Origin of the sequence: Amycolatopsis sp. cmx-4-54, assembly GCF_046548895.1 — a bacterium.
Lineage (GTDB): Bacteria > Actinomycetota > Actinomycetes > Mycobacteriales > Pseudonocardiaceae > Amycolatopsis.
In genome coordinates this window covers 673373-719167 of sequence record NZ_JAEBEJ010000004.1, presented here as the reverse complement: position 1 = coordinate 719167, position 45795 = coordinate 673373, and the positions used below count along the sequence as shown (strand labels likewise).

The window sequence follows — 45795 nt, the reverse complement described above, 5'->3', positions numbered from 1 at the left end:
GACCATTGGGTTGATAGGCCAGAAATGGAAGCACAGTAATGTGTTGTCGAGTTGACTGGTACTAATAGGCCGAGGACTTGCCCACAAAGATGTTACGCATCCACTCTACAGCTCTGAAACACCACACAACCACACATAGATGTGAGCGTGTGTGGGTGTTTCACAGTGTTTCGGTGGTTATAGCGTCAGGGAAACGCCCGGTCCCATTCCGAACCCGGAAGCTAAGCCTGACAGCGCCGATGGTACTGCAACCGAAGGGTTGTGGGAGAGTAGGACACCGCCGGACTAACATTAAAAAGAAGGCCCAGGTCGGTCGAGAACCCCAGAGTTCTCCCGACCTGGGCCTTCTTTTCATGTCTGCCTCCCGGCACACCCGTGACGGACACCCGTATCTCGCGTGACGGAACCCGTAACTCACGTGATCAGAAACGCCACTCGCGTGATCAGATGGACGACACACGTGATCAGACGGACGACACGATGTTGCCCGGGGCCGTGCGCCTTGTCGTCCATCTGATCACGTGTGCCGTCCACACAAACACGCGTGTCGTCCACCTGATCACGCGAATGACGTCGCCAGACACGCGAATGACGGGTGTGGACACGCGTGTGACGGGGTGAGGCACGCGAGGGGCGAGGTGGGCATCCCCGTGAGGGGCCGGGGTGAGGTGCGGGGTGGGGTGAGGTGCGGGGGCGTGAGGGGTAGCGGGAGGAGTCAGGGGCGGGTCGGGCGGCGTAGGTGGTAGATGTCCATGATCCAGCCCTTTCGGGAGCGGGCGGAGGTGCGGACGGTGCGGATTTCCGCGGCGAGAGTGGCGGACAGGGGGCCGGAGAGCAGCAGCTCGTCGGGCGTCCCGAGGTACGCGCCCCAGTAGATCTCCAGGCCCGTGCCGGCGAACTGCGAGAAGGTGCAGTTCGCGTCCAGCATGACGAAAACGTCGTCGACGTCCGCGGGCCAGCCGGCCTCCAGGCGACGGCCGGTCGTGATCAGGACCGGGCGGCCGATCTGGTTCATCGTGATCCGGTGCCGGGAAGTCAGCGCGGCCACACTGCTGACCCCGGGAATGACGTCGTACTCGAACTCGACGTTCCCCCTGGCCTGCACGGCGTCCAGCAGTGTCAGGGTCGAGTCGTAGAGCGCGGGGTCGCCCCAGACGAGGAACGCGCCCCGCTCGTCGGGACCCAGGGAAGCGATCATGTTCTCGTAGACGTCGGTCCGGAGCTGGTGCCAGTCGGCGACGGCCTTCCGGTAGTCGTCCGGAGTACGGTCGCGTTCGGGGTCCGGTGCCCGGACGACGCGGTAGCCGGGCCGTTCGACGAACCGGTCGAGGATCTCCTGGCGCAGCGCCGTCAGGTCCTGCTTCTCCGAGCCCTTGTCGAGGACGAAGAACACATCGGTCTCGTTGAGCCGCCGGACGGCCTGGACGGTCAGGTGTTCCGGGTCGCCGGCGCCGATGCCGATGGCGGAGATCTTCCTCATTTCCGCAGTGTGCCCGCACCCTCTGTGCAAACCCCTACCCCCACGGGGTATAAAGGAAGTGATCGCTCCACCTGTCCTGTAGAGGAGTTCGTACCGATGGCCGAGACCACCTACACCGTCAAGGGCATGTCCTGCGGGCACTGCGCCTCCTCCGTCACCGAGGAGGTCAGCGGGATCGCGGGCGTCAGCGCCGTGAACGTGGACGTCGCCAGCGGCAAGGTCACCGTCACCAGCGACTCGCCCTTGGACGTCCAAACCGTCGACGCGGCCGTCACCGAGGCCGGTTACCAGCTCGTCTCGTGAGCACCGCCGTCAAGGTGTCGGCGTTCGCCGCGGCCCTGGTCGCGGTGTTCGCCGTCGCCTGGGCGATCGGTTCCGCCGTCGGGCCGCTGGACGAGCCGCCCGCGCCGGCGCCGACCAGCGAGCATCACGGGCACCATCCGGGAGGTACGCCGTGAGCGCCGCGACTTCCCAGCGGGTCGAACTGGCCATCGGCGGGATGACCTGCGCGTCCTGCGCCGCGCGGGTCGAACGCAAACTGAACAAGGTCGACGGCGTCTCCGCCACGGTCAATTACGCCACCGAGAAGGCGCAGGTCGACTTCCCCGCCGCGCTCTCGGTCGAAGAACTCGTCGGTGTCGTCGAGTCCGCCGGCTACACGGCCCAGCCGCCCAAGCCCGACGAAGACGAAGACCAGACGGGCGCGCTTCGTACGCGTCTCGTCGTTTCGGCCGTGCTCGCCGTGCCGGTGATCGTGCTGGCGATGGTCCCGGCCTGGCAGTTCACCTACTGGCAGTGGGTCTCGCTGGCGTTGGCCGCGCCGGTCGTCACCTGGGGCGCGTGGCCGTTCCACCGCCCGGCCTGGACGAACCTCCGCCATGGCGCCGCCACCATGGACACCCTCATCTCACTCGGCGTCGTCGCCGCCACGCTCTGGTCGCTGTACGCCCTGTTGTTCGGCACCGCCGGGGTACCCGGCATGCGGCACGGCTTCGAGTTGACGATGCAGCGCGGGTCCGGCGCGGGCAACGTCTACCTCGAGGTCGCCGCCGGGGTGACCACGTTCCTCCTGGCCGGCCGCTACTTCGAGGCCCGGTCCAAGCGCCGCTCCGGCGCCGCGCTGCGGGCGTTGCTCGAACTCGGTGCGAAGGATGTCGCGCTACTGAAGGACGGCGCCGAGAGCCGTGTCCCGATCGGCACGTTGAAGACGGGTGACGAGTTCGTCGTGCGGCCGGGGGAGAAGATCGCCACCGACGGTGTCGTGACCGCCGGGGGATCGGCCGTCGACTTGAGCATGCTGACGGGTGAAGCCGTCCCGGTCGAGGTGACCAGCGGAGACGCCGTCGTCGGCGGGACGGTCAACGCGAGTGGACGGCTCGTCGTCCGCGCCACCCGGATCGGCGCCGACACGCGGCTCGCGCAGATGGCACGGCTCGTCGAGGACGCGCAGAACGGCAAGGCGCGGGTCCAGCGGCTCGCCGACCGGGTGTCGGCTGTGTTCGTCCCGGTGGTGATCGCGCTCGCGGTCGGCACCCTCGGCTTCTGGCTCGGAGCGGGCAGCGGGGCCGACGCGGCCTTCACCGCCGCTGTCGCGGTCCTGATCATCGCTTGCCCGTGCGCACTGGGGCTGGCCACGCCGACGGCGCTGCTGGTCGGTACCGGTCGTGGCGCGCAGCTGGGCATCCTCATCAAGGGACCGGAAGTGCTCGAGTCCACTCGTGCGGTCGACACCGTCGTCCTGGACAAGACCGGCACGGTGACCGCCGGGAAGATGAGCCTCACCGACCTGTTCGGCGCCGACGAGACCGAGGTGTTGCGGCTGGCCGCGGCGGTCGAGCACGCTTCCGAGCATCCGATCGCCCGCGCGATCGTCGCGGCCGCCGAAGAGCGCCTGGGCGAACTGCCGCCGGTCGACGGATTCCGCAACGTCGAGGGCCTGGGTGTCCTCGGTGAGGTCGAGGGCAAGACCGTCCTGGCCGGGCGGCCCGCGCTCCTCGAGCGCCACGGCATCGCTGTCGGCGTCGAGTATTCCCAGGTCAGGGTGGCCGCGGAGGAACGTGGCGCCACCGCGGTCGTCGTCGCCTGGGATGGCGAGACGCGCGGTGTGGTCGTCGTCGCCGACACGGTCAAGCCGACTTCGGCCAAGGCCGTGGCGGAGCTGAACGCGCTCGGGCTCCGCCCGGTCCTGCTGACCGGCGACAACACCGGTTCCGCGAAGGCCGTCGCCGCCGAAGTGGGGATCGACGAGGTGATCGCGGAGGTTCTGCCCGCCGACAAGGTCGACGTCGTCAAGCGGCTGCAGGCCGAAGGCCGCGTGGTCGCCATGGTCGGCGACGGCGTCAACGACGCGGCCGCGCTCGCGCAGGCCGACCTCGGTCTCTCGATGGGGACCGGGACGGACGCCGCGATCGAGGCAGGCGACCTGACCCTGGTGCGCGGCGACCTGCGCGCGGCCGCGGACGCCATCCGGCTTTCGCGCCGCACACTCGGCACGATCAAGGGCAACCTGTTCTGGGCGTTCGCCTACAACGTCGCCGCGCTGCCCCTGGCCGCCCTCGGCCTGCTCAACCCCATGATCGCCGGGGCCGCGATGGCGTTCTCCTCGGTGTTCGTCGTCACCAACAGCCTGCGGTTACGCCGGTTCCGCGGGAACGCCTGATCAGGACCGGACCAGCCGGGCGATGGCGTCGGACGCCTCCCGGACCTTGAGGTCGGCCTCTTCACCGCCCGCGGCGGCCGCGTGGACCACGCAGGTGGCGAGGTGCTCGTCCAGCAGTTCGAGGGAGAACGACTGCAGCGCCTTCGTGGCCGCGGACACCTGCGTCAGGATGTCGATGCAGTACTTGTCCTCCTCGACCATCCGCTGCAATCCGCGGATCTGCCCTTCGATCCGGCGCAGGCGCTTGAGATAGGCCTCCCGCTCGGTGCCGTAGCCCGTCATTCCGCACCCGTTCTCTCGTCGTTCCCTGTCACCGATCAGTATACCCTCCCCACGTATGTGCCCGGGCGGGTCGAATTTCCGGGTGCCAGGATGTCGAGGACGATCCGGCGGCTCCGACTCCTGCGTGAGTGGCCGGGCACCGGCCGGACGACCAGGAGGAACACCGATGAAGTACATGATCATGATCACCATGAACCCCGCCGCCTGGGACGCCCTCCCCGAGGAGGAGCGCAACGAGGTGGTCGCCCGCATCGACCCTTTCATGAAGAAGCTCACCGAGAGCGGCGAACTGCTGGGGACGCAGGCGCTGGGGGAGCCCAAGGAGAGCACGGTGGTGCGGGTGCGTGACGGCGTCCCGGTGGTCACCGACGGCCCGTTCGCGGAGTCGAAGGAGTACCTGGCCGGCTTCTACCTGGTCGAATGCGACAGCAAGGAGCGTGCGATCGAGATCGCGGGCCAGATCCCGGACGCGCATGTCAACGCGATGGAGATCCGGCCCGTGGTGTTCTCCTCTGGCGACCCCGCCTAGGTCGCGGCCGCTTCGGTGCCGGTGCGGGCTTCGGGCCTGCTCCGGCGCTGAACGGGCACTTCCGGTCTCGGTGAGTCGGGCACCGCCAGTACCGAGCCGGCCTCGGTGAGCAGTTCGCGGCAGCCGACCAGCTGTTTCAGCACGTCATCGCGCAGGCGGAGGGCCACGTCGGCCTCCTGCCGCGCCTCGGCGACCAGGCGCTCGCTCTCTTCGGCGGCGTCGTCGAGCAGTTTTCGCGCTCTGGCCTGCGCGGCTTCGTCCCGTGCGGCGAGCGCGCGCATCGCCTCCGCGCGGCGCACCGTCATGGCGCGCTCGAAGTCTTCGGTGATCCGCTTCCGTTCCGCCTCGGCCTTGGCGGCCTCTTCGGCGGCACGCGCGGTGATGTCGTCGGCTTCTTCGCGGGTGAGTTCGAGCATGCGGCGCGAGCGCTCCTGCAACGCGTCCGGCGCGATCGGCACCCGGCTGATCCGGTCGACCGTGGCCTTCAGATCGCGATTGCCTTCTCGCGCGGCGGTGAGTTCGGCGGCGAGCGCGTCCCCGCGGCGGAGCGCTTCGTCGCGTTCGGCTTCCACCCGTCGTAGTTCGGCTTCCACCTCGCGAACGAATTCCCGGACCTGAGCGCGATCGAAACCACGCCACGCCAGATCGAAGCCGGGCATCTCCATTGGTCACCTCCACAGTGGTCGATGTGTCGCCATTGGGCGCTTTCTCTTGCCACACGGGGCTTTCACCGACCAGTGTGCCTGAAGCCTCGGCGACACGCGCCACTGGTGGGTGGTCTATGCGTTGAACGGTACGCGCAAGCGGGAGGAAGGGTGAAGCTCCGAGGCGATGGGAGAATGGACGACCATCGCTTACCCCTACTGGAGGTGGCCGCGTGACGAGCAGCCGAATTCGGGTCCCTGGCTGGAATACGGCGACAGCGGCCGAAGGGTATCGGCAGGTCAGAGAGAACTTCGCGATCTTGCTCGCCGATCACGCGGGCGCCGCCGACCGGGTCGTCCCGGCATGTCCACAGTGGACTGTGCGTGAGCTGCTCGCGCACTTGGCCGAGATCTGCGACCGGGTGATCACCCGGTTCGGCGGCGAGGCCTGCCCGGTACCGGAGACGGCGTCGGCCGCCGAAGTGCTGAAGCTCTGGCTCGAACGCGGTCCCGAGGCCGACACGCTCCTCGCCGCCGACGGCGACGGGAAGGGCCGAGGTGACATCATGGTGATGGACGCCTTCACCCACGAACTCGATCTCCGGTACGCGCTCGGCGTCCCGCCGCCCGGGGCGCACGCCGCCTGGCTGCGGGCGTTCGAGGTCCTCGTCCGCGGCCTCGGCGACTCGCTGGGCAGGCACGGACTGCCCGGGATGCGGATCGAGACCGAGGGCGCGACGTGGATCGCCGGTACCGAACCGGTCGCCGCGGTGCTCTCGGGCGCGCCCGTGGATCTTTACCGCTCGCTCGCCGGGCGCCGGAGCCCGGCCCAGATCGCCGCCATGGACTGGCTCGGCGATCCCGAGCCGTGGCTCCGGGCCTTCACCTGGGGACCGTTCGCTCCGCCGGAAGCGGAGATCGAACGGTGATCAGCCGGTCGGGGACATCGAGGACAGCGCCGCGGCCAGCGCGAGCACCACGGCCACGATCAGCACCTCGACCCCGACACTGATCCGCAGTTTCCGCAGGTCGGCGGTCACCACACCGGTGCCGCCGCGCCCGGCGATCCCGCGTCGCACGGCGTTGCGGCTCACGTTCGCCACCAGCAGCAACGCGGCGAACCCGGCCAGCTTCACCAGGAAGAGGATGCCGTAGGCCGACGTCCAGAGCGCTTCCACCGACGGCACGAGCCGGAAGCCGAGGTAGGCGCCGCTGACCACCATGATCACGATCGACCGGGTGGCGATCGGGTGGAACCGGGCCAGCGCCGGCTCGGCCTCGGACGCCGAATACCGGCCGCGCAGGAGCACGGCGAGCTGGATCAGCCCGCCGACCCAGACGGCCATCGCGCCGAAATGCGCCAGGTCGGCGCTGACCGAGAGGAACATGATCTTGTCGGCCACCGCGTGCCCGGTCGCGGAGAAACTCAGCATCACGACGAACCCGGCGGCGATGCCGAGGTTCTCGTAGCGCGAGCGCAGCCGATCCGGCAGGTCACCCGCGAGCAGCCGTCGCACGATCACGACGAGCGCGACGATCGCGGCCAGGCGCAGGAGCAGGAGCTTCCCGTACGCCACCCGCAGGGTCGCCTCGATCAGCGCCGGGTCGAAGATCGCGCCCGCGCCGCGGCCGGCGACGTAGGGGCCTTGCAGCAGGAAACCGGCCACGGCCGTGACCCCCGAGAGCCACAGACCCGTGGTGATCAGCTTCCGCGCCGACGGATCGGTGCGGCCCTCCGGGCGGCAGACCAGCAGGAACACCAGCCCGCCCAGCAACGCGACACCACCGAAGGAGCCCCAGCGGAAGGTGGTGAACAGCGCGTCGGTCACCGGATCGGTCCCGGTGGAGGCGGACACCGCGCCCGCCGACGTGATCAAGGGACCGGTGCCGATCACGAAGGCGATCGTGCCGCGCACCGGATGCGAATCGGTCGAGACGAAGGCGTACTCGACGAGATAGCTGCCGTCCGGAAGGTCGGGTTCGAGTTCGACGGCGACCTCTTCGGCGACTTCGCCCGGTTGGAACACCGGGCCGGCCACCACGTCGGTGCCGTGGGTGTCGACTACCTTGATCGAGTTCGGCTGGATGCCGATGTTCTCCGACAGGGTGAGCGAGACCCGGGCGGGGGCCGAGGTGAGCCGGGCACCGTCGGCGGGGTTCGAAGAAAGGAGTTCGACGTGGGCCGAGGCCGGGGCCGCGGTGAGCACCGCGACCCCGAACCACGCCGCCAGCGCCGCCAGTAGCGCGAAGAGCCTCCTGGTCACGACGCCGCGGTCGCCAGCTCGCGCCGGCTCTCGGGCGAGCACGTGCACCCGGTCAGCTCCCACTCGGCGGCGGTGGCCTTCCGGTGCACGAGCATCGCGATGATCATCGGTATGGTGACGATCGTGTTGTAGAACAGGTGCAGTTCCACGCGCGGGATGAACAGCTGGATGACGCTGCTCGGCGCGGTGCCGCCGCCGAGGCGCCAGCCGGTCTGCGCCTGGATCAGCAGGAGCAGATGTTCGATGTGGTGCCAGAACTGCAGCCCCAGCGCCAGGTTCCACCACTGCCGCGAACGGCCGGCGAAACCTTTGCGCAGGGCGAACAGCGCGACCAGCATGACGATGGCGTACCCGTAGTGCAGCCATTCGGAGCTGATCAGTGCCGGGAAGGGGATCCCGAGCACGCCGCGGGCGTCCGCGGTCTTCCAGCCGAGCGCGTAGATCTGGAACGCCTGTACCAGGTGCTCCGCCCAGTGGGCCACCACTACCACCGCGAAGACGGCGAGCGCCGCGCGGTGGTATTTCCCGTTGAGCGCGGCGAGCATACCCGGGCGACGCGAATCAAGTGTGGCCATGCAGGGCTCCTATGACGAAAAGACCGACCGGTGACGGATCTTGACAATAGCCTGCGATCCGGAGGTTTCCGTTACTCCGGATTGCTGATCCGACCTGCGGTATTACGCCGTATGGCTCAGCGGACGACGATTCCTTCGGTCACTTTGGGAGCCGCGGGAATGTGGAACAATTCCGCGAACAGTTCGAGGTGTTCGAACGCGCCTTCGAGGCGGATCTTGCCGGTTCGCGTCGCGTCGGCGGCGGTGAGGTCACCGGTCAGGATGTCCTTGAGGAACGGGCCCAGCGGTTCGATGACCGCGTCGGCGCCGGGGTGCGCGCCCTCCGCGACCTTGAGCGCGCCGTCCTCGACGATCGCGTGCAGGATCATCTCGCCCGGGTAGCGCAGTTCGTAGGTGACCTGGACGCCCTTGGCCTTTTCGCTCCGGAAGGTCGTGTAGAGCGAGAGGATCGCCGAGTCCAGGGTGAAGACGTCCTCGGCGGAGGGCTGCCCGAGCGACCGGGCGCCCCAGAGGCCGAGGTCCAGCACGATCTGGTCGAGTTCGCTGCCGTACTCGGTGAGTTCGTAGACCACCGCGGCGTCGAGCTGGGGGAGCAGGCGGCGGCGGAGCACCCCGGACTGCTCGAGTTCGTTGAGCCGCGCGGAGAGTGTGCTCGGCGGGATCTTGGGCAGGCCCGACTGCAGCTCGGTGAACCGCTTCGGGCCGAGGACGAGGTCACGGACGATCAGCAGCGACCAGCGTTCGCCGATGATCTCCAGCGCCCTGGCCAGACCGCAGAACTGCCCATAGGTACGAATGCTCATCCGTCGATCCTCACTTTCGTTTCCGTGCCGGGAATGGTGTTCACGCGGGTTCACCCTCGGAAAGCAGGCCGTGGTGCAGTACCTGCAGTTCGTCACAGGGTTCGACGCCCAGTTCGTAGTTGAGCCGAGTCCGCACCTGACGGTACGTGGCGAGCGCGTCGGAACGCCGCCCGCTGCGGCCGAGCACGCGGATCAGCTGCCCGTGCAGGGCTTCGTCCAGCGGATTCGCGGCGACCAGGGAACGCAGTTCGCCGATCAGCTCGTGCCGCATCCCGGCCGCGATGTCCGCCTCGATCCGCAGATGCAGGGTGCTGCGCCGCTGTTCGACGAGGTCGACCGAGTACGCCGACAACACCGGTCCACAATGGACGTTCGCGAGCGGCGGCCCCGACCACAGGGCGAGCGCGGAGCGGAAGGCCTTCGCCGCATCGGTGTGCTCGCCCCGCAGTTGCAGTTCCCGGCCCCGCTGCTGCAGCTCGTGGAACTCGAAGACGTCCACCTGCTCGGGGGCGATCCGGAACACGTACCCCGGCGGTTTCGTCGCCAGCATGGTCTCACCGTACGGGGCGAGCTCGTTCTCCTCGATGCACTTGCGCAGCTGGTAGACGTAGGTGTGCATGGTGGTGCGGACACTGCGCGGCGGGTCGTCGGCCCACAGTTCCTGCACGATCGCGTCGATGGGCACGATCTTCCCGGGGCTCATCACCAGCATGGCGAGCACCTGAAGCAGCTTCGGTGTCGTCGGCGCGTAGTCGATCCCGTCCCGCACGAGTTCGAGCGGGCCGAGGAGGGTGAAACGGACGGGACTTGCGGGCGTGACCGGAATCGGGTTGGGTGCCGAGCCGTGGTGCGTGTCCGCTACTCGTGATCCGGTGTACATCGCAAGCGCCCTCCAGCTCGATACGCGTCGAGACCTGATTCCCAGTACTTCGACAGTGGCAGAGCGGCCCGTCACGGGCCAGTGAGTGGTCCACCAGCTGCCGCGTGCGTGTGTCCCGGAGGAACGTGGGTTTTTCATGTGCGACGCATGAATCGCGCACTGGCCGGGGCGGAGGCGGCCGAGCAGGATTCGAGAATCGAACCGACCTACTGGGGGTCCACATGCGCGAGGCATCGTCCACGTCCCGCCCGATCAGCGGTGGCCTGGGGTTCAAACGGCATCTGCGCGTGGAGATCCGCGAGGGGACCGGCGCCTATCTGTTTTCGGAACAAGGGGTCATCGCGATACGCGGCGCGCAGGTCGCGTCGGTGGCGGCCCTGCTCGACGGCACCCGCGACCTCGACGGACTCCTGGCCGCCCGCCCGGACGGGATGAACGCCGAACAGGTCACCGGTGTGCTGGCCAGGCTGGTCGAAGCGGGTCTGGTGACCATCCACGTCCCGGACGAGATCAGCGGGGACGAACGGGCGCTCGCGTACTGGGACGCGTGCGGTCTCGACTCCTCCGCGGTGGCCAGCCGTCAGAAGCCGGCGACGGCGAGCCTGACCGCGATCGGCAGTGGCATCGACACCTCGCAGGTGGCGAGCGGGCTGGCCGCGAGCGGGATCGAAGTGGTCGACACGGCTTCCGAACTGGCCATCGTGCTGTGCGACGACTACCTCGACCCACGCCTGGCGGAGATCGACGCCGAACACCGGCGTACCGGGCGGCCGTGGCTGCTGGCCAGGCCGTCGGGTTCGCAGGTGTGGATCGGCCCGATCATGCAGCCCGGCCGGTCCGGCTGCTGGCACTGCCTGACGAACCGGTTGTGGGGGCACCGGCACGCCGAGGCCTGCGTGCAGGAGGTCCTCGGGCACGACGGTCCCGCCTCGTTCCCGATGCCCGCCGTGCCGCCGCTGACCGCGGCCGCGTCGCACCTGATCTCCCTCGAAGCGTCCAAATGGCTGGCGGGACACCGCTATCCGGGGCAGCAGGCCGTGTGGATCCTGGACACCCTCGACCTCCAGGGGCGCCTGCACGAACTGCGGCGCCGTCCCCAGTGTCCCGAATGCGGTGACGAGGGGATCGTCGCCGCGCGGACGGCCGAACCGGTGGTGCTGCGGGAGGCCAAGAAGGCGACGTCGGGCGGGGGCGGGCATCGGACCCTCACCCCGGTCGAGGTGCTCGACCGCTACCGCCACCTGGTCAGCCCGGTCACCGGGATCGTCAAGGAGATCTCGCGCGACCCGCGGGCGCCGGCGTTCGTGAACGCGTACCAGTCCGGGGGGAACGTCGCGCGCCGCGTGCGCGGTGAGGCGGGGTTGCAGGCGGGGCTGCGCGGGGAGAACGGCGGCAAGGGCGCGAGCCCGATCGACGCCGAGGTCGGCGCGCTGTGCGAGGCGATCGAGCGGTTCTCGGCGAACTACCAGGGTGACGAACTGCGGATCCGCGACACCTTCCGCGCGCTCGGCGACGACGCCGTCCATCCGAACTCGTGCATGCTCTTCGACGAGCGCCAATACGACGGCCGCGTCGAGTGGAACGCCGCACACTCCACCTTCCAGTACGTCCCGGATCGGTTCGACCCCGAAGCCGCCATCGACTGGACACCGTTGTGGTCGCTCTCGCAGCAGCGCCGGAAGCTGATGCCGACCGCGCACCTGTATTACGGCGTGCCGTGGGAGTGCGGGCTCACCGGGGTGCGCGCGGACTCCAACGGCTGCGCGGCCGGGAGCAGCATCGAGGACGCGATCCTGCAGGGACTGCTCGAACTCGTCGAACGCGACGCCGTCGCGTTGTGGTGGTACAACCGGCTTCCCGTTCCCGGCGTCGACATCGCTTCGTTCGACGACCCGTGGGCCGAGGAGATGGTCGGCCAGTACGCGCGGGCAGGCCGGGAACTGTGGGTCCTCGACCTGACGGCGGACCTCGGTGTTCCGGTGATGGTCGCGCTGTCCAGGAGTATCGTCGGGCCGCGCGAAAACGTCATGATGGGCTTCGGTGCCCACCTGGATCCCAGGACGGCGCTGCGGCGGGCGGTCAGCGAGCTCAACCAGCTGATCCCGGCGGTGCTCGCGAACGACGTCGAGCTCGACGATCCCGACGCGGCGCGGTGGCTGCGGTACGCGACGGTCGCGAACCAGCCGTATCTGCGGCCGGCGCCCGGCCGGTCGGCGAAACGGGCCGCGGACTTCAAGTTCGTCCGTCGTCCCGATGTCCGTGACGACGTGGAGTGCTTGGTACGCAGGCTTTCCGTGCTGGGAATGGAGACGCTGGTGCTGGACCAGACGAGACCCGACATCGACCTCCCGGTGGTCCGGGTGGTCGTGCCGGGGCTGCGTCCGTTCTGGAGCCGCTTCGCCCCCGGACGGCTGTTCGACGTGCCGGTGCGCCTGGGCAGGCTCGCCGAACCGACTCCTTACGAGCGGCTGAATCCCTTCCCCATGTTCTTGTAGAGCAAAGCTGGAGCAACAGTTGACGACAGATCCCCCCGGCGGTGTGGCCGAAACGATCCCCCTGTGGTCGCTCACCGACGACAGCCTCGTCGAGATCAGTGAGGACGGCTCACTGGTGGTCGTCACGCGCTGGGGCGAGCACGAATTCCCGCACGCGGAACCTCTGGTGGTGGAATCGTTGCGGCGGATGGCCTTGGGGCCGGTGTCGCTGGCGAACGTGACGTCTTCGTGGGAGCCCGTCGAACGGGAGCCCGATCTCGAAAGCGAACTGAGCTGGACGGCCGAAGGCGCCGACGTGCTGCGGCAGGTGCTCAAGGAACTCGGCGGTTCCGTGGTGCGCTCGCTCGGTCTCGCCGACGGCCGCGGCCCGCTGCTGTCGGTGATCCCGGTCGTGCTCGCGCCGGTGTTCGCGCCGGTGGAGATCCCCGCCACGCGGCCGATCCGGTTGTCCCGCTTCAGTTCCCTGCGTTCCGACGCCGAGGGGATGGGGCTGGAGTCGCCGTCCGCGCGCTACCGCGTCGTGCTGTCGCAACCGTGGGCGGTGCACGTCGCGGCGACCCTCGCGACGGCGAAGTCGGTCGGAGAACTCGCGACCACGACCGGGATCGATCGCGGCGTGGTCGGCGGGATCGTGTCCTACCTGGTCGCCGCGGGCGTCGTCCAGGCCGCCGGGGAGAACGGCAGGTTCGCCGAGGACGAAGATCCCGAACTGGGCGTGTGGTCCCCGGACGAGCTGTCGTTCCACACCACGAGCCGGACCTGGCGGCCCGGCGGCCCGGCCGACCTCGCCGGGCTCGGGAATCCGCCGGTGGTCAAGGCCCCCACCGGCGAAGGCCCGAGCTACTCGCTGTTCCGGCCCGACCTCGCCGACCGCGCCGAGACCGATCCGACGCTGACGGCGTTGCTGGAGAACGACCACAGCTGCCCCGAGTTCACCGAAAGCGTGCTGTCGGCCGAGCAGATCGGCGAGTTCCTGTACCGCGGCGCGCGCATCCGGTCGATCGGCCCCGCGCATCTCCCGAACGGGCCCGCGCACACTGCCTCGCAACGGCCGTATTTCAGTGTCGCCTGCCTGTACGAACTCGAGCTGTACGTGTCGGTGAACCGCTGTTCGGGGCTGGACCGCGGGATCTACCACTACGATCCGCTGGGCCATCGGCTCAGCCTGGTCAACGACGACGCCGCCGATCTCGACGAGATGCTCGACATCGCGATGATCGGCGGCGGCAACCATCGGCGGCCCTCGGCGCTGATCACCGTCACCGCGCGGATGCCGCGGATGGCGTCGGTGCTCGGTGGCGGCGCGTACGCCACGACGCTGGCGCATGTCGGCGCGTTGCAGCAGACGCTCTACCTCGTCGCCCGCGCCATGGGATTGGCCGCGCACGCCGTTCCGGTGGACGCCGGCGACCGCGTCGACCGCGCGCTCAAACTCGACTGGCCCGCCGAGGTCGGCGTCGGTGAATGCGTGCTCGATTTCCCGGTTTGAGGCCGGAGCCGGTCGGGCCACCGGCCCGACCGTCCACCGATCGCGCAAGTTCGGACAACGCCGCAGGACCCATCTCGATCGCTCGTCGAGCCCGCTGAAATCACCGACGCGTTAGCTGGCGTACAGAGAAAAGCGACAGCGAATCCGAGGTTGGTCTGATGCAGCTACGAACAGTCGCCATGGCGGCGAACGAGAAAGGCGTCACCGAACCCGGTCGGCACCCTGAGCCGGCATCCCCCTTGCAACCCGCGGTGCTGCAGGCCATTTCCGCGATGCACGCGAGGTATTTCGACCCGATCACCTTGAGCGATCTGGCACAGGAAGTCTTCGTCAGCCCGTTCCATTTCTCGCGGATCTTCGCGAAGGCGACCGGCGTCACCCCCGGCCGCTACCTCACCGCGATCCGGCTCTTCGAAGCGAAACGACTGCTGCTGACGACATCGCTGACGGTGTCGGACATCGTGTGCAGCGTCGGCTACAGCAGTGTCGGCACGTTCACGAGCCGCTTCACCCGTGCGGTCGGGATGACCCCGACCCAGTACCGCGACCCCGAGGTCGGCGAACTGCTCGTGGCGCTGGCCCCGCATTTCCAGCGGCTTCCGACGCTGGATGCGTTGCACAGCGCCGGAATGGGCAGCCCCACGATGCGCAGCGGTACCGGCACGATCAGCGTGCGGGTCGAGACCCCGCGCGGGGCAGGCCCGGCGACCGTCCTCATCGGACTGTTCGCCGAGTCGATCCCGCAGTGCGGCCCGGTCGCCTTCGGCGGCAGGGCGAACGTCCTGTCGGCGGACATCGAGATCCAGAACGTCCCCGAGGGCCGGTGGACCGTCATCGGGGTGGCCGAGCACGCCGCCGGTACCGCGGCGTCCTCGTTCTCCGTCGGCACGATGCCCGGCCGCGTCGACATCACCCCGTACGGCATGGTCCACCTCCGGATGCCGATGCGCGCCCCGCTCCCGACCGACGCGCCGATGGCGATCACCCTCGCCGGTGGCCCGTCGTCGGCCGGGAACCGGATGGTCACGCCGGCGCCCGGGTACCTGCGCGCGGTGGCCTGAGCGAAGATGTTCCCGCGTTCTCCCGGTCTCGCAAACCGGGAGAACGCGGACGCAACCGTGGAGTAGCTGGGCTATCACCACGCATGTGACGCTTTAAGTGATCCCAGAATTCGAATCCACCCGATAGGGGGAGAGTGCGTTGGGCAATGGTTGGCGCACGATCAGACGTCGCATGATCACGCCGGACGTCTCCGAGACGTCACTGGAAAAGCGCGGTTTCCACAAGAAGAGCCCGGCCGCTCAAGAATTGCTGGAGACCGTCGGTGAGAAATTCCTGCTCGGTTACGCGCACGCGGTCGAAGCGCGTTCCACCGAGCAGGCGGAAGAATGGCTCGAACGTATTCCGGTGAAATACCGCGGCTTCGCCTACGAAGGCGCGGGAATGGGTTACGGAATGCTGGACGGGCTGCCGGGCGGTGGTCGACGGCATATCGCGGGGTTCCTCGACGGGCCCGGTGAGAAGCACGACTACATCATCTACGTCGGCGTCGGCTGGGCGATGGCGCGGCTGCCGCGCTTCCGCTGGCCCTCCGCCGAGGACTTCGACCCGTTGCTGCGCTGGCTGGTGCTCGACGGCTACGGCTTCCACCAGGCGTACTTCAAGACGGCGAAGTACATCGACGGGCAGTTCCAGGACCCCGCCTTCTCCTGGCCGCCCGGCAACGACGGGTACTCGCTGCGGGCGATCGACCAGGGCATCGGGCGGGCGCTGTGGTTCATCTGCGGTACCGACGTCGATCTGGTCACCGACGCGATCGCGCGCTTCCCGGAGCGGCGCCACGGAGACCTCTACGCCGGAGTCGGGCTCGCCTCGACCTACGCGTGCGGTGTCACCTCCGACGAACTGCTGAAGCTGGCCGAGTTCGCCGGTGAACACCGCGGGAACCTCGCCCAGGGCAGTGCTTTCGCCGCCGAGGCCCGCGTCCGCGCCGGGCTGCTGATCCCCGAGACCGAGGTCGCCACGCAGGCGATCTGCGGGCTGCCGGCCGAGCGGGCCGCGGCCATCACCCAGGAGGTGCGCCCCGCGACCGTGGTCGACGGCGAACTCCCGGCATTCGAAACCTGGCGACAGCGCATCGCCGAAGCGATTCTTTCTGGAGGTGCAGGGAAATGACCGCGACCTTGGGCTGGCTCCGCAAGCAGCTTGCGGGCATCGTGGCGTTGGTGCTGATGGCGGGTCTGTTCGTGGTGGCGCAGCTGCCCGCTGTTTCGACCGCCGAGGCCGACACGATGGCCTCGAAGTACGCGTTCGAACCACTCACGATCGCCTTGCCGGAAGCGGCGAAGAGCCAGTCGATCCGGACGGTGAACAAGGACTACGAGCACATCCGGGCCTGGATCTCGTCGGTGGGTGCCGCGATCGCGGTCAACGACCTCGACGGCGACAAGCTCGCGAACGACCTGTGCTTCGTCGACCCGCGCAGCGACCAGGTCGTCATCACCCCGACGCCGGGCAAGGGCGGCGACCGCTACGCGCCGTTCGCGCTCGACGCGGCGCCGCTGCCGATGGGCAAGTACATCGCGCCCATGGGCTGCGTGCCCGCGGACTACAACGAGGACGGCCGGGTCGACCTGCTGGCCTACTACTGGGGCCGCACCCCGATCCTGTTCCTCTCGAAGCCGGGCGCCACGAAACTGGAGCCGAAGGCCTACGAGCCGGTGGAACTGGTGCCGGGCAACAACTCCAAGAACGGCGAGTACTCCGGTCCACTGTGGAACACCAACGCCGCCTCGGTCGGTGACTTCGACGGCGACGGCCACCAGGACATCTTCATCGGCAACTACTTCCCCGACAGCGCGGTGCTGGACGACCGCGTCCAGGGCGGGGTCGAGATGAACAAGTCGATGTCGCACGCCGACAACGCCGGCGGCAAGTACATCTTCCGCTTTACCGGGGCCACCCAGGGGGCCAAGCCGACGGCCACGTTCGTCTGCGACGACAAGGCCATCCCGGCGGACGCGCAGGGCGGCTGGTCGCTGGCGGCCAGCGCGACCGACGTCGACGGGGACAACCTGCCGGAACTCTACATCGGCAACGACTTCGGCCACGACCGCCTGCTGTACAACAAGTCCCGCCCCGGCCACGTCGAATTCGCCGAGGTGAAGGGTGTTCGCGGGCCCAACGAGCCGAAGTCCAAGGTGATCGGCAACGACTCCTTCAAGGGCATGGGCGTCGACTTCGGCGACCTCGACCACGACGGTCTCTACGACCTGTACGTCAGCAACATCACGACGTCCTGGGGGATCGAGGAAAGCCACTTCCAGTTCATGAACACCGCCAAGGACACCGCGGATCTGCGCGGCCGTCTGCAGGGTGGCGAGGCGCCGTGGGTCGACCGCAGCGCACAGGCGGGCACCGCGTGGTCCGGCTGGGGCTGGGACGTCAAGATCGCCGACTACAACAACAGCGGCGAATCGGTGATCACGCAGGCGACCGGCTTCGTCAAGGGCGACGTCAACCGCTGGCCGCAGCTGCAGGAACTGGCGACCTCGAACGACGAACTGCTGAAGCACCCGTCCTTCTGGCCGAACATGGTGGCCGGTGACGACGTCGGTGGCGACCACACCCTGCACTTCTGGGCCAAGAGCGCCGACGGCCGCTACACCGACCTCGCCCCGCGCCTCGGGCTCGCGGTCCCGGTGCCCACCCGCGGTATCGCCACCGGTGACGCCGACGGCGACGGCAAGCTCGACTTCGCCGTGGCCCGCCAGTGGGAGCAGCCGATCTTCTACCGCAACGTCAGCCCCGACGCCGGGTCCTACCTGAACCTGAAGCTGGTGCACGACAAGGCTTCGGCGGACGGCCCGCTCAAGGCGGCCGGCACCGCGGCGATCGGCGCGCAGGTCACCGTCATCACCCCCGATGGCAAGAAGTACATGGACCGGGTCGACGGCGGCAGCGGCCACTCCGGCAAACGCAGCCACGAGATCCAGATCGGACTCGGCAAGGTCACCGGGCCGGTGAAGGTCTGCCTGCAGTGGCGCGACCTGACCGGGCAGATCCGCACGCAGGAAGTCCAGCTGACCCCGGGCAGCCACACCTTCCAGCTCGGCGCTCAGGCTAAGGAGAAATGACCGTCATGGCTGAGCAGACACTCACCGCACCCAAGAGCAACAAGACGATCACGGCCCTTCGCCGGTTCGCGATCTCGATCACCGTCTTCAACATCATCGGCTACACCGTGCTCGGTTTCGAGCAGCCCTACACCTATCCGTTCATCGCGCTGGCCACGGCCTACGCCACGGAAATCCTGCTGGAGATCATCGGCGCCCGGACACAGGGCCGGGGCGTCCGCTTCCGCGGCAACGGTTTCAAGGGGCTCGTGGAGTTCCTGTTCCCGGCGCATATCACCGGTCTCGCGCTGAACATGCTCACCTACGTCAACGACCAGGTCCTGGTCATGATGTTCGGCGTCGTCGTCGCCGTCGGCGCCAAGTGGGTCCTGCAGGCCCCGGTGCGCGGCCGGTTGCGGCACTACATGAACCCGTCGAACTTCGGCATCACGATCATCCTGCTGGTGTTCCCCTGGGCGAGCATCGCGCCGCCGTATCACTTCACCGAGCAGGTCGACTCGTGGGTCGGCTGGCTGATCGTCGGCATCATCATCGTGTCGGGCACCGTCCTCAACGCGATGCTGACGCAGCGGATGTGGCTGATCGGCGCCTGGCTGATCACCTTCGCGCTCCAGGCGATCATCCGTGGGTGGATGTTCGACACCGCCATCCCCGGCGCGCTGGGGATGATGACCGGGGTGGCGTTCGTGCTCTACACGAACTACATGGTCACCGACCCGGGCACGACCCCGTCGAAGCCCGCGTCGCAGGTCCTGTTCGGTTCGGGGGTGGCGATCGCCTACGGGTTCTTCATGGTCGTGCACGTGGCCTACGGCCTGTTCCTCGCCACCGCGCTGGTCTGCCTCATCCGCGGCGGGTTCCTGTGGGGGCTGCACTTCTCCAAGAAGGCCACCGAGAAGTGGGAGGCCGAGCAGGCGAAGTCGGCCGAAGTCACGTCCCTGCCCAAGCCGGCCGAGAAGCCGGAGACGGAAACCGGGGCCGTGGCGGCATGACCTCCAGTGCGGAAACCAGCCGGGCGGCGCGTCTCGCGCCGCCCGGCCCGCCGCGCCGAGCGACCTTCGGTCTGCTGAAGAAGCTTTTCACCGACCGGCTGGCGCTCATGTCGGATTCGGCGGAGGCGCACGGGGACGTCGTCCGGATCGCGATCGGTCCCAAGACGATGTACCTGGTGAACCACCCCGACCTGGCGAAACACGTGCTCGCGGACAACGCGGCCAACTACCACAAGGGAATCGGCCTCCAGGAGGCGAGACGGGCACTCGGCGACGGGTTGCTCACCAGTGACGGCGACGTCTGGAAGAAGCAGCGCCGGACCATCCAGCCGGTGTTCCAGCCCAAGCGGATCGCGCGGCAGGCCTCGGTCGTCGCGAACGAGGTCGAAGGCCTCTTGAAACGCTTGCGGGACACCGAAGGACCGGTGGAGATCCTGCACGAGATGACCGGGCTGACCCTCGGTGTGCTCGGCAAGACCCTGCTCGACGCGGACCTCGGCGGATTCACCTCGCTGGGGCACTCCTTCGAAGCCGTGCAGGACCAGGCGATGTTCGAAGCGGTGACGCTGAGCATGGTCCCGCAGTGGGCACCGCTGAAGAAACAACTGCGGTTCCGGGAATCGCGGGCCGACCTCCGCCGGATCGCCGAGGAACTCGTCGAGCAGCGGCTGGCCAACCCGGTCGAAGGCGGCGAGGACGTGCTCTCCCGCCTCATCGCGACCGACGGGACCCGCGAGCAGATGCGGGACGAACTGATCACCCTGCTGCTGGCCGGGCACGAGACGACGGCGAGCACGCTGGGCTGGGCGTTCCATCTGCTCGACGAGCATCCCGAGATCGCGGCGAAACTGCGTGCCGAGGCCGACGCGGTACTGGGCGACCAGTTGCCGACACACGACGACCTGCACCGGTTGCCGTACACGGCGAGGGTGGTCGAAGAGGTCATGCGGCTGTATCCGCCGGTGTGGCTGCTGCCGCGGGTGGCGCAGGCCGACGACGAGATCGGCGGCTATCACGTCCCCGCCGGATCCGACGTCGTCGTCGTGCCCTACACGCTGCACCGGCATCCGGCGTTCTGGCCGGAGCCGGAGAAGTTCGACCCGGACCGGTTCGATCCGGACCGGCCGAGCGGGCGGCCCCGCTACGCCTACATCCCGTTCGGCGCCGGGCCGCGATTCTGCATCGGCAACAGCCTCGGCGTGATGGAGGCCGTCTTCGTGCTGACGATGGTCCTGCGCGACTTCGAACTCAGGAAGCTCCCCGGCTACGACGTGGTGCCCGAGGCGATGCTCTCGCTGCGGGTGCGGGGCGGGCTGCCGATGACCGTGCACACCAGGAACAGGAGGTAGGTTCCATGGATTCGGACGAACAGGTCAAGGTGTCCACTTTGGAGGCCTACGCGGACACGATCCTGCCGGGGGAGAAGCGGTTCCCCGGCGACCACGCGATCGCCGGCGCGGCGGAGGGGCCGGGCGCGGTCGTGGCGGGTGCGCTCGAATTGCTGCACACCGACGCGACCGGGGTGACCGTCGGGCTGCCGTATCTGGCGCAGTCCCTCAACGAACACGCGAAGGGCTACGCCAAGGAGCACGACCTCACCCTGGACGAGTCGCTGCCGCCGTTCGTCGCGTTGTCCTTCGAGCACCGGACGGGGCTCGTGCGGTCGCTGACCACGCCGGGGCATCCGGAGAAGGACGGCTGGGTGAGCCTCGCCTTGTTCTGCAACATGTCCTTCGACAGCGCGGCGCACAAGCACACCGCTGAAGCCATCGCCGAGGGACACCCCGGCCTGCTGGCGATGGGGTACACCGCGCCGGACGAAGACGGGCTGTGGCGGTTCCCGAAGTTCTCCTATCGCCGCGAGCTGGCGCGGCTCCACCCCGACACGACACCTTCCGGGAGCCCCGCATGACTGCCTACGACAAGACCGACGTCGTCATCGTCGGCAGCGGGTTCGGTGGCTCCATCCCCGCCTACCACTTGGCCGCGGGCGGGGCGAAGGTCACCGTGCTGGAACGCGGGCCCTGGCTGGAGACGAAGGACTTCGAGCACGACTATCTGCTCGGCTCGTCCTACACCCGGGCTTTCGACTTCGTCGTCGGTGACGGGATGAGCGTGCTCGGCGGGAACTGCGTCGGCGGCGGCAGCGTGGTGTACTTCGCCGCGATGCCGCGCGCGCCGAAGTTCGTGTTCGAGCGCCACGGCAGCATCGGCCGCCGCATGTGGCCTTCGGAGATCACGCGGGACTCGCTGGAGCCTTGGTACGACCGGGTTTCCGAATCGCTGCCGGTGTCCAAACAGGACTGGAACGACGTCTCGTACGCCGGTGGGCTGTGGGCGGCGTTCTGCGACCACTCCGGCCGGACCGCCAACCCGGCGCCGGTCGCGGTGGACAACGACCGGTGCGTGAACTGCAACTTCATGATGGCCGGCTGCCGGTTCGACGCGAAACGCTCGCTGTTGACCAACTATCTGCCCGCCGCGCTCGCGCACGGCGCGAAGATCCGGCCGCTGCACGAGGTCCAGCGGATCGAGCGGATCGACGACGGCGACTACCGCGTGCACTTCAACATCGTCGACGACGAGGACTACCGGCTCCAGTCCGGCAGCGGGACGATCGACGCGAAGATCGTCATCATCGCCGCGGGCGCCGGCGCGACCCCGGTGATCCTGCAGCGTTCGGAGGCGGCGCTGGGCACCATGCCGCACGGGGTCGGCCGGTACTTCTCGGGCAACGGTGAGCGGCTCAACACCGCGATCATCAACGAGGAGCGGGTCCGCGAGGTGCTCGGACTGTCCCGTGAGGACGGGAAGGTCTACGAGGCCAACCACATCGGCAAGGGCCCGACCGTGGCGAACTGGGACAAACTCGACGGTTCGCTGCCGGAGTACGAGCGGTACTCGCTGGAGCAGCTGTACTTCCCGCCGGGGCTCGGCACGATTCTCGCGCAGGTCCCGGACGGGGACGAGCCACGCTGGTTCGGGGTGGAGAAAAAGGAGATCCTCAAGAAGTGGGCCTCCTGGCTGACCATCTTCCTGATGACCGAGGACGACAACGAGGGTGTCTTCGGCGCGCCGCCGCCCACCGGCAACGCCTACCGCATCTCGCAGCAGATGCTCGGCCGCGGTCCGCTGAAGTACGACCCGACGCCGAACACGCGGCACGGCTGGGCGCTGGCCGACGCGGAGTGCAAGGAGATCCTCGAAAAGGACGGCCTGGCGAAGGTGTCGCCGTGGACCAACGACGTCGTCGGCGCGTACACCGTGCACCCGCTGGCGTCGTGCCGGATCGGTGACGACCCGAAGACCTCGGCGCTGCACCCGAACCACGAACTCCGCGATCACCCCGGGATCTTCGTGACCGACAGCGCCTCCGTGCCGGGCGCGCTGACGGTGAACCCGGCGATGACGATCGCGGCGCTGGCCGAGCGTTCGGTGCCGGGCATCGTGCGGGCGCTCCAGGCACGCGGCGTCGACGTCACCTATGGCGCTCCCGCCCCGGACGGCTCCATCACCGGGCGGCGCGCCGTCGGCAAGCTGTCGCTGGTGGCCGGGAACTGACCATGGCACCTGCGCTGGTGAGGCTCGCGCTGCGGCGGGCATTGCGCGAAGTCCGGTACGTCCGGCCGGTGCCCTTCGGCCGGGCGACCGGACTCGTGCGCGACGTCTACGGCCGGCTGGAACGTGACTTCGGCATACTGGCCCCGCCGGTGGCGCTGCATTCGCCGTCGCCGGCGGTGCTCGCGGCGAGCTGGGTGATGCTGCGGGAATCGCTGGTGGCGAAGGGAGAAACGAGCCGGGCGGACCGGGAGGTCGTCGCGACGCTGGTGTCGCGAGGGAACTCATGTCCGTACTGTGTCGAGGTCCACGGGATGGCGCTGGACTCGCTCGGGCGCTCATCGGTGGCGTCGGCGATCGCCGAAGGGCGCCCGGTGACCGACCCTCGTGCGGGATCGTTGTCCGCGGGTGCCCGTGCGGAGCTGACGGCGGTCGCGTTCGCGTTCCACTACCTGAACCGGGTGGTGAGCGTGTTCCTCGCGCCGTCGCCGTTGCCTTCGTCCGTGCCGGATTCGGCGCGTGCCAAGGCCAAAGCGGTTCTGGGGCGGTTCCTTCGTCCGGTGGAGGGTGCTTCGCCGGGGGAGTCGTTGGACCTGCTGCCTCCGGGGTCGGGGGATTTCGGCTGGGCCAACGGTAATCCTGTGGTCGCGGACGCGTTCTCCCGTGCTTCGTCGGCGTTCGCCGCACTGCCGGTGCCTTCGGCCGTACGGGAGGTCGTGGAACGAGAACTGTCCACTTGGGACGGTTCGTCGCCTGGACTGAGCCGGTCTTGGGTGGATGCCTTCGACGATCTCGGGGTCCGGCTGGCCTTGGTGGTCGCGAAGGCGCCGTATCAGGTCGACGACGCTCTGATCGCGGCCGCGGGACTGGCCGATCGAGAGCTGATCGAGCTGGTGGGGTGGGCGAGTTTCGCGGCCGCCGCTCGTGTTGTTTCGGTCGCGCCGTTGCTTGGTCGGTGAGGCGGCGCGTTCGGAGTTGCGAAAGCCACTTTCCCAACGTTCAACGTTGCGAAAGTGGCTTTCGCAACGTCGTTGGGATTGGCTCGGTGCCGCTGGTCGCCGGGAAAGAAGGCCTCGCGGGGGTCGTGAGTGGTAATGAGCGTTAGAACGACCATTACCACTCATGACCCGGTCGTAAAGCCGCGTAGAGCGCCCAAAACCGCGTCCCAAACGTGCCCTGACCCGGATCACTCGGCCGGATGACCGATCCGGTCAACAACCAGAGAGAAGACTTCGCACCCGTCGCCGGTTCATGCTTGACCGGACTGCGCGAACGGACGGCGGCCGAGGTTCTGGGGACAGAACCCGGCGCCGGGACCGGATTCCGTGACTTGAGTCTTGAGAGCTAGGGGAGTGCGGTGGCATGAGCGTTGAGCGGATTTCGATTGTCGGTATCGGTCTCCGATACCCGGACGCCGGTTCCCCGGAAGAACTGTGGGAGAACGTCCTCGCCGGCCGCAGGGCGTTCCGGAGGCTGCCCGACGAGCGGATGAACCGCGAGGACTACTACTCGCCCGATCCCGAGGCGCCGGACCGTTTCTACGCCCAGAAGGCCGCGGTCCTCCGCGACTACGAGTTCGACCGGATCAAGTACAAGGTCGCGGGCAGCACGTTCCGTTCGACCGACACCACGCACTGGCTGGCGCTCGACGTCGCCGCGCAGGCGCTGCTGGACGCGGGGTTCCCCGAGGGCGAGGGGCTGCCGCGGTCCGCCACCGGCGTGGTCATCGGCAACAGCCTCACCGGTGAGTTCTCGCGCGCCAACATCATGCGGCTGCGCTGGCCGTACGTGCGCCGCACGGTCGCTGCCGCGCTCGCCGAGCGTGGGTGGGCCGAGAGTGACACCGCGGCGTTCCTCCACGACCTCGAGGCGCAGTACAAGGCGCCGTTCCCGGAGATCGACGAGGACTCGCTCGCGGGCGGGCTGGCGAACACGATCGCCGGCCGCGTCTGCAACTTCTTCGACTTCGGCGGCGGCGGGTTCACCGTGGACGGCGCCTGCTCGTCGTCGCTGCTTTCCGTGGTGACGGCGGCGAACGCGCTGTCCGAGGGCGACCTCGACGTCGCCATCGCGGGCGGTGTCGACTTGTCGATCGACCCGTTCGAGGTGATCGGTTTCGCCAAGACCGGCGCGCTCGCCAAGCGGGAGATGAAGGTCTACGACGCCGATTCCAACGGGTTCTGGCCCGGTGAGGGTTCCGGCATGCTCGTGCTGATGCGCGAAGAGGACGCGATCGCGCAGGGCAAGCGGATCTACGCCAGCATCGGCGGCTGGGGCATCTCCTCCGACGGCAAGGGCGGCATCACCCGGCCCGAAGCGTCGGGTCACCGGCTCGCGCTCAAGAGGGCCTACGACAAGGCGGGCTACGGCGTCGAGACCGTCTCCTACTTCGAGGGTCACGGCACCGGGACCGCGCTGGGCGACGCCACCGAGATCGAGGCGCTCTCCACCGCTCGCCGCGACGCCGACCCGCTCGCCGACCGCGCCGCGCTGAGCACGATCAAGGGCAACATCGGCCACACCAAGGCCGCGGCCGGTGTCGCCGGGCTGATCAAGGCGACGCTGGCGGTGTACCACCAGGTCATCCCGCCCGCGACCGGCCACTTCGAGCCGCACGAGTCGCTGGTCGGCGACTCCGCGCGGATGTACGTCCCGACCGAGGCCGGGCTGTGGCCCGCGGACCACCCGGTCCGCGCGGGTGTTTCGGCGATGGGCTTCGGCGGTATCAACTCGCACGTCACCGTCACCGAGGCACCGGGCGCGGCCCGGCGCAAGGACCTCGACGAGCGGACCCGCTCGCTGGTCGCCGGACGGCAGGACAGCGAACTGCTGCTCCTCGACGCCGACGACGCCGCTTCGCTGCGCGGCAGGCTGACCGGTCTGCTCGAAGTCGTGCCGAAGCTCTCGCTGGCCGAGCTCGGCGATCTCGCGGCCACACTATCCGCGGAACTGTCCGAGAAACCGGTCCGCGCGGCGATCGTCGCGACCAATCCCGAGGACGCTGAGCGCAAGCTGGCCAAGCTGCTCGACCTTCTCGGCGAGGGGGAGCCGGAGGTCTTCTCCACCGGCGACGGCATCTTCGCCGGCTCTCGCGTCAAGAACCCGAAGATCGGTTTCCTGTTCCCCGGCCAGGGTTCCGGGCGCGGCACGGTCGGCGCGCTGCGCAAGCGCTTCGCCCACGCCGACGACGTCTACCGCGCGGCGGGTCTTTCGACCAGCGCCGACCAGGTCGCCACCGAGGTCGCGCAACCGCGCATCGTCACCGGTTCGCTCGCCGGTCTCCGCGTCCTGAAGAGCCTCGGCATCGAGGCGCAGACGGTCGCCGGCCACAGCCTCGGTGAACTCACCGCCCTGCACTGGGGTGGCGCGCTCACCGAACGCGAGGTTCTCAAGCTGGCCAAGATCCGCGGCAAGGTGATGGCGACCGCGAGCGACGGGAACGGCGCCATGGCGGGGATCGCCGCCGGGCCCGGGGTCGCCGAGCGGTTCGCCGAGGGCGAAGACGTCGTCATCGCGGGCTACAACGCACCCGAGCAGACCGTCCTTTCCGGACCGTCGGAGGCGATCGACCGGGTGGTCGCCCGTGCCCGCGCGGAGGGTGTCACCGCCACCCGCATCAACGTCTCGCACGCGTTCCACTCGCCGGCGGTCGTCCCGGCCGCCGAGGCGATGACCGAGGAACTCGCCGCGTTCGACTTCGCCAGGCTCGACCGCCCCGTCGTCTCGACGGTGACCGGTGACGTCCTGCACGCCGCCGAGAACCTGCGCGATCTGCTGCGCGACCAGGTGGTCCTGCCGGTCCGCTTCCGTGAGGCGGCCGCGAAGGTCGCCGAGCGCAGCGACCTGGTGATCGAGGTCGGCCCCGGCCACGTGCTCACCGGCCTGTTCGGGGAGATCGCGCCCGGCACGCCGGTGCTCGCGATCGACACCGACAGCCCGAAACTGGCCGCGTTGCTGAGGGTCGCCGGCGCCGCGTTCGCGTTCGGCGCGCCGCTGGAGACCTCCGCGCTGTTCGACGGCCGGATCGTGCGGACCCTGCCGGAGGACGGGAAGTTCTCGTTCCTCGCCAGCCCGTGTGAGGCCGCGCCGTCCATCGGTGCCGACCTGACCCGCGACCGGGTCGCCGACCCCGCCGCGCCTGCCCCGGCCGGAACGGCTTCGGAAAGCGGTGGCAGCAGCACCCTCGACCTGTTGCGCAAGCTCGCTTCCGAGCGGGTCGAACTGCCGCTCGACGCGGTCACCGCCGACACGCATCCGCTCGACGACCTGCACCTTTCGTCGATCACGGTCGGTCAGCTCGTCAACGACGTGACCCGGGCGCTCGGCCGTCCCGCGCTGGAGGGAATGCCGAACTTCGCGACCGTCTGTCTCGGCGAACTCGCCGAGATGATCGACGAACTCGCCCAGACCGCCAAACCCGCCGACAGCAACCAGGCCGAGGTCGCCGGCGTCGGACCGTGGGTCCGGCCGTTCGGGGTCGAGTACGTCGTCGCGCCGAAGCCGTCACCCGACCTCACGCCGGGTCTGTCCACCGCCGAGTGGTCGGCGTTCGCGCCGGACGGGCATCCGCTGGCGGAGCCGCTGCGCGTGGCTTTGGCCACCGCGGGTGTCGGCGACGGTGTCCTCCTCTGCCTGAACTCCGACAGCGGTTCCGGCGACGTCGGCCTGTTCCTCGACGCGGGCCGCGCCGTGCTGGCCGCGCCCAACGGCACGCGCTTCGTCGTGGTGCAGCACGGCCTCGGTGCCTCCGGCCTGGCGAAGACGCTGCGGCTGGAGGACCCGTCGGCCCGCACCACGATCGTCGATCTCGCCGACGTCGGCCCGGTCGACCCCGAGGCCGTCGAAGCCGCGGTGTCCACCGTGGTCGCCGAAGTGGCGGCTACCAACGACTTCAGCGAAGTCCGCTACGACGCCGCCGGGATCCGGACGGTGCCGAAGCTCGCCGCCCTGACCCCGGCCGAGGCCGAAGGGACCCCGCTGGGGACCGGCGACGTCCTGCTCGTCACGGGTGGCGGCAAGGGCATCACCGCCGAGAGCGCGTTGGCGCTGGCCAAGGACTCCGGCGCGAAACTGGCGCTGCTCGGCCGGAGCGACCCGGCCGACGACGCCGAACTGTCGGAGAACCTCGGCCGGATGGCGGCGGCGGGGATCACCTACCGCTACGAACGCGCCGACGTCACCGACGCCCGTCAGGTGGCCGACGCGGTCGGCCGCGTGCAGGCCGAGTTCGGCCCGGTCACCGCGGTGCTGCACGGCGCGGGCCGCAACGAGCCCGCCGCGCTGTTCTCCTTGACCGAGGAGAGCTTCCGCAAGACGCTGGCCCCGAAGATCGGCGGCCTCAACGCCGTCCTCGACGCCGTCGACAAGGACAAGATCAAGCTGCTGGTGACCTTCGGCAGCATCATCGGACGGGCGGGCCTGCGCGGTGAGGCGCACTACGCCACGGCCAACGACTGGATGACCGAACTGACCGTGCGCTTCGGCCAGGAGCACCCCCAGGCCAGGGCGATCGCCCTCGAATGGTCGGTCTGGTCCGGTACGGGCATGGGCGAGAAGCTCGGTGTCGTCAGCGCTCTGATGCGCGACGGCATCACCCCCATCCCGACCGAGGAGGGGATCGAGATCCTCCGCCAGGTCGTCGGCGATCCGACCGCCCCGTCGGTGCTGGTCGTCTGCGGCCGGACCGGAGGGCTGGCCACGCTGCCGGTGGAGAAGCGCGAACTGCCGCTGACCCGCTTCGTCGACCGGGCCGTCGTGCACTACCCGGGGGTCGAGCTGATCACCGAGGCCGACCTGTCCGCGGGCAGCGACCCGTATCTGGCCGACCACCTGCTCGACGGTCAGCTGCTGTTCCCGGCGGTGATCGGCATGGAGGCGATGACCCAGGTCGCGAAGGCCGCCCTCGGCGCGGAAACGCTGCCGGCGCCGGTGTTCTCCGACGTCGAGTTCCTGCGCCCGATCATCGTCTCGCCGGGCGGGTCGACCACGGTCCGGCTCGCCGCGCTGGCCAGGGACGCCGAAACGGTGGACGTGGTGCTGCGCAGCGGGGAGACCGGGTTCAGCGCCGACCACTTCCGGGCCCGGCTGCGGTTCTCCCGGCCGGATCCGCTCGGCGAGACTGTCGCCCGCGACGTCGCGCTGCCGCCCGTCCCGGTCGACCCGACGACCGAGCTGTACGGCACGGTCCTGTTCCAGGGCAAGCGATTCCAGCGGGTCACCGGATACCGGCGGGCCAGCGCGCGACACGCGGTCGCGGAGATCGCGACCGGCGCCGAGGTCGACTGGTTCGCGCCGTTCCTCCCGCAGGAGAAGCTGCTGGCCGACCCCGGAACCCGCGACGCGATGATGCACGCGATCCAGTGCTGTGTCCCGGACGCGACGCTGCTGCCGCAAGGGATCGAGCGGCTGTACCTCGCCGAACCCGGCGAGCAGCACCCGGAGTACGTGCTCCTCGACGCCCGCGAGCGTTCGCAGGACGGCGACAGCTACCTCTACGACCTCGACGTCCGCAACCCGGACGGGAAGCTGGTCGAGCGGTGGGAAGGGCTGAAGCTGCGGGCGGTGCGCAAACGTGACGGCGAAGGACCTTGGGTCCCGTCGATGCTCGGGTCCTATTTGGAGCGTTCCGTGGAACGGTTGCTCGGCTCGTCCCGTGCGATCGTCGTCGAACCGGACCCGGTGGGCGTTTCCGTGGAGACCACGCCGGAACGCCGGGCCCAGACGGCACTGGCCGCCGGCCGCGCCGTCGACTTCCCGCTCGAGATCCGCTACCGCCCGGACGGGAAACCGGAGGCCGACGGGGTCGAGGTGAGCGCGTCGCACAGCGCCAACCTCACCCTCGCCATCGCGGGTGACGGCCGGGTCGCGTGCGACGTCGAAACCGCGATCGAACGCACGCCCGAAGACTGGGCCGGGCTGCTCGGTGAGGATCTGCTTTCGGTGGGCGAACTGATCGCCGCGGACGCCCGCGAGCCGCTTTCGGTCGCGCACACCAGGGTCTGGAGCGCGCTGGAATGCGTGCGCAAGACCGGGGACATGACCCAGGCGCTCACCGTGCACCGGGTCGACCCGGACGGCTGGGCGGTGCTTTCCCACGGCGGTGCCCGCATCGCCACCTGGGTGACGACCGTCAACGACCGGCCCGATCCCGTCGTCTTCGCGGTGCTCCAGGGAGAGGAGAACTGACATGGCCGACTACTACGAGATCCTGCATACCGTCGGGTTCGAAGAGACCAACCTGGTGGGCAACGTCTACTACGTGAACTACGTGCGCTGGCAGGGCCGGTGCCGCGAAATGTTCCTGAAGGACAAGGCGCCCGCGGTACTGGAGGAGGTCCGCGACGACCTCAAGCTCTTCACGCTCAAGGTGGATTGCGAGTTCTACGCGGAGATCACCGCGTTCGACGAGCTGTCCATCCGGCTGCGGCTGGAGGAGCTGACCCAGACCCAGGTCCAGTTCACCTTCGACTACGTCCACCTCACCGCCGACGGCGAGCGGCTGGTGGCCCGCGGGCGTCAGCGGATCGCGTGCATGCGCGGCCCGAACACGGCCACGGTGCCCAGCCGGGTGCCAGAGCAGCTGCGTGAGGCGCTGGCCCCGTACGCGGTCGACGGCAAGGGGGAATGACGTGGGCACGCTGGACGAGCCTTCGCGGCCCGTGCTGAAACGGCTGCCGTCGCCCGCCGCGCGCCGCCGGTTGTCCGCGCAGGCCGGGCTGCGGGAGGTGATGGGCCAGTTCGCCACCGGGGTCACCGTGCTGACCGCCGGGGGCGAACGGGCCCACGGGATGACGGCCAACGCCGTCACCTCCGTGTCGCTGGAGCCGCCGATGGTGCTGTGCTGCGTTTCCCGCGCGGCACGGATGCACGAGGCGATCGTGACGGCGGGTTCGTACGCGGTCACGGTGCTGGCGTCGGACCAGAGGGAACTGGCGAAGTACTTCGCCGACTGGCGCCGCCCGGCCGGGCTCGCCCAGTTCGACTCGGTGGACTGGACGGCCGGGCCGCAGACCGGCGCCCCGCTGCTCGACGGCGCGCTGGCGTGGCTGGAATGCGAGCTCGCCGAGGTCTACGAGGGCGGTGACCACTCGATCTTCCTCGGCAAGGTGGTCGCCGCCAGCCGCGGCACCGCGCAGGACTCGCTGGTCTTCTACGGCGGCGGCTACCACCAGATCGACGGCCGGATCCGGGCATCGGCCTGAGTGGCCACCATCGGAAGTCCTCCAGGGGTCTCGGCGGCCCGGCTCCCCGCTGGACGCACGGCCGCAAGGCCCGAGTACAGCACCGGTACGAGGACCTCGCGGCCGCACGCCCAGCGGAAACCTGGATCCGCCGAATACCCCCGAAGGACTTCCGATGGCAACCACAACCAGAGAGGAAAAGGTCATGACCATCAACGAATCGACCCCGCCCGCCCCGGCGCCCACGGCCGAACGGCCGCCGGTGGTGACCACGATGCCCCGCCTCGGGCGGGGGGTGTGCTGGCGCGACATCGTGCGCGAGATCGAGCTTGACGAACTCGAGCGCGATGCCCGGCTACGGGACGCGGCGTGACCCTGCAAGGTGATCCGGGTGCTCAGCGCACGGAGGACTCCGAGGTGGTGCCGCTGCCGGAGGACCGGCTGCGGCGCTCCCGGATCCCGAGGGCGGGCGACGGGCGGGTGATCCCGCTCGCCCGCGGCACCGAACCGGTGCACCCACCGCAACCGACGATGCCGTTGCTGCGCGCCCAGCGCGACGAACTCCGTGAGCACATCGTCGAAGGACGGCTCGACGGTGTCCGACGGCAGCACTCGCTCGGCAAGCACACCGCGCGCGAACGGCTGGATCTGCTGCTGGACGAGGGTTCCTTCACCGAGGTCGAGCTGTATCGCCGGCATCAGGCGAATGGGCTCGGGCTGGCGGAGAACCGGCCGTACACCGACGGCGTCGTCGCCGGCTCGGGCACCATCGACGGACGGCGGGTGTTCGTCTACGCGCAGGACTTCACCGTCTTCGGCGGTTCGCTCGGCGAGGCGCACGCGGCGAAGATCCACAAGGTGATGGATCTGGCGATCGCCACCGGTTCGCCGCTGATCGGACTCAACGACAGCGGGGGAGCGCGGATCCAGGAAGGCGTCATGGCGCTCGACGGCTACGGCCGCATCTTCCGCCGCCAGGTCGAGGCGTCCGGCGTCATCCCGCAGATCAGCGTGGTGCTGGGGCCGTGCGCGGGCGGGGCGGCGTATTCGCCCGCGCTCGCGGATTTCGTGTTCATGGTGCGCGACACCGCCCGCATGTACCTGACCGGGCCGGACGTCGTCGAGACCGTGACCGGGGAGCGGGTCAGCCACGACGAACTGGGGGGCGCGGACGTGCACGGCGCGTCGTCCGGCGTGGCGACCGTGGTGCACGACGACGAGGAGAGCTGCCTCGCCGACGTCCGTTATCTGGTTTCGCTGCTGCCGTCGAACTACCTGGAGCCCGCGCCCCGCGAACCGTCGCAGGACGCGGGGACGGACCGGCGGCCCAGGTTCGCCGAACTCGTCCCGGTGGAGCCGAACAAGCCGTACGACATGCGCGACGTGTTCGCGGAACTGGCCGACGACGGCGAGTTCTTCGAATTGCACGAGCGATGGGCGGGCAACGTGCTGTGCGCGCTCGCGCGGATCGACGGGCGGGTGGTCGGCCTGGTCGGCAACCAGCCGGTGGTGTTCGCCGGCGTACTCGACGGCCCGGCGTCGCAGAAGGCGGCGCGGTTCGTGCGGTTCTGCGACGCATTCAGCATCCCGCTGGTGACCCTCGTGGACGTTCCGGGTTTCCTGCCGGGGGTCGAGCAGGAGCACTCGGGGATCATCCGGCACGGGGCGCAGCTGCTGCACGCCTACTGCGAGGCGACCGTGCCGCGCGTCCAGGTCATCCTGCGCAAGGCGTACGGCGGCGCGTACATCGTGATGGACTCGCGGTCCATCGGGACCGATCTCTCGCTGGCGTGGCCGACCAACCAGATCGCCGTGATGGGCGCCGAGGGCGCGGTCAACGTGCTGTTCCGCAAGGATCTCGCCGCCGCGCCCGATCCGGACGCGTTGCGCGCGCACCTGGTGGCCGAATACACCGAAGAGTTCATGAACCCGCAGTACTCGGCCGAACGCGGGCTGGTCGACGACATCATCGACCCCGCGGACACCCGGTCGGCCGTCGCCAGGGCGCTGGACATGCTGCAGGACAAGCGAAAGGCGGCGCCCCAGCGCAAGCACGGCAACCACCCGATCTGAACGGGGGAACCATGTCACCGTCCGGAATGGACAGTGCGCCCGTCTTCCGGGTCCTGCACGGGGACCCGGGAGACGCCGAACTGGCGGCACTCGTCGCCGTCTTCACCGCGTTGGCCTCCGCCGCGCCCCCGTCCGCGGCGCCGGCCCGCTCCGCCTGGTCGCCTCTCGCCGCGCCGACCTGGCGTACCACGACGCTGCGTTAGAGGCGTGGTCGTGAGTGACAAAGGGGGTTATTGAGGAGTAAGTCAAACCTGGCGTGCTTCCCAGCCGATGGCTCACCCGCGGGACCTGACATACCCTAACTGTCCACAAAGGACGCCAATTCGGTCATTCGTGTCCGATTCAGGTGCTTTGCGTGGGGTCGTGAGTGGCAATGGTCGTTCTAACGCTCTTTTTCACTCACGACCTCCGCGAGAACCGGACATCGTTACATCAATCGGGCGCACGATCGGAAAGATGTGTCCTTTGTGGACACTTCGCGACGGGGTCGGGCCGTAAGTCGGTCCGGGACCCCTGTTGTCCCGGGTGGCCATCTCATCGCGAAGTCCACGCCACGTTCGACTTGCGGCTCAATAGAACGGTCATTTTCACTCACGACCCGCTCGTGAAGTCGTGCATATCACCCAGATCGGACACCTCCGGCCGGCCACCCACGCCGCGCCGCGTTTGCCTTACCCGGGATCACGCGAGACGTCGCGCGGCCTCGATTTCCCGCCGCGGCGGGTACGTACTGTGCCGGGCGTGCACCGCGACGTAGAGGATCCCTCCGTCGAGCACGGCCTCCAGATCCGTTCGCTCCCCAGGCTCGAACGGTCCTCCGCAGGCCGCGCAGGTCCGCTGCCGCCGCGCGGCGCTCATTGCCGATCCCGTTGCTCGGGGACCGCGGGGTCGGGCCACGACAGGCCAAGCAAATCGACGTCGACTTCGTCGTCGGCGTAGATCTCGTACGGGTCGAGGCGTTCGGTCATGGTGCGCTCCCTGGGTTCCGAGGTACCTCAAGGGCACTACCGGCAGCCCTCCGGTGGCGACTTTTCCTTTGCTCATCGAGACCTCCGCCCGTCCTCGAGCGCGTCACGATCGGACGGGTCCATCCTTGTTGTCAAGTGAGTCGTTCATCGAAGGCCGGGAGGAACGTCATGACGGCACAGGTGCGAATTTGGGTCGTGACCGATGATGTCGACCCGCGCGGGGCCACGGAGGCCGGCGCGGTGGCGGTCGTCCCGGAGCCCAGGCGGGCCCCCGAAAACGATTTCCCGGCCGAGCACATCATCCTCGGTTACAACTAGACACGGCGCACGGACTAAGAAGACCGCCAGGTATCGCGCGCGCGATCATGAAGGTCGCCCGCGAACCGACCAGACCACGAGGAGGCCTCCGGATGGCTATGCGCCTCCAGCTCACGTCGGGTTTGCAGGTGTTGGAAGAATGGGCGATCAATGCTCCGCAGGCCGACCGCAATGTCGTCTACGAAGCGCTTTTCGCGGTGGCGGACGGTTCCGCCTTCCTCATCTACGACATTTTCGGAGACAACCGGGAACCGCATCAGTTCCTTTTTCTGGTGAAACACGACCTCGTGCTCCGTATCGGGATCGATCGGGCCGATTCCTCGTTCGAGATCGTCTACATCGGGGCGCTGGAGCAGGGGACACCCGCGGCGGCCTGGGCTGAGGACTCCGACGAACGCTGACCCCGGTACCGCCGAACGGCCCAGTCCCGGAGGTGGTGGATCATGTGCTCCTCATCTTGACATCGTCCAGTTCAGCGTGAAATTCTTCCGGTGTTTGCGGCTGGGGGGATCATGCCGGGATTGAATTGCGATATCGAGGTCTGGGAGGCGTGAAAGATGTCATCACCTGAATTCCCGGGATTGGATGTTTCCACTCGGGTGCGCGCACGTGACATTCAGATGGCCGGGGTCGCCGACGTCCGGCGGCGGGTCCTGATGATCTCCGGGGCGATCGACACCACCGATCACGACATCTCGGTGAGTGTCAATCTCCCGGAACCGGGCCGCTGGCAGGTGATCAAGTCCGAGACCAACCTGACCGACAAGACCTGGGTCGCGATGCAGGTCGTCACCGACGAGGACTCCACCTTCGTCAACGACGCCGACACGCTCGTCCTTTCCCGCCAGTTCTCGAAATCCTTCATGACGCCGGATCAGCGCCGCCTCACCTTCTACGACGGTGAAGTCCGGCCCGGCGAAGCGGTGCTCAAGGTGTACTCGCTCGACGCGGGCGGCCGGAAGCCGACCTACTCCTACTCCCGCTACAGCCCGATCGCGACCGACACCGCCGAGCAGTCCCAGCAGACCCTGGACGACATGATCGGCAACGGGATGAAGCAACGCCCCGTGATCGAGCTGATCGTCCCGGTGACCGTGATCGGCTGAGCACACCGGTGATCACCTTCGTCCCGGAACCCCATCTTCTCGAATCGCCGCGCGGGCGTGAGTGGCCGGTGCTCCCCGGCACCCGCGCGGCGGCCACCGCCGAACCGCCGCCCGCCGCCGACGTGGTCATCGTCGGGGCGGGCCCGGCCGGCCTCGCGGTCGCTTCCGCGTTGTGGCACCACGGAGTCCGCGACATCGTCGTGGTGGACCGCGACGGCCGTCCCTGCGGCCGGTTCTTCGACCGCATCGACCTGCTCGGCCAGCGCGTGCTGAGGTCGCCATACGAACACCACCCCGGCGTCGAGGGTTACCGCGACTGCGAACTCCTCGACTTCGCCCGGCTGCACTGGTCGGTGCTCACCCCGGTGGAACGCCGGGAGATCCGCATGGCGCAGGCCGGGCACCGCTCGGTGGTCCCTGTCGACGTCTTCGAGGCCTACTGCCGTCATCTCGCGGCGAGTCATCACGTCACCGAGCGGACCTGGCGCGGTTCGGTCCGCGAGGTGCTGCCGGCCGGGGAGTCCGTGACCGTGCGCGCCGACCGGTTCTCCGTCACCGCGCGCCATGTCGTGCTGTGTCTCGGCGAGGAGCGCCGGTCCGCCCCGGACACCTGGTGGGGCGGCGGTCATCCGCCGCGCGGGGTGAGCTACTGGGACGAACCCGTTCCCGAGGGTGGGAAACGGCTCGCCGTCGTCGGTGCCGGCCTCACCGCCGCGCATCTGATCTCCAACGGTCTCGCCCAAGGCCGGCAGGTGCACTGGGTGGTCCGCGATGCGGGCGAACGCTACCAGTGCGCCGACGTCAACTCGTCGTTCTTCCGGCCGGAAGGCCGCGCTCGCTTCGATGGGGTGAGCTGGTCCGACAGGCTCGAACTGATGGGCCGATTCCGGCGCGCGTCGATCATGTTCGAGTTCCGTCCGATGCTCGAAGCGGCCGAAGCCGAAGGACGGCTGATCGTGCATCGAGGCCGGGCGATCACGAAGGTGACGCCTGGTGTCGAACTCCACATCGAGGACGGTTCGCGGGTGTCGGTGGACCACGCCGTACTGGCGCTCGGCACCACGCCGTCGATCGGGGACGGCTTGATGCCCGATGAGGCCGTTCTCGACCGCGGCGGCTGGCCGCGACTGGACGAACGCACCTTCGCCTACCTCGGCGCGCCCCGGGTCTTCGCCGTCGGCGCGGCGGCGGGGATGGCGCTGGGGCCCGCCGCCCGCAACATCGACGGTCACCGCGTCGCCACCGCGCGGGTCGCGGCCACCGTCGCCGAGAACCTGCGCCGGGACCTCCCGCTGCGGACGGCCGCGAAGGACGTCGCCCGTGTCTGAGCCCTACGACTCCCGCTTCACCCTGCCGTCGATCGACGACGCTCCCTCGACCGAGGCGGGGGTGATCCTGCTGGGGCTGGACGCCGAACGCCTGCTCGCCGGCGTCGGGCTCGCCCGGATCGCCGACGAGCCCGCGCTGGTCGTCCTCGCCGTGGACCAGGCCCGGCACGACGCGCTCGATCTCGGCACCGAAGCGTTGATCGAAACCGGGATCCTCCGCTGGCGTGCGGTCCGCCCGCTGATCGAAGCAGGTCCGGAGATGGCGTCGGCGGGATCCCTGCGCCGAGAATGGGAACACGCGACCGCGCGCGTCACCGCCACGGTGACCGGGCTGGGACCGGCATCGGTGTCCTGCCTCGCGGCCTGCTGGCTGCGGCGCGACGACATCGACGACGCGATCCGGTCCGCCTCGACCATGCGGTCGCCGGAACAGGAGAGCGCACAAGATGTCCTATCTCGGGTCTTTGCCGACTGACGCCACCTTGCTGCAGGTGTTCCAACGGTTTCCCGCTCCGGCGTCGAAACTGCTGGACCTGCACGAGCTGATCATGCGGGCGCCGTCGGCGTTCGACGCTGGGGAGCGGGAGCTGATCGCGGCCTACGTCTCCGGCGTCAACGACTGCGGGTACTGCCACGGGGTCCACACTGTCACCGCGGAGGCTTTCGGTGTGCCGGAAGGACTTCTGGCCGCCGCACTGGACGACCTCGGCTCCGCGCCCGTGGACGAGCGCATGAAGCCCGTTCTGGCCTATGTGGGCAAGCTGACGCGCACGCCGTCCCAGGTGACCGAAGAGGACGCTGAGGCCGTCTTCGCGGCGGGCTGGGACGAGGCCGCGCTGCACGACGCGGTGCTCGTCTGCGCCCTGTTCAACTTCATGAACCGGATGGTCGAGGGACTCGGGATCCGCGCCGACGCCGCGTACGCGAAGACGTCCGGTGTGCGCCTGAAAGAGGGCGGATACGCCGGCCTGGCGACCCTGCTCGGTTCCTGATCCACTGTCCACAGTGGAGGTATCGTTGGTCTGTTCGGGCTATTCCCGTGACTGCCGGTGACCGTGGCGCAAAGAGACCGGTTCACCGCGCACTGTCACCGATTCCGGTGTGCGTTACTCCATGCGATGGCGTCGATCGCGGGAACGGCGCAGTCAGAAGAACCTTCCGGAGTAGGTAAAAAGCACATTCCCGCGATGATGTACGGCACTGGTCGGAAAACGGACATGCGGGCACGATTGCCTCATTGAAGAAAGCCCCGACCAGCCTGGGAGTCATTTCGATGCAGAACGCTGTGACCGACAACGTCCGTTCGCTCTTCGCCGTCCGCGGAATCGACACCACTTCGGCCGGGCACCAGGTCGAGCTGGTGATCGACCGGTTCGACAACTGGTCCAACCGGCAGGGTGGGCAGGTCTTCGGCTGCTTCACCACCTGTGAGGTCCCTCCGCCCCTGGCCGAGGCGAGCTGAAAACCGGCCACCCACTCCCCCGGCCGCCTCTCACGCCCCGAACGTGAGAGGCGGCCGGTTTTGTGAGATCACGGAAAGTCGCCAATGAGCGCGGAACCCGCATCCGCGTAACCCGTTCGCCGCAGAGCCCACCGAGCGGGACGTCCCCGGGCAGCGTCGGCTCGTCACTCGAATAGTGGAACGCATTCCGGTCGGCCGTGTTTAGGTTGAATGAGGGGGCAGCGTGCGCGGAGGGGCGGCACGATGGTGATCAGAGTTCTCATAGCCGAAGACATGCATATCGTCAGGGGTGCACTGGTGGCGCTCCTGCGGCTGGAGCCGGATATCGAAGTGGTGTCCGAGGTGGCCTCCGGTGACCAGATCCTCGCCGCCGCACGGGATTCGCACACCCAGGTCGCGGTCATCGACATCGACCTGCCCGGCAAGGACGGCCTCACCGCCGCCACCGAGCTGCACGAGCAACTGCCCGAGGTCCGGACGCTGATTCTCACCAGCCTCGGCAGACCAGGCACTCTTCGCCGGGCGCTGGCGGCCAAGGTCAACGGGTTCCTGTTGAAAGACGCCCCCGCGGAAAAGCTCGCCAACGCGGTGCGCGGGGTGGCCGCCGGACGGAGGATGGTCGACGGCGAGCTGGCGCTGGCCGCCTGGGACACCGTGGACTGCCCGCTGACCCCGCGCGAGATCGACGTCCTGCGGTTGACCGCGGAGGGCCGCGACACCCTGGAGGTCGCGGCGAAAGCGTTCCTCTCCACCGGAACGGTGCGCAACTACCTGACCACGATCGTGGCGAAACTCAACGCACGCAACCGGGTCGACGCGATCCGGATCGCGAAGGAATCCGGCTGGATCTGAACCGGTCCCCGACCGTGGTCTAGACCGTGTCCTGCAAGTCTTGTCCGCGGTCTCCGCGCCCAAGTGGTCCCTGACGGCACGGGCGGACGCGGCCGAGTACGACCCGGTACGAGGCCGATCCGCCCGCACCGCCAGGCACCACCTGGATCACGAAGCCCATCGAACAGACTTACAGAACACGGCCTAGACCGGCACCACGGCACGCAACCGGAACCGTCCGTCGGCCTCGACACCGGCGGTCAGCTCGCCGCCCAGCCCGGCGACGCGATCCGACATGTTCGTGATGCCACTGCCCGCGGCCTCGACCCGCACCGGCTTGCCCGGTTTCGGCGGCTGCCCGTTCTCGACGCCGTCGTTGACGATGTCCAGCGCGACCCCGTTGCCGACCCGCCGCACCGCGATCTCGCATCGTTCGACCTTGCTGTGCCGCAACACGTTCGTCACGCTCTCGCGCAGCACCACGGCCAGCACCGTGCGCACCTGGGCAGGCAGATCCCCGTGCTCCATCTCCAGCCGCACCTGGACGTCGGCGGCCACCAGTACCGCCTGCGCGGACCGCGACTCCTTGTCCAGCGACAGTTCCCGGTAGCCGCTCGCCACCGAGCGGACATCGGTCAGTGCCTGCCGGGTCAGGCCGAGGATCTCCAGCAGCTCGTCGGAGGCCCGCGTGGTGTCGATGTCCATGATCCGGCTGGTCAGCTCGCTCTTCAGCGCGATCGCCGAGAGGCTCATGCCGAGCAGGTCGTGCAGGTCGCGGGCGAAGCGCAGCCGTTCCTCGGCGACCGCGACCTCGGCGAGCCGTTTCCTGGTCTCACCCAGTTCGGTCACCAGCCGGATCAGCCAGATGAGCCCGAAGACCATCAGGCCGGTGTTCACTTGGGACGCGAAGGTGTTGAACGCGTCGAGGAAGCCGGCGCCGGACTCGATCCGGATCAGCACGGGTCCGGCGACCGTCGCGGCGAACGCGGTCCATCCCGCGATCGGCGGCAGCACCAGCAGGGCGGTGCCGGCGAACAGGCTGGGCAGGCTCACCCAGGCGCTGCCGAGCGGGATCAGCGGCAGGAAGACCAGACAGGCCTGGACGAACAGCAGCGCGTAGCTCCGCCGTGAGCGCAGCCGGACGTTCGGCCGGGCGAAATAGGCCAGTTGCAGGGTGACGAGTGCGGTGAGGGGGCCGGCGACGAGCGCGATGCGCCAGCCGTCCCCGGTCAGGTTGAACACCCGGGACATCGCCGAGAGACCGAAGGCGATGAAGACCGCCATCAGCATCCACTGGACGTTCCTGGCGTCTATCCGGGACCAGTGACTGGGGCTCCGCGCCAGTGCGGCTTCGGCGGGGTCGGCCTGCTCGGGCACCGGCAGTTCGGCATGGAGGCGCCAGCGTCCGGTCGAGTCGGGACCCGCGATGAGCGTCCCGCCGTGCCCATTGACCTCGTCGGTCACCTCGCGGAGGCTCTCGGCCGTCTCCGCCGGGACGTCTTCGTGCGCCGTGCCGTCGTGGACGATCTCCAGCGCGACGCGGCCCTCGCTGGTGCGCACGGCGATCTCGCAGTGCTCGACGCCGGTGTAGCGGAGCACGTTCGTGACGCCCTCTCGCAACACCTTCGCCAGCAAGGTGCGCAGCTTCACCGGCAGCTCGACCTGTTCGAGATCGACCCGCACCGCGACGTTCGACGCGGAAAGCAACGACACCGCGGTGCGCGATTCCTTGTCCAGCGACAACTCACGGTAACCCCTGGCCACCGACCGCACGTCGGACAGCGTGCGCTGCGCGATCCCGGTGATCTCGGCCAGTTCCTCGCGCGCCCGCCCCGGTGACTTGCGCAGGAGCCGGTGCACCAGTTCGCCCTTGAGCGAGATCGCGGAAAGACCGAGCCCGAGCAGGTCGTGCAGATCCTTGGCGAAGGCCAGCCTCTGCTCGGCCACGGCCCGCCTCGCCAGTTCGGTGCGGGCCTGGTGCAGTTCGTTCACCAGCCTCGCGAGCCAGGTCAGCAGATACGTGACCAGGCCGTAGACCACCGCGCTGACCGTGTCGATCGTCGCTTCGAGCGCGGTGTCGGCGTAGCTCCACAGGATCCACGACGTGGCCGCGATGAGAATGGTGAACACGGGCCAGCCGACCCGCGGTCGGAGGATCAGCAGCGAACTGCCTGCCGCGATGGTGGTCAGCGAGGTCAGCGCCTCGTTGAAGTGCAGGACCGGCAGATAGGCGAGAACGGTCTGGACCGCCAGGATCGCCTTCGTCCGCCGGGTGTCCAGGCGGACCGCCGGGCGGCTGAAGTACAGCAGCTGGATCGCGAGCACGGGCCCGACGTACAGCACGGCCAGCAAGCCGTGCTGAAGGTCCATCCCAGGCTGAAGCAGGACGCCGAGCAGACCGAAGAGGCAGGCGTTGACGAAGACGACGGTGATGACCAGCCCGGCGAGGAACAGCGCCCGGCGAGGCCGCCGGTCGATGCCGGCGGTTCCCAGAGGTTCGGCGGTCACAGCGAGCTGGTCCGGCACAGGCACCCCAGTGGTAACAGAAGACGGCTCGATCCGGTCGCGTTCCCCCTCGCGACGGACCCGGCCGCCTGACGGGCTTCCATCGCTATGGTTTCGGATCATAACCCATGTTCGTTACCCCGGTTGCCCCCTCCGGACAAGGAATAACGGCGAGCAGGGAGACGCTTTCCTTGCTGAGGACAGGAAAAACCGGCGTTCACCCGCACGGGTGTGGGCTGTTCGCACCACCGGGTTCGTCGCGGAACATGCCACGATGGAAGACGCCGGGACCAAGGACGGGTTCCGGGGGATCCTCTGTGTACGCGGCGCCGGGCGGCCTCTCGCGGCGGGCGGGGCCACGTGGCCTTAAGCTCTGCGCATGGCCAGGTATTTCGACGTACATCCGGAGAATCCGCAACGGCGTGCGATCGGACAGGTCGTCGACATCCTGCGCGAAGACGGGCTCATCGCGTATCCGACGGACTCCTGTTTCGCCCTCGGCTGCCAGCTGGGGAACCGGCAGGGCATCGACCGCATCCGGAGTATCCGCAAGCTGGACGACCGCCACCATTTCACCCTGGTGTGCCAGGATTTCGCTCAGCTGGGCCAGTTCGTGCACGTGGACAACGCGGTCTTCCGCGCGGTCAAGGCGTCCACTCCCGGCAGCTACACGTTCATCCTCCCGGCCACCAAGGAGGTTCCGCGCCGGCTGCTGCACCCCAAGAAGAAGACCGTCGGCGTGCGCATCCCGGACCACGTGGTCACCCAGGCGCTGCTGGGCGAACTCGGCGAACCGCTGCTGTCGAGCACGCTGCTGCTGCCCGACCAGGAGGAGCCGATGACCCAGGGCTGGGACATCAAGGAACGGCTGGAGCACGTGGTGGACGCGGTGATCGACTCCGGTGACTGCGGGGTCGAACCCACCACGGTCATCGACTTCTCGTCCGGGGAACCGGAGATCGTACGGCGGGGCGCCGGCGACACCTCACGGTTCGAATAGGAACGGCGGGACCGGCGCCCCGGTCCCGCCGCTCGAACGTCCTCAGTGCGTGACGAGGCCTTCGGTCTTCACCGGCGCCGAGGGGATGTGGAACATCCGGGTGAACAGCTCCAGCTTGTCCGGATCGCCCTTGACCGCCACGGCGCCGCTGGTGAGCGCGCTCGCGGCGTCCAGTTCGCCGTTCAGCAGTTTCACCATGACCGGGCCGCGCGGCTCGATGACGAGGTCCGGGTCCGGGTGCGGGCCCTCGCCCGCGGTCAGCACGCCGTCTTCGACCACCGCGTGGATGACCATCTCGCCGCCGTAGTGCATTTCGAACGCGCAGTCGACGCCGAGGGCCGCGTCCGGCTGGAAGGTCGTGTACAGCGACAGGACGGCCGAGTCGAGGGTGAACAGGTCGTCCGCCGTCGGGTCACCGAGCGAACGGGCGCCCCACAGGCCCAGCTGCAGCACGATCTGGTCGAGGTCGTTGCCGTACTCGGTCAGCTCGTAGACCACTCCGGCGTCGAGCTGCGAGAGCACCCGGCGCTGGACGACACCGTGCCGCTCCAGCTCGTTGAGCCGGGTCGACAGGATGCTCATCGGGATCTTCGGCAGGCCCTGTTGCAGCTCGTCGAAGCGTTTCGGGCCGAGGACCAGGTCACGGATCACGAGCAGGGACCAGCGTTCCCCGATGAGCTCGAGGGCGCGGGCGACGCCGCAGAACTGGCCATAGGTGCGAGCGGTCATGCTTGACTCCTCATATTCCTTGATCTGGTGATGGCGGTGGTGCTCGGTCAGCGGACCGGGTGTCCCTCGGAAAGCAGTTCGCGGTGCAGCTCTCGCAGTTCGGCGCTGGGTTTCACCCCCAGTTCGTCCTCGAGCCTGGTTCGCAGCCATTCGTAGGACGCCAGGGCGTCGCTGCGTCGTCCGCTGAGTCCCAGCGCACGGATCAGGTGGGCGTGCAGGGTTTCGTCGAACGGGTCCGCGGTGGTCAGCGACCGCAGGACGCCGAGCATCTCCCGGTGCCCGCCGGCCCGGATCTCGGCGTCGATCCACAGGTCACGGACCTTGCGCCGGTGCTCCAGCAGATAGACGGTGTAGGCGGCCAAGGTCGGTCCACAGTGGATGTTCGCCAGCGGAGGACCGGACCACAGGTCCAGTGCGGTACGGAACGCGTGCGCCGCCGCCGCGTTGTCGCCGTCTTCGAGCAGTTCGCGGCCGAGCCGGTGGAGCCGGTGGAACTCCCAGACGTCGACCACTCCCGCGTCGATCTCGAGCCGGTACCCTGGCGGGCTGGTGACCAGCAGATCGCCGGTTCCGTCCGGATCGAGGTGGCGGCGGAGGTGGTGGACGTAGGTGTGCAGGGTCCGCCGGACACTGCGCGGCGGGGCTTCGTTCCACAGCTCGTGGACGAGGGAGTCGACGTGGACCGTCCTGCCGGGGCGGATGAGCAACATCGCCAGCAGTTGCAGGAGTTTCGGTGTGCTCGGCGCGCGATCGGCGGCACCGATGTGCAGTTCGAGGGGGCCGAGGAGCCGCGCGCGCACTCCGCGCGGCGCACCGGTCGAGGCGACCGTGTCGCCCGGTTCGATGGTCATCGCGTGCATCCCCTACCCCTCCGGACTCCCCTCAATGACGGTGACAGAGGCGGAACCTTCGGAACAGTGCCGGAAACACATGGCGGACCGTGATTTTTTCTTTGCCCCGCATGCGATCGTCACGACTTGGCGCGCTGAACCGGTTGTGGCAAAAGAGAAGACGCGAACAGAGTCAGAGCCAGTCCGAATCGGCGGCGATGCGGATGGCGTCCACCCGGTTGCGGGCGTTGAGTTTCGTCACCACCGTGGCGAGATAGTTCCGGACGGTTCCCGGTGACAGGAACAGTTCCGCCGCGATGTCGGCGACCGTATACCCGTTCGCGGCGAGGCGGAGGATCTCGACCTCCCGTGGTGTCAGCGGGCAATCTTCGGTCTCCCACGCGGACAAGGCGAGTTCGCTGTCGATGAACCGGCGGCCGGTGGCGACCGAACGGACGGCGTTGGCGAGTTTGTCGGCGGGCGCGTCCTTGAGCAGGAAGCCGTTGACCTTCGCGTCGAGCGCGCGGCGTACAGTGCCCGGACGGCCGAGCGAGGTGAGGATCAGGGTGCGGACACTCGGAAGTTGCTGACAGAGTTCGGAAGCGGCCGTGAGCCCGTCTTTGGCGGGCAGATCGATGTCGATGATCGCGACGTCCGGCAGGTACTCCGCCGCCATCGGAAGGATCTTGTCGCCGGAACCGACCTCCGCGACGACCTCGATGTCGCGTTCGAGGTTCAGCAGGGCGACCAAGGCGCCGCGGACCATGTGCATGTCCTCGGCCAACAGGACTCGGATCACTCCGACCTCCTCTTCCCCAGAAACACGGTAACTCTCAGTGTACCCAGCAAACCCGTAAGAGTGAATCTGATTCGCACGATACAAGGTTGCGCATTTTCCGGGCGTAGCTTCGGCATGATCAATTTCCTGTGAGCTGCGACGATGACATGGCTTCGAATGTGCTGAAATTGCGAGCGATCGATTACTCGCTGTCATGGCCAATGGGTGTGTCCCGAGTGGTTCTCATTCGCCGGCGAGTACTTTCCATTCCGGGGAATTCACCGGAATGCCGCAGGAGGAATGGACTGTTCGGCGGTACCGGCGTCGATCTCGATCGGGTGTCGAGTCGGCGGAGACCTCGGCGTGGTGTCCTCGGCACGAGCCGGTTCGCGCGCGAAATCGCCACTATCCACAAAGGACGTATCTGATGAGCTCATTGCTGGGTGCTCTGCGTAAGCTGATGTTCGCGCCTTCGCTGGCTTCGGTCGGCTTCGAGGGGCGCGGCTTCGGAGTGCCGCCGACGCCGGCGACCGCCCGTCTGGAGTCGATCCCGCAGTCGGTCGTGTGCGGCTTCGAATGGGGGATCGACGCGCCGGCGTTGTGGGAGGCCGAACGGCGGCTGGACATGGTCGAGCCGGAGATGCGCGGGTTCGCCTACGAGGGCGCGGCGATGGCGTTCACCATCCTCGACGTCATGCCCGGCGGCCGGAAGGACCGCACGGCCGAACTGATGAGCGGTCCGGGGCTCCCGCACGTGTTCCTGACCTACATCGGCATCGGGTTCGCGATGGCCCGCCTGCCCCGGCCGCTGTGGAAGAAGGTGCTGCCCGACCTCGACGGCGTCCCGTTCCATCCGACGATGAGCTGGCTGGCCGTCGACGGGTACGCCTTCGATCGTGCC

General features: G+C 68.7%; 43 protein-coding genes and 1 rRNA gene (1 of these 44 running past the window's edge). 32 read left to right on the top strand and 12 right to left on the bottom strand.

Annotated elements, in window-relative coordinates:
- Positions 1 to 169 precede the first annotated feature (169 nt).
- Positions 170 to 286, top strand: a 5S ribosomal RNA gene (gene rrf, locus ACLJQ7_RS17210).
- Between the two features lie 429 nt (positions 287 to 715).
- Here rrf and cobF read toward each other — a convergent pair.
- Positions 716 to 1480: a precorrin-6A synthase (deacetylating) gene (gene cobF, locus ACLJQ7_RS17205; protein WP_410649194.1), complete on the bottom strand. Its 765-nt coding sequence runs from the start codon at positions 1478 to 1480 to the stop codon at positions 716 to 718.
- A 96-nt stretch (positions 1481 to 1576) separates the two neighbouring features.
- Between cobF and ACLJQ7_RS17200 the strand changes: the two genes are divergently transcribed.
- Genes ACLJQ7_RS17200 through ACLJQ7_RS17190 form a run of 3 tightly spaced genes read left to right on the top strand, consistent with a single transcriptional unit; the run spans position 1577 to position 4139 of the window.
- The gene (locus ACLJQ7_RS17200) at positions 1577 to 1783 is read left to right on the top strand and encodes a heavy-metal-associated domain-containing protein (protein WP_410649193.1); all 207 of its coding nucleotides are present in this window, start codon (positions 1577 to 1579) and stop codon (positions 1781 to 1783) included.
- Positions 1780 to 1938 (top strand): hypothetical protein, encoded by a 159-nt coding sequence (locus ACLJQ7_RS17195; protein ID WP_378444000.1) that lies wholly within the window; start codon positions 1780 to 1782, stop codon positions 1936 to 1938. The genes ACLJQ7_RS17200 and ACLJQ7_RS17195 overlap by 4 nt, the downstream gene beginning before the upstream one ends.
- Positions 1935 to 4139, top strand: a complete 2205-nt coding sequence (locus tag ACLJQ7_RS17190) for a heavy metal translocating P-type ATPase (RefSeq protein ID WP_410649192.1) — start codon at positions 1935 to 1937, stop codon at positions 4137 to 4139. Before ACLJQ7_RS17195 ends, ACLJQ7_RS17190 begins: the two co-directional genes overlap by 4 nt.
- On the opposite strand, the gene ACLJQ7_RS17185 is transcribed toward ACLJQ7_RS17190, so the two are convergent.
- Positions 4140 to 4421 (bottom strand): metal-sensitive transcriptional regulator, encoded by a 282-nt coding sequence (locus ACLJQ7_RS17185; RefSeq protein ID WP_007034631.1) that lies wholly within the window; start codon positions 4419 to 4421, stop codon positions 4140 to 4142. It lies immediately after the preceding gene.
- A 166-nt stretch (positions 4422 to 4587) separates the two neighbouring features.
- Between ACLJQ7_RS17185 and ACLJQ7_RS17180 the strand changes: the two genes are divergently transcribed.
- A complete protein-coding gene (locus ACLJQ7_RS17180) occupies positions 4588 to 4950 on the top strand; it encodes a YciI family protein (protein ID WP_410649191.1) in 363 nt (120 codons plus the stop codon).
- On the opposite strand, the gene ACLJQ7_RS17175 is transcribed toward ACLJQ7_RS17180, so the two are convergent.
- Entirely contained in the window at positions 4947 to 5615 is a 669-nt protein-coding gene (locus ACLJQ7_RS17175) for a M protein (RefSeq protein WP_410649190.1), read from the bottom strand. The two genes, ACLJQ7_RS17180 and ACLJQ7_RS17175, sit on opposite strands and share 4 nt — an antisense overlap.
- A gap of 212 nt (positions 5616 to 5827) precedes the next feature.
- Here ACLJQ7_RS17175 and ACLJQ7_RS17170 point away from each other — a divergent pair, with 212 nt between their 5' ends.
- On the top strand, positions 5828 to 6523 hold the full coding sequence (locus ACLJQ7_RS17170) for a maleylpyruvate isomerase family mycothiol-dependent enzyme (RefSeq protein ID WP_410649189.1): 696 nt from the start codon (positions 5828 to 5830) through the stop codon (positions 6521 to 6523).
- Here the strand turns inward: ACLJQ7_RS17170 and ACLJQ7_RS17165 are convergent, their stop codons facing one another.
- From ACLJQ7_RS17165 to ACLJQ7_RS17150, 4 genes are all read right to left on the bottom strand, one after another.
- Positions 6524 to 7858, bottom strand: a complete 1335-nt coding sequence (locus tag ACLJQ7_RS17165) for a copper resistance CopC/CopD family protein (protein ID WP_410649188.1) — start codon at positions 7856 to 7858, stop codon at positions 6524 to 6526.
- Positions 7855 to 8433: a hypothetical protein gene (locus tag ACLJQ7_RS17160; RefSeq protein ID WP_410649187.1), complete on the bottom strand. Its 579-nt coding sequence runs from the start codon at positions 8431 to 8433 to the stop codon at positions 7855 to 7857. The genes ACLJQ7_RS17165 and ACLJQ7_RS17160 overlap by 4 nt, the downstream gene beginning before the upstream one ends.
- Before the next feature lie 116 nt (positions 8434 to 8549).
- Positions 8550 to 9236, bottom strand: a complete 687-nt coding sequence (locus ACLJQ7_RS17155; RefSeq protein ID WP_410649186.1) for a winged helix-turn-helix transcriptional regulator — start codon at positions 9234 to 9236, stop codon at positions 8550 to 8552.
- 40 nt (positions 9237 to 9276) lie between these two features.
- Positions 9277 to 10116: an AfsR/SARP family transcriptional regulator gene (locus tag ACLJQ7_RS17150; RefSeq protein WP_410649185.1), complete on the bottom strand. Its 840-nt coding sequence runs from the start codon at positions 10114 to 10116 to the stop codon at positions 9277 to 9279.
- Positions 10117 to 10337: 221 nt separating this feature from the next.
- On the opposite strand from ACLJQ7_RS17150, the gene ACLJQ7_RS17145 reads away from it, so the two are divergent.
- The 16 genes from ACLJQ7_RS17145 (at position 10338) to ACLJQ7_RS17070 (ending at position 33242) form a co-directional block, all read left to right on the top strand.
- On the top strand, positions 10338 to 12611 hold the full coding sequence (locus tag ACLJQ7_RS17145; protein ID WP_410649184.1) for a TOMM precursor leader peptide-binding protein: 2274 nt from the start codon (positions 10338 to 10340) through the stop codon (positions 12609 to 12611).
- 43 nt (positions 12612 to 12654) lie between these two features.
- Positions 12655 to 14100 carry a SagB family peptide dehydrogenase gene (locus ACLJQ7_RS17140; protein WP_410649218.1) on the top strand — a complete coding sequence of 482 codons (1446 nt, stop codon included), beginning with the start codon at positions 12655 to 12657 and terminating at the stop codon, positions 14098 to 14100.
- 158 nt (positions 14101 to 14258) lie between these two features.
- Positions 14259 to 15161: a helix-turn-helix transcriptional regulator gene (locus ACLJQ7_RS17135; protein WP_410649183.1), complete on the top strand. Its 903-nt coding sequence runs from the start codon at positions 14259 to 14261 to the stop codon at positions 15159 to 15161.
- A 160-nt stretch (positions 15162 to 15321) separates the two neighbouring features.
- Complete coding sequence (locus ACLJQ7_RS17130) at positions 15322 to 16275, top strand: DUF1702 family protein (protein WP_410649217.1); 954 nt, start codon at positions 15322 to 15324, stop codon at positions 16273 to 16275.
- Positions 16272 to 18236: a CRTAC1 family protein gene (locus ACLJQ7_RS17125; RefSeq protein WP_410649182.1), complete on the top strand. Its 1965-nt coding sequence runs from the start codon at positions 16272 to 16274 to the stop codon at positions 18234 to 18236. The genes ACLJQ7_RS17130 and ACLJQ7_RS17125 overlap by 4 nt, the downstream gene beginning before the upstream one ends.
- On the top strand, positions 18233 to 19228 hold the full coding sequence (locus ACLJQ7_RS17120; protein ID WP_410649181.1) for an enediyne biosynthesis protein: 996 nt from the start codon (positions 18233 to 18235) through the stop codon (positions 19226 to 19228). Before ACLJQ7_RS17125 ends, ACLJQ7_RS17120 begins: the two co-directional genes overlap by 4 nt.
- Entirely contained in the window at positions 19225 to 20577 is a 1353-nt protein-coding gene (locus tag ACLJQ7_RS17115; RefSeq protein WP_410649180.1) for a cytochrome P450, read from the top strand. Before ACLJQ7_RS17120 ends, ACLJQ7_RS17115 begins: the two co-directional genes overlap by 4 nt.
- Positions 20578 to 20582: 5 nt before the next feature.
- Positions 20583 to 21140, top strand: coding sequence for a DUF5987 family protein (locus tag ACLJQ7_RS17110; protein WP_410649179.1), 558 nt, complete (start codon positions 20583 to 20585; stop codon positions 21138 to 21140).
- On the top strand, positions 21137 to 22789 hold the full coding sequence (locus tag ACLJQ7_RS17105) for a GMC family oxidoreductase N-terminal domain-containing protein (protein ID WP_410649178.1): 1653 nt from the start codon (positions 21137 to 21139) through the stop codon (positions 22787 to 22789). Before ACLJQ7_RS17110 ends, ACLJQ7_RS17105 begins: the two co-directional genes overlap by 4 nt.
- A 2-nt stretch (positions 22790 to 22791) precedes the next feature.
- Positions 22792 to 23745: a carboxymuconolactone decarboxylase family protein gene (locus ACLJQ7_RS17100; RefSeq protein WP_410649177.1), complete on the top strand. Its 954-nt coding sequence runs from the start codon at positions 22792 to 22794 to the stop codon at positions 23743 to 23745.
- Between the two features lie 403 nt (positions 23746 to 24148).
- Positions 24149 to 29971, top strand: a complete 5823-nt coding sequence (locus tag ACLJQ7_RS17095) for an SDR family NAD(P)-dependent oxidoreductase (protein WP_410649176.1) — start codon at positions 24149 to 24151, stop codon at positions 29969 to 29971.
- Position 29972: 1 nt separating this feature from the next.
- Positions 29973 to 30413, top strand: coding sequence for an acyl-CoA thioesterase (locus ACLJQ7_RS17090; RefSeq protein WP_410649175.1), 441 nt, complete (start codon positions 29973 to 29975; stop codon positions 30411 to 30413).
- Between the two features lies 1 nt (position 30414).
- Positions 30415 to 30987 (top strand): flavin reductase family protein, encoded by a 573-nt coding sequence (locus ACLJQ7_RS17085; protein ID WP_410649174.1) that lies wholly within the window; start codon positions 30415 to 30417, stop codon positions 30985 to 30987.
- 184 nt (positions 30988 to 31171) lie between these two features.
- The gene (locus tag ACLJQ7_RS17080; protein ID WP_410649173.1) at positions 31172 to 31339 is read left to right on the top strand and encodes a DUF6222 family protein; all 168 of its coding nucleotides are present in this window, start codon (positions 31172 to 31174) and stop codon (positions 31337 to 31339) included.
- Positions 31340 to 31497: 158 nt separating this feature from the next.
- A complete protein-coding gene (locus ACLJQ7_RS17075; RefSeq protein WP_410649216.1) occupies positions 31498 to 33039 on the top strand; it encodes an acyl-CoA carboxylase subunit beta in 1542 nt (513 codons plus the stop codon).
- A gap of 26 nt (positions 33040 to 33065) precedes the next feature.
- Positions 33066 to 33242 (top strand): acyl-CoA carboxylase subunit epsilon, encoded by a 177-nt coding sequence (locus tag ACLJQ7_RS17070; RefSeq protein WP_410649172.1) that lies wholly within the window; start codon positions 33066 to 33068, stop codon positions 33240 to 33242.
- A 478-nt stretch (positions 33243 to 33720) separates the two neighbouring features.
- On the opposite strand, the gene ACLJQ7_RS17065 is transcribed toward ACLJQ7_RS17070, so the two are convergent.
- Complete coding sequence (locus tag ACLJQ7_RS17065) at positions 33721 to 33897, bottom strand: hypothetical protein (protein ID WP_410649171.1); 177 nt, start codon at positions 33895 to 33897, stop codon at positions 33721 to 33723.
- Positions 33898 to 34175: 278 nt separating this feature from the next.
- Between ACLJQ7_RS17065 and ACLJQ7_RS17060 the strand changes: the two genes are divergently transcribed.
- The 8 genes from ACLJQ7_RS17060 to ACLJQ7_RS17025 all read left to right on the top strand — a co-directional run bounded on the left by ACLJQ7_RS17060 (position 34176) and on the right by ACLJQ7_RS17025 (position 39073).
- The gene (locus ACLJQ7_RS17060) at positions 34176 to 34325 is read left to right on the top strand and encodes a hypothetical protein (RefSeq protein WP_410649170.1); all 150 of its coding nucleotides are present in this window, start codon (positions 34176 to 34178) and stop codon (positions 34323 to 34325) included.
- A 92-nt stretch (positions 34326 to 34417) separates the two neighbouring features.
- On the top strand, positions 34418 to 34726 hold the full coding sequence (locus tag ACLJQ7_RS17055) for a DUF6235 family protein (RefSeq protein ID WP_410649169.1): 309 nt from the start codon (positions 34418 to 34420) through the stop codon (positions 34724 to 34726).
- Positions 34727 to 34945: 219 nt separating this feature from the next.
- Positions 34946 to 35431 carry a DUF6423 family protein gene (locus ACLJQ7_RS17050; RefSeq protein ID WP_410649168.1) on the top strand — a complete coding sequence of 162 codons (486 nt, stop codon included), beginning with the start codon at positions 34946 to 34948 and terminating at the stop codon, positions 35429 to 35431.
- 8 nt (positions 35432 to 35439) lie between these two features.
- Positions 35440 to 36759 carry an FAD-dependent oxidoreductase gene (locus ACLJQ7_RS17045; protein WP_410649167.1) on the top strand — a complete coding sequence of 440 codons (1320 nt, stop codon included), beginning with the start codon at positions 35440 to 35442 and terminating at the stop codon, positions 36757 to 36759.
- Positions 36752 to 37234, top strand: a complete 483-nt coding sequence (locus ACLJQ7_RS17040; protein WP_410649166.1) for a DUF6187 family protein — start codon at positions 36752 to 36754, stop codon at positions 37232 to 37234. Before ACLJQ7_RS17045 ends, ACLJQ7_RS17040 begins: the two co-directional genes overlap by 8 nt.
- A complete protein-coding gene (locus ACLJQ7_RS17035) occupies positions 37206 to 37751 on the top strand; it encodes a carboxymuconolactone decarboxylase family protein (protein ID WP_410649165.1) in 546 nt (181 codons plus the stop codon). Before ACLJQ7_RS17040 ends, ACLJQ7_RS17035 begins: the two co-directional genes overlap by 29 nt.
- A 281-nt stretch (positions 37752 to 38032) precedes the next feature.
- On the top strand, positions 38033 to 38221 hold the full coding sequence (locus tag ACLJQ7_RS17030; RefSeq protein ID WP_410649164.1) for a hypothetical protein: 189 nt from the start codon (positions 38033 to 38035) through the stop codon (positions 38219 to 38221).
- Positions 38222 to 38464: 243 nt separating this feature from the next.
- A complete protein-coding gene (locus tag ACLJQ7_RS17025) occupies positions 38465 to 39073 on the top strand; it encodes a DNA-binding response regulator (RefSeq protein WP_410649163.1) in 609 nt (202 codons plus the stop codon).
- 183 nt (positions 39074 to 39256) lie between these two features.
- Here ACLJQ7_RS17025 and ACLJQ7_RS17020 read toward each other — a convergent pair whose 3' ends face one another.
- A complete protein-coding gene (locus tag ACLJQ7_RS17020) occupies positions 39257 to 41578 on the bottom strand; it encodes a sensor histidine kinase (protein WP_410649162.1) in 2322 nt (773 codons plus the stop codon).
- A 358-nt stretch (positions 41579 to 41936) separates the two neighbouring features.
- Here ACLJQ7_RS17020 and ACLJQ7_RS17015 point away from each other — a divergent pair, with 358 nt between their 5' ends.
- Positions 41937 to 42557 (top strand): L-threonylcarbamoyladenylate synthase, encoded by a 621-nt coding sequence (locus tag ACLJQ7_RS17015; protein WP_410649161.1) that lies wholly within the window; start codon positions 41937 to 41939, stop codon positions 42555 to 42557.
- A gap of 42 nt (positions 42558 to 42599) precedes the next feature.
- Here the strand turns inward: ACLJQ7_RS17015 and ACLJQ7_RS17010 are convergent, their stop codons facing one another.
- From ACLJQ7_RS17010 to ACLJQ7_RS17000, 3 genes are all read right to left on the bottom strand, one after another.
- The gene (locus ACLJQ7_RS17010; RefSeq protein ID WP_410649160.1) at positions 42600 to 43286 is read right to left on the bottom strand and encodes a winged helix-turn-helix transcriptional regulator; all 687 of its coding nucleotides are present in this window, start codon (positions 43284 to 43286) and stop codon (positions 42600 to 42602) included.
- A gap of 47 nt (positions 43287 to 43333) precedes the next feature.
- On the bottom strand, positions 43334 to 44146 hold the full coding sequence (locus ACLJQ7_RS17005) for an AfsR/SARP family transcriptional regulator (protein ID WP_410649159.1): 813 nt from the start codon (positions 44144 to 44146) through the stop codon (positions 43334 to 43336).
- A 163-nt stretch (positions 44147 to 44309) separates the two neighbouring features.
- Complete coding sequence (locus ACLJQ7_RS17000; protein ID WP_410649158.1) at positions 44310 to 44915, bottom strand: DNA-binding response regulator; 606 nt, start codon at positions 44913 to 44915, stop codon at positions 44310 to 44312.
- Between the two features lie 406 nt (positions 44916 to 45321).
- On the opposite strand from ACLJQ7_RS17000, the gene ACLJQ7_RS16995 reads away from it, so the two are divergent.
- Positions 45322 to 45795: the start of a DUF1702 family protein gene (locus ACLJQ7_RS16995; protein ID WP_410649157.1), read on the top strand. Its footprint extends 522 nt past the window's final position; the window shows 474 of its 996 coding nt (coding positions 1–474); it begins with the start codon at positions 45322 to 45324; the stop codon falls past the right edge of the window.

What these genes read in the sequence shown, in the direction of transcription:
- ACLJQ7_RS17080 (WP_410649173.1), top strand. Translation starts at nt 31,172, where the DNA reads ATGACCATCAACGAATCGACCCCGCCCGCCCCGGCGCCCACGGCCGAA.
- ACLJQ7_RS17125 (WP_410649182.1), top strand. Translation starts at nt 16,272, where the DNA reads ATGACCGCGACCTTGGGCTGGCTCCGCAAGCAGCTTGCGGGCATCGTG.
- ACLJQ7_RS17135 (WP_410649183.1), top strand. Translation starts at nt 14,259, where the DNA reads ATGCAGCTACGAACAGTCGCCATGGCGGCGAACGAGAAAGGCGTCACC.
- ACLJQ7_RS17070 (WP_410649172.1), top strand. Translation starts at nt 33,066, where the DNA reads ATGGACAGTGCGCCCGTCTTCCGGGTCCTGCACGGGGACCCGGGAGAC.
- ACLJQ7_RS17150 (WP_410649185.1), bottom strand. Translation starts at nt 10,116, where the DNA reads ATGTACACCGGATCACGAGTAGCGGACACGCACCACGGCTCGGCACCC.
- ACLJQ7_RS17155 (WP_410649186.1), bottom strand. Translation starts at nt 9,236, where the DNA reads ATGAGCATTCGTACCTATGGGCAGTTCTGCGGTCTGGCCAGGGCGCTG.
- ACLJQ7_RS17030 (WP_410649164.1), top strand. Translation starts at nt 38,033, where the DNA reads ATGCAGAACGCTGTGACCGACAACGTCCGTTCGCTCTTCGCCGTCCGC.
- ACLJQ7_RS17110 (WP_410649179.1), top strand. Translation starts at nt 20,583, where the DNA reads ATGGATTCGGACGAACAGGTCAAGGTGTCCACTTTGGAGGCCTACGCG.
- ACLJQ7_RS17090 (WP_410649175.1), top strand. Translation starts at nt 29,973, where the DNA reads ATGGCCGACTACTACGAGATCCTGCATACCGTCGGGTTCGAAGAGACC.
- ACLJQ7_RS17060 (WP_410649170.1), top strand. Translation starts at nt 34,176, where the DNA reads ATGACGGCACAGGTGCGAATTTGGGTCGTGACCGATGATGTCGACCCG.
- ACLJQ7_RS17105 (WP_410649178.1), top strand. Translation starts at nt 21,137, where the DNA reads ATGACTGCCTACGACAAGACCGACGTCGTCATCGTCGGCAGCGGGTTC.
- ACLJQ7_RS17160 (WP_410649187.1), bottom strand. Translation starts at nt 8,433, where the DNA reads ATGGCCACACTTGATTCGCGTCGCCCGGGTATGCTCGCCGCGCTCAAC.
- ACLJQ7_RS17055 (WP_410649169.1), top strand. Translation starts at nt 34,418, where the DNA reads ATGGCTATGCGCCTCCAGCTCACGTCGGGTTTGCAGGTGTTGGAAGAA.
- ACLJQ7_RS17200 (WP_410649193.1), top strand. Translation starts at nt 1,577, where the DNA reads ATGGCCGAGACCACCTACACCGTCAAGGGCATGTCCTGCGGGCACTGC.
- ACLJQ7_RS17115 (WP_410649180.1), top strand. Translation starts at nt 19,225, where the DNA reads ATGACCTCCAGTGCGGAAACCAGCCGGGCGGCGCGTCTCGCGCCGCCC.
- ACLJQ7_RS17180 (WP_410649191.1), top strand. Translation starts at nt 4,588, where the DNA reads ATGAAGTACATGATCATGATCACCATGAACCCCGCCGCCTGGGACGCC.
- ACLJQ7_RS17010 (WP_410649160.1), bottom strand. Translation starts at nt 43,286, where the DNA reads ATGACCGCTCGCACCTATGGCCAGTTCTGCGGCGTCGCCCGCGCCCTC.
- ACLJQ7_RS17100 (WP_410649177.1), top strand. Translation starts at nt 22,792, where the DNA reads ATGGCACCTGCGCTGGTGAGGCTCGCGCTGCGGCGGGCATTGCGCGAA.
- ACLJQ7_RS17035 (WP_410649165.1), top strand. Translation starts at nt 37,206, where the DNA reads ATGTCCTATCTCGGGTCTTTGCCGACTGACGCCACCTTGCTGCAGGTG.
- ACLJQ7_RS17175 (WP_410649190.1), bottom strand. Translation starts at nt 5,615, where the DNA reads ATGGAGATGCCCGGCTTCGATCTGGCGTGGCGTGGTTTCGATCGCGCT.
- ACLJQ7_RS17185 (WP_007034631.1), bottom strand. Translation starts at nt 4,421, where the DNA reads ATGACGGGCTACGGCACCGAGCGGGAGGCCTATCTCAAGCGCCTGCGC.
- ACLJQ7_RS17025 (WP_410649163.1), top strand. Translation starts at nt 38,465, where the DNA reads ATGGTGATCAGAGTTCTCATAGCCGAAGACATGCATATCGTCAGGGGT.
- cobF (WP_410649194.1), bottom strand. Translation starts at nt 1,480, where the DNA reads ATGAGGAAGATCTCCGCCATCGGCATCGGCGCCGGCGACCCGGAACAC.
- ACLJQ7_RS17120 (WP_410649181.1), top strand. Translation starts at nt 18,233, where the DNA reads ATGACCGTCATGGCTGAGCAGACACTCACCGCACCCAAGAGCAACAAG.
- ACLJQ7_RS17050 (WP_410649168.1), top strand. Translation starts at nt 34,946, where the DNA reads ATGGCCGGGGTCGCCGACGTCCGGCGGCGGGTCCTGATGATCTCCGGG.
- ACLJQ7_RS17005 (WP_410649159.1), bottom strand. Translation starts at nt 44,146, where the DNA reads ATGCACGCGATGACCATCGAACCGGGCGACACGGTCGCCTCGACCGGT.
- ACLJQ7_RS17145 (WP_410649184.1), top strand. Translation starts at nt 10,338, where the DNA reads ATGCGCGAGGCATCGTCCACGTCCCGCCCGATCAGCGGTGGCCTGGGG.
- ACLJQ7_RS17095 (WP_410649176.1), top strand. Translation starts at nt 24,149, where the DNA reads ATGAGCGTTGAGCGGATTTCGATTGTCGGTATCGGTCTCCGATACCCG.
- ACLJQ7_RS17065 (WP_410649171.1), bottom strand. Translation starts at nt 33,897, where the DNA reads ATGAGCGCCGCGCGGCGGCAGCGGACCTGCGCGGCCTGCGGAGGACCG.
- ACLJQ7_RS17015 (WP_410649161.1), top strand. Translation starts at nt 41,937, where the DNA reads ATGGCCAGGTATTTCGACGTACATCCGGAGAATCCGCAACGGCGTGCG.
- ACLJQ7_RS17075 (WP_410649216.1), top strand. Translation starts at nt 31,498, where the DNA reads ATGCCGTTGCTGCGCGCCCAGCGCGACGAACTCCGTGAGCACATCGTC.